Source organism: Faunimonas sp. B44, from assembly GCF_052655945.1.
The window spans coordinates 1-53741 of record NZ_JBQYEX010000014.1; the positions used below are offsets into that span (position 1 = coordinate 1).

At 68.3% G+C, this 53741-nt stretch carries 59 protein-coding genes and 1 other RNA gene (1 of these 60 running past the window's edge); 36 read left to right on the forward strand and 24 right to left on the reverse strand.

Annotated features, from left to right (window positions below; genetic code table 11):
* The 3 genes from ACUN0C_RS17055 to ACUN0C_RS17065 form a co-directional block, all read left to right on the forward strand.
* The coding region (locus tag ACUN0C_RS17055) for a hypothetical protein (RefSeq protein ID WP_445467603.1) at positions 1–203 on the forward strand (203 nt) is incomplete at its 5' end.
* 125 nt (positions 204–328) lie between these two features.
* On the forward strand, positions 329–502 hold the full coding sequence (locus tag ACUN0C_RS17060; RefSeq protein ID WP_445467604.1) for a CsbD family protein: 174 nt from the start codon (positions 329–331) through the stop codon (positions 500–502).
* Positions 503–833: 331 nt separating this feature from the next.
* Positions 834–998, forward strand: coding sequence for a DUF3309 family protein (locus ACUN0C_RS17065; protein ID WP_445467675.1), 165 nt, complete (start codon positions 834–836; stop codon positions 996–998).
* Positions 999–1504: 506 nt separating this feature from the next.
* On the opposite strand, the gene glgX is transcribed toward ACUN0C_RS17065, so the two are convergent.
* Entirely contained in the window at positions 1505–3739 is a 2235-nt protein-coding gene (glgX, locus tag ACUN0C_RS17070; protein WP_445467605.1) for a glycogen debranching protein GlgX, read from the reverse strand.
* A gap of 220 nt (positions 3740–3959) precedes the next feature.
* Between glgX and ACUN0C_RS17075 the strand changes: the two genes are divergently transcribed.
* The 8 genes from ACUN0C_RS17075 (at position 3960) to ACUN0C_RS17110 (ending at position 12760) form a co-directional block, all read left to right on the forward strand.
* Positions 3960–5333 carry an ABC1 kinase family protein gene (locus ACUN0C_RS17075; RefSeq protein WP_445467606.1) on the forward strand — a complete coding sequence of 458 codons (1374 nt, stop codon included), beginning with the start codon at positions 3960–3962 and terminating at the stop codon, positions 5331–5333.
* A 162-nt stretch (positions 5334–5495) separates the two neighbouring features.
* Positions 5496–5801 (forward strand): aa3-type cytochrome c oxidase subunit IV, encoded by a 306-nt coding sequence (locus ACUN0C_RS17080; RefSeq protein WP_445467607.1) that lies wholly within the window; start codon positions 5496–5498, stop codon positions 5799–5801.
* 8 nt (positions 5802–5809) lie between these two features.
* On the forward strand, positions 5810–6946 hold the full coding sequence (locus ACUN0C_RS17085) for a Re/Si-specific NAD(P)(+) transhydrogenase subunit alpha (RefSeq protein ID WP_445467608.1): 1137 nt from the start codon (positions 5810–5812) through the stop codon (positions 6944–6946).
* Between the two features lie 13 nt (positions 6947–6959).
* Positions 6960–7427: a proton-translocating transhydrogenase family protein gene (locus ACUN0C_RS17090; RefSeq protein WP_445467609.1), complete on the forward strand. Its 468-nt coding sequence runs from the start codon at positions 6960–6962 to the stop codon at positions 7425–7427.
* 12 nt (positions 7428–7439) lie between these two features.
* Positions 7440–8837, forward strand: coding sequence for an NAD(P)(+) transhydrogenase (Re/Si-specific) subunit beta (locus ACUN0C_RS17095; RefSeq protein ID WP_445467610.1), 1398 nt, complete (start codon positions 7440–7442; stop codon positions 8835–8837).
* Positions 8838–9003: 166 nt separating this feature from the next.
* A complete protein-coding gene (locus tag ACUN0C_RS17100) occupies positions 9004–10125 on the forward strand; it encodes a hypothetical protein (protein WP_445467611.1) in 1122 nt (373 codons plus the stop codon).
* Positions 10126–10142: 17 nt separating this feature from the next.
* Complete coding sequence (locus ACUN0C_RS17105; protein WP_445467612.1) at positions 10143–11807, forward strand: hypothetical protein; 1665 nt, start codon at positions 10143–10145, stop codon at positions 11805–11807.
* Positions 11808–11923: 116 nt separating this feature from the next.
* The gene (locus tag ACUN0C_RS17110; RefSeq protein WP_445467613.1) at positions 11924–12760 is read left to right on the forward strand and encodes an alpha/beta hydrolase; all 837 of its coding nucleotides are present in this window, start codon (positions 11924–11926) and stop codon (positions 12758–12760) included.
* Here ACUN0C_RS17110 and ACUN0C_RS17115 read toward each other — a convergent pair.
* The 8 genes from ACUN0C_RS17115 to tkt all read right to left on the reverse strand — a co-directional run bounded on the left by ACUN0C_RS17115 (position 12757) and on the right by tkt (position 21461).
* Complete coding sequence (locus ACUN0C_RS17115; protein ID WP_445467614.1) at positions 12757–13635, reverse strand: tetratricopeptide repeat protein; 879 nt, start codon at positions 13633–13635, stop codon at positions 12757–12759. The two genes, ACUN0C_RS17110 and ACUN0C_RS17115, sit on opposite strands and share 4 nt — an antisense overlap.
* A gap of 45 nt (positions 13636–13680) precedes the next feature.
* Positions 13681–13911 (reverse strand): 30S ribosomal protein S21, encoded by a 231-nt coding sequence (rpsU, locus tag ACUN0C_RS17120; protein WP_445467615.1) that lies wholly within the window; start codon positions 13909–13911, stop codon positions 13681–13683.
* 157 nt (positions 13912–14068) lie between these two features.
* Positions 14069–15307 (reverse strand): hypothetical protein, encoded by a 1239-nt coding sequence (locus tag ACUN0C_RS17125; protein ID WP_445467616.1) that lies wholly within the window; start codon positions 15305–15307, stop codon positions 14069–14071.
* On the reverse strand, positions 15304–15966 hold the full coding sequence (locus ACUN0C_RS17130; protein ID WP_445467617.1) for a thiamine phosphate synthase: 663 nt from the start codon (positions 15964–15966) through the stop codon (positions 15304–15306). Before ACUN0C_RS17130 ends, ACUN0C_RS17125 begins: the two co-directional genes overlap by 4 nt.
* A 79-nt stretch (positions 15967–16045) precedes the next feature.
* Positions 16046–17077 (reverse strand): class I fructose-bisphosphate aldolase, encoded by a 1032-nt coding sequence (locus tag ACUN0C_RS17135; RefSeq protein ID WP_445467618.1) that lies wholly within the window; start codon positions 17075–17077, stop codon positions 16046–16048.
* Between the two features lie 156 nt (positions 17078–17233).
* On the reverse strand, positions 17234–18430 hold the full coding sequence (locus tag ACUN0C_RS17140) for a phosphoglycerate kinase (RefSeq protein WP_445467619.1): 1197 nt from the start codon (positions 18428–18430) through the stop codon (positions 17234–17236).
* 7 nt (positions 18431–18437) lie between these two features.
* Entirely contained in the window at positions 18438–19445 is a 1008-nt protein-coding gene (gene gap / locus ACUN0C_RS17145) for a type I glyceraldehyde-3-phosphate dehydrogenase (RefSeq protein WP_445467620.1), read from the reverse strand.
* A gap of 12 nt (positions 19446–19457) precedes the next feature.
* Entirely contained in the window at positions 19458–21461 is a 2004-nt protein-coding gene (gene tkt, locus ACUN0C_RS17150; RefSeq protein WP_445467621.1) for a transketolase, read from the reverse strand.
* Between the two features lie 272 nt (positions 21462–21733).
* Between tkt and ACUN0C_RS17155 the strand changes: the two genes are divergently transcribed.
* The 4 genes from ACUN0C_RS17155 to ACUN0C_RS17170 all read left to right on the forward strand — a co-directional run bounded on the left by ACUN0C_RS17155 (position 21734) and on the right by ACUN0C_RS17170 (position 24916).
* Positions 21734–22015, forward strand: coding sequence for a DUF4164 family protein (locus ACUN0C_RS17155; RefSeq protein ID WP_445467622.1), 282 nt, complete (start codon positions 21734–21736; stop codon positions 22013–22015).
* Between the two features lie 5 nt (positions 22016–22020).
* Complete coding sequence (zapA, locus tag ACUN0C_RS17160) at positions 22021–22401, forward strand: cell division protein ZapA (protein ID WP_445467623.1); 381 nt, start codon at positions 22021–22023, stop codon at positions 22399–22401.
* Between the two features lie 13 nt (positions 22402–22414).
* Complete coding sequence (locus tag ACUN0C_RS17165) at positions 22415–23173, forward strand: sulfite exporter TauE/SafE family protein (protein WP_445467624.1); 759 nt, start codon at positions 22415–22417, stop codon at positions 23171–23173.
* Positions 23174–23266: 93 nt separating this feature from the next.
* On the forward strand, positions 23267–24916 hold the full coding sequence (locus ACUN0C_RS17170; RefSeq protein ID WP_445467625.1) for an acyl-CoA synthetase: 1650 nt from the start codon (positions 23267–23269) through the stop codon (positions 24914–24916).
* Between the two features lie 5 nt (positions 24917–24921).
* Here ACUN0C_RS17170 and ACUN0C_RS17175 read toward each other — a convergent pair whose 3' ends face one another.
* Together ACUN0C_RS17175 and ACUN0C_RS17180 are read right to left on the reverse strand one after the other, a co-directional pair.
* Positions 24922–25536 carry a MarC family protein gene (locus tag ACUN0C_RS17175; RefSeq protein ID WP_445467676.1) on the reverse strand — a complete coding sequence of 205 codons (615 nt, stop codon included), beginning with the start codon at positions 25534–25536 and terminating at the stop codon, positions 24922–24924.
* Positions 25537–25654: 118 nt separating this feature from the next.
* Entirely contained in the window at positions 25655–25834 is a 180-nt protein-coding gene (locus ACUN0C_RS17180) for a YdcH family protein (protein WP_445467626.1), read from the reverse strand.
* 215 nt (positions 25835–26049) lie between these two features.
* Here ACUN0C_RS17180 and ACUN0C_RS17185 point away from each other — a divergent pair, with 215 nt between their 5' ends.
* The 6 genes from ACUN0C_RS17185 (at position 26050) to ACUN0C_RS17210 (ending at position 31046) form a co-directional block, all read left to right on the forward strand.
* Positions 26050–26274 (forward strand): YdcH family protein, encoded by a 225-nt coding sequence (locus ACUN0C_RS17185; RefSeq protein ID WP_445467627.1) that lies wholly within the window; start codon positions 26050–26052, stop codon positions 26272–26274.
* 121 nt (positions 26275–26395) lie between these two features.
* Entirely contained in the window at positions 26396–26863 is a 468-nt protein-coding gene (gene purE / locus ACUN0C_RS17190; protein WP_445467677.1) for a 5-(carboxyamino)imidazole ribonucleotide mutase, read from the forward strand.
* Positions 26850–27950, forward strand: coding sequence for a 5-(carboxyamino)imidazole ribonucleotide synthase (locus tag ACUN0C_RS17195; RefSeq protein WP_445467628.1), 1101 nt, complete (start codon positions 26850–26852; stop codon positions 27948–27950). The genes purE and ACUN0C_RS17195 overlap by 14 nt, the downstream gene beginning before the upstream one ends.
* A 146-nt stretch (positions 27951–28096) precedes the next feature.
* Complete coding sequence (locus ACUN0C_RS17200; RefSeq protein ID WP_445467629.1) at positions 28097–28882, forward strand: inositol monophosphatase family protein; 786 nt, start codon at positions 28097–28099, stop codon at positions 28880–28882.
* Positions 28883–28955: 73 nt separating this feature from the next.
* A complete protein-coding gene (locus ACUN0C_RS17205) occupies positions 28956–30011 on the forward strand; it encodes a MotA/TolQ/ExbB proton channel family protein (RefSeq protein WP_445467630.1) in 1056 nt (351 codons plus the stop codon).
* Positions 30012–30014: 3 nt separating this feature from the next.
* On the forward strand, positions 30015–31046 hold the full coding sequence (locus tag ACUN0C_RS17210; RefSeq protein ID WP_445467631.1) for a peptidoglycan -binding protein: 1032 nt from the start codon (positions 30015–30017) through the stop codon (positions 31044–31046).
* Here the strand turns inward: ACUN0C_RS17210 and ACUN0C_RS17215 are convergent.
* The gene (locus ACUN0C_RS17215; protein ID WP_445467632.1) at positions 31033–32856 is read right to left on the reverse strand and encodes an ABC transporter transmembrane domain-containing protein; all 1824 of its coding nucleotides are present in this window, start codon (positions 32854–32856) and stop codon (positions 31033–31035) included. The genes ACUN0C_RS17210 and ACUN0C_RS17215 overlap by 14 nt on opposite strands.
* Before the next feature lie 174 nt (positions 32857–33030).
* On the opposite strand from ACUN0C_RS17215, the gene rpmE reads away from it, so the two are divergent.
* Positions 33031–33255, forward strand: a complete 225-nt coding sequence (rpmE, locus tag ACUN0C_RS17220) for a 50S ribosomal protein L31 (RefSeq protein ID WP_445467633.1) — start codon at positions 33031–33033, stop codon at positions 33253–33255.
* A gap of 76 nt (positions 33256–33331) precedes the next feature.
* Here rpmE and rcdA read toward each other — a convergent pair whose 3' ends face one another.
* Together rcdA and ACUN0C_RS17230 are read right to left on the reverse strand one after the other, a co-directional pair.
* A complete protein-coding gene (rcdA, locus tag ACUN0C_RS17225) occupies positions 33332–33847 on the reverse strand; it encodes a protease adaptor protein RcdA (RefSeq protein ID WP_445467634.1) in 516 nt (171 codons plus the stop codon).
* Between the two features lie 335 nt (positions 33848–34182).
* Positions 34183–34389 (reverse strand): DUF1192 domain-containing protein, encoded by a 207-nt coding sequence (locus ACUN0C_RS17230; RefSeq protein WP_445467635.1) that lies wholly within the window; start codon positions 34387–34389, stop codon positions 34183–34185.
* 180 nt (positions 34390–34569) lie between these two features.
* Here ACUN0C_RS17230 and ACUN0C_RS17235 point away from each other — a divergent pair, with 180 nt between their 5' ends.
* On the forward strand, positions 34570–35016 hold the full coding sequence (locus ACUN0C_RS17235) for a YbgC/FadM family acyl-CoA thioesterase (RefSeq protein WP_445467636.1): 447 nt from the start codon (positions 34570–34572) through the stop codon (positions 35014–35016).
* Here ACUN0C_RS17235 and ACUN0C_RS17240 read toward each other — a convergent pair.
* Positions 35013–35150 carry a hypothetical protein gene (locus tag ACUN0C_RS17240; protein WP_445467637.1) on the reverse strand — a complete coding sequence of 46 codons (138 nt, stop codon included), beginning with the start codon at positions 35148–35150 and terminating at the stop codon, positions 35013–35015. The two genes, ACUN0C_RS17235 and ACUN0C_RS17240, sit on opposite strands and share 4 nt — an antisense overlap.
* Before the next feature lie 236 nt (positions 35151–35386).
* On the opposite strand from ACUN0C_RS17240, the gene tolQ reads away from it, so the two are divergent.
* Genes tolQ through tolB form a run of 4 tightly spaced genes read left to right on the forward strand, consistent with a single transcriptional unit; the run spans position 35387 to position 38954 of the window.
* A complete protein-coding gene (tolQ, locus tag ACUN0C_RS17245; protein WP_445467638.1) occupies positions 35387–36103 on the forward strand; it encodes a protein TolQ in 717 nt (238 codons plus the stop codon).
* The gene (gene tolR / locus ACUN0C_RS17250) at positions 36103–36555 is read left to right on the forward strand and encodes a protein TolR (protein WP_445467639.1); all 453 of its coding nucleotides are present in this window, start codon (positions 36103–36105) and stop codon (positions 36553–36555) included. The genes tolQ and tolR overlap by 1 nt, the downstream gene beginning before the upstream one ends.
* Positions 36556–36558: 3 nt before the next feature.
* Positions 36559–37608, forward strand: coding sequence for a cell envelope biogenesis protein TolA (locus ACUN0C_RS17255; RefSeq protein WP_445467640.1), 1050 nt, complete (start codon positions 36559–36561; stop codon positions 37606–37608).
* Between the two features lie 17 nt (positions 37609–37625).
* Positions 37626–38954 (forward strand): Tol-Pal system beta propeller repeat protein TolB, encoded by a 1329-nt coding sequence (tolB, locus tag ACUN0C_RS17260; RefSeq protein WP_445467641.1) that lies wholly within the window; start codon positions 37626–37628, stop codon positions 38952–38954.
* A gap of 82 nt (positions 38955–39036) precedes the next feature.
* Here the strand turns inward: tolB and ACUN0C_RS17265 are convergent, their stop codons facing one another.
* The 8 genes from ACUN0C_RS17265 to ACUN0C_RS17300 form a co-directional block, all read right to left on the reverse strand.
* Positions 39037–39732, reverse strand: coding sequence for a DUF1013 domain-containing protein (locus ACUN0C_RS17265; protein ID WP_445467642.1), 696 nt, complete (start codon positions 39730–39732; stop codon positions 39037–39039).
* A 186-nt stretch (positions 39733–39918) separates the two neighbouring features.
* On the reverse strand, positions 39919–40962 hold the full coding sequence (ruvB, locus tag ACUN0C_RS17270; protein ID WP_445467643.1) for a Holliday junction branch migration DNA helicase RuvB: 1044 nt from the start codon (positions 40960–40962) through the stop codon (positions 39919–39921).
* Positions 40959–41576 (reverse strand): Holliday junction branch migration protein RuvA, encoded by a 618-nt coding sequence (gene ruvA, locus ACUN0C_RS17275; RefSeq protein WP_445467644.1) that lies wholly within the window; start codon positions 41574–41576, stop codon positions 40959–40961. Before ruvA ends, ruvB begins: the two co-directional genes overlap by 4 nt.
* Positions 41573–41983: a type II toxin-antitoxin system VapC family toxin gene (locus tag ACUN0C_RS17280; RefSeq protein WP_445467645.1), complete on the reverse strand. Its 411-nt coding sequence runs from the start codon at positions 41981–41983 to the stop codon at positions 41573–41575. Before ACUN0C_RS17280 ends, ruvA begins: the two co-directional genes overlap by 4 nt.
* Positions 41967–42236, reverse strand: coding sequence for an AbrB/MazE/SpoVT family DNA-binding domain-containing protein (locus ACUN0C_RS17285; protein WP_445467646.1), 270 nt, complete (start codon positions 42234–42236; stop codon positions 41967–41969). The genes ACUN0C_RS17280 and ACUN0C_RS17285 overlap by 17 nt, the downstream gene beginning before the upstream one ends.
* Positions 42237–42283: 47 nt before the next feature.
* Complete coding sequence (gene ruvC, locus ACUN0C_RS17290) at positions 42284–42796, reverse strand: crossover junction endodeoxyribonuclease RuvC (RefSeq protein WP_445467647.1); 513 nt, start codon at positions 42794–42796, stop codon at positions 42284–42286.
* A gap of 48 nt (positions 42797–42844) precedes the next feature.
* Positions 42845–43633 carry an SDR family NAD(P)-dependent oxidoreductase gene (locus ACUN0C_RS17295; RefSeq protein ID WP_445467648.1) on the reverse strand — a complete coding sequence of 263 codons (789 nt, stop codon included), beginning with the start codon at positions 43631–43633 and terminating at the stop codon, positions 42845–42847.
* Positions 43634–43725: 92 nt separating this feature from the next.
* Entirely contained in the window at positions 43726–45615 is a 1890-nt protein-coding gene (locus ACUN0C_RS17300; protein ID WP_445467649.1) for a propionyl-CoA synthetase, read from the reverse strand.
* A gap of 155 nt (positions 45616–45770) precedes the next feature.
* Between ACUN0C_RS17300 and ssrS the strand changes: the two genes are divergently transcribed.
* From ssrS to ACUN0C_RS17320, 4 genes are all read left to right on the forward strand, one after another.
* Positions 45771–45927: non-coding RNA, 6S RNA (ssrS, locus tag ACUN0C_RS17305), on the forward strand.
* 38 nt (positions 45928–45965) lie between these two features.
* Complete coding sequence (locus tag ACUN0C_RS17310; RefSeq protein WP_445467650.1) at positions 45966–46544, forward strand: 5-formyltetrahydrofolate cyclo-ligase; 579 nt, start codon at positions 45966–45968, stop codon at positions 46542–46544.
* Positions 46541–47368: a TIGR00282 family metallophosphoesterase gene (locus ACUN0C_RS17315; protein ID WP_445467651.1), complete on the forward strand. Its 828-nt coding sequence runs from the start codon at positions 46541–46543 to the stop codon at positions 47366–47368. The genes ACUN0C_RS17310 and ACUN0C_RS17315 overlap by 4 nt, the downstream gene beginning before the upstream one ends.
* On the forward strand, positions 47365–47775 hold the full coding sequence (locus ACUN0C_RS17320) for a GFA family protein (protein WP_445467652.1): 411 nt from the start codon (positions 47365–47367) through the stop codon (positions 47773–47775). The genes ACUN0C_RS17315 and ACUN0C_RS17320 overlap by 4 nt, the downstream gene beginning before the upstream one ends.
* Before the next feature lie 3 nt (positions 47776–47778).
* Here the strand turns inward: ACUN0C_RS17320 and ACUN0C_RS17325 are convergent, their stop codons facing one another.
* Entirely contained in the window at positions 47779–48273 is a 495-nt protein-coding gene (locus ACUN0C_RS17325) for a cytochrome b (RefSeq protein ID WP_445467653.1), read from the reverse strand.
* Between the two features lie 225 nt (positions 48274–48498).
* Here ACUN0C_RS17325 and ACUN0C_RS17330 point away from each other — a divergent pair, with 225 nt between their 5' ends.
* The 5 genes from ACUN0C_RS17330 to ftsH all read left to right on the forward strand — a co-directional run.
* Positions 48499–49248, forward strand: coding sequence for a YebC/PmpR family DNA-binding transcriptional regulator (locus ACUN0C_RS17330; RefSeq protein ID WP_445467654.1), 750 nt, complete (start codon positions 48499–48501; stop codon positions 49246–49248).
* A gap of 167 nt (positions 49249–49415) precedes the next feature.
* Positions 49416–49931, forward strand: coding sequence for a peptidoglycan-associated lipoprotein Pal (pal, locus tag ACUN0C_RS17335; RefSeq protein WP_445467655.1), 516 nt, complete (start codon positions 49416–49418; stop codon positions 49929–49931).
* A gap of 108 nt (positions 49932–50039) precedes the next feature.
* Complete coding sequence (gene ybgF / locus ACUN0C_RS17340) at positions 50040–50972, forward strand: tol-pal system protein YbgF (protein WP_445467656.1); 933 nt, start codon at positions 50040–50042, stop codon at positions 50970–50972.
* The gene (gene tilS / locus ACUN0C_RS17345; RefSeq protein ID WP_445467657.1) at positions 50944–52302 is read left to right on the forward strand and encodes a tRNA lysidine(34) synthetase TilS; all 1359 of its coding nucleotides are present in this window, start codon (positions 50944–50946) and stop codon (positions 52300–52302) included. Before ybgF ends, tilS begins: the two co-directional genes overlap by 29 nt.
* 144 nt (positions 52303–52446) lie before the next feature.
* On the forward strand, positions 52447–53741 hold the 5' portion of the coding sequence (gene ftsH / locus ACUN0C_RS17350) for an ATP-dependent zinc metalloprotease FtsH (RefSeq protein ID WP_445467658.1). It continues 628 nt past the right edge of the window; 1295 of the gene's 1923 nt are visible here — the first part of the coding sequence; it begins with the start codon at positions 52447–52449; its stop codon lies off the right edge, out of view.

Here is a 53741-nt window from a genome sequence, read left to right on the forward strand (position 1 = left end):
GTCAAAACGCCCAACCAACAAGCCCGCCAGGCAACTCGCCCGGCGGGCTTTCCGCGTTCGGGGAGGAAACGCGCAGTTCGGCGTCGACGTCGATCGCAGCCGCGGAGAACGGCGTGAAGCCGACGAGCGGGCAAGCGCACACGCGGCGGCCGGAGGTGCCGGTAGACGCCGATCTACGGCAGATCAACGGTCATCGTCGATGATCGGTCCGGACAGAGCCCTGCGCCTCGCGGAGGTGGCAATGTCACCATGATCCAAGTCAATGCCCTCTCCGTCCATGCTCCGCGATGATACGGCCGTCGTCAGCGTATCTCGAAGGGGGCGCAATATGGACAAGGATCGGGTGAAAGGCTCTGCGAAGGTCGTCAAGGGCAGGGTCAAGGAAGCGGTCGGTAAAGCGATCGGAGACGCCAAGCTCGAGTCTTCGGGCAAGGCCGACAGGGTCGAGGGCACGGTGCAGAATGCCGTAGGCGGGCTCAAGGACACGCTCAGAGGGAAATAGGTCGAGGGCCGGTCACCCCGCGCGCGGCCATGAGACCGTCAAGGCAGCGTGCCGGACCTTGCAGCGCATATTTGCGGGTGCTTGGGGGCGGAACCGAGGTCGGCCTGGTCGGCCGGCGGCGGCGACGTCATCGGCTTCTCGGACGATCAGGAAGCGCCAGCGCGGCATGAGCATCGAAATCGGGGATGCCTGGCGTTACGATTGGAGCGAACTCGCCGACCGATTCCCTGGATGGCGCCCATCGAAACGGTGCCGTCGGGGAAGCGGGACGCTGGTTCGCCTTCGGGCCGAGGCAGAGGAACAGGCCGAACCTGTTCAAGGAGGAAGCATCGTGTCGATCGGTACCATACTCATCATCATCCTGATCATTTTCCTGCTGGGTGGCTTCAGCGGCCGGTTCGGCGGCTATGGCTACGGCTTCGGCCATGGCGGCATCGGCGTGCTCGGCGTCCTGCTCATCGTCCTTCTCGTCCTTGTTCTCACCGGGCGTCTCTGAAGAAGAGCGGCATGAGCCGGCGGCCCTTCTTCCGCTATCCGGAAATGCCGCCGGTTCCCGTCCCGGACGCACAAGGAGCGATCGGGACGAACTGGCGTGGCTTGGTTGGTCGCTCTTTCGCCATTGCTCGCGGTCCCGCCTTCGCGCAGCCGGATTGGCCGCCCCGCCGCCTTCCGATGCCGAACCGCTGTGGGAGATCATCAAGGCCATCGAGGAGAGCGGGAACGTCGCCCCCGCTTCGAGGAAGTTGAGTGGGTCGAAGACGGCTGTTGGGGAGTCGAGGCACGCGTACCGTGGTGCTGCTGGCGGTCGCTGGTCCTGCATCAGGCGCCACTGGGGGTGGCAGTCACCACTGGCCAGGGCGCCTCAACGTCTGGGTACTTTCCGTTCTCAACGGCGTTTCGCCATTTGATGACCTGAACTGCCTCACCTGATGCGCAATGTCAGAGCGGTCCGAGAACGTCGGGCTGTCCAACTGAGCTTGCGTCCGCCCGTCGCGATCCCCCTCACTCCCTCCGGAACGGCTGCTCGGCGATCTCCAGGAGCGCGCCCATGCCGGTGCGGACGGAGCGGGAATGCCTGCCCTTGCGCTCCAGCGTGAAGACGAGGAAGGAGCGGCCCGTCACCTCGTAGACGTCGCCGAATTCGTGGGGGGTTTCCTCGATCCGCTCCGGCACGTGGGTGTCGAGCAGGCAGCGCCAGCTGTCGCCCTCCGGCACGGAGGGGAGTGTGAACTCGACGACATCGTGATGGGCGTTCATGACGATGAGGAGCGTCGCGTCTGAGCCGCGGCGGCGGATGCCGGTCGGCTGTGCGCGCCCGTCGAGCACGATGCCGAGGCAGCGTGCCCGCGGATCCTGCCACTGTTCGGGCGTCATCTCGCTCGCATCGGGCGCGAGCCAGGTCACGTCCTTGACGTCGATCTCGTCGTTGTACTCGCCGACCAGGAAGCGGCCGCGGTGGAGGATCGGATAGGCCTTTCGGAGCGCGATCAGCTTGCGCACGAAGTCCACCATCTGCCGGCCTTCCTCGGTGAGCGCGCCCCAGTCGATCCAGTTCAGCGCGTTGTCCTGGCAATAGGCGTTATTGTTGCCGTTCTGGGTGCGGCCGAACTCGTCGCCGGCAAGCAGCATCGGCGTGCCCTGGGCGAGCAGGAGGGTGGCCAGCATGTTGCGTTTCTGGCGTTCGCGCAGGGCGACGATCTCGGCATCGTCGGTCGGGCCCTCCGCGCCGTGGTTCCAGGAATGGTTGTTGCTGTGGCCGTCGCGGTTGTCCTCGCCGTTCGCCTCGTTGTGCTTGTCGTTGTAGGAGACGAGGTCGTGCAGCGTGAAGCCGTCATGGGCGGTGATGAAGTTCACGCTCGCCCACGGCTTGCGGCCGCGGCGGTTGAAGAGGTCGCCCGAGCCGGTGATGCGGGCGGCGAGCTCGGCGAGCTTGCCCTCGTCGCCCTTCCAGAACGCCCGCACGGTGTCGCGGAACTTGTCGTTCCACTCCGCCCAGCCCGGCGGGAAGCGGCCGACCTGATAGCCGCCCGGGCCGATGTCCCACGGCTCGGCGATCAGCTTGACCATGGACAGGACCGGATCCTGGCGGCATGCGTCGAGGAACCCGCCGCCTTCGTCGAAGCCGTAGGGCTCGCGCGCGAGGATGGTGGCGAGATCGAAGCGGAAACCGTCGACCCGCATCTCCGTCGCCCAGTAGCGCAGGCTGTCGGCGACCATCTGCAGCACGCGCGGATGGCTGAGATTGACCGTATTCCCGGTGCCGGTGTCGTTGATGTAGAAGCGCGGCTCGTCGGGCATGAGGCGGTAGTAGCTGGCGTTGTCGATCCCCTTCAGCGAGAGGGTCGGGCCGAGCTCGTTGCCTTCCGCCGTGTGGTTGTAGACGACGTCCAGGATGATCTCGATCCCGGCCGCATGGAACTGGTTCACCGTCTCCTTGAACTCGTTCACGAAGGGCGTGTTGAGGTAGCGCGGGTCGGGCGCGAAGAAGCCGATCGAGTTGTAGCCCCAATAGTTCCGAAGGCCCTTCTGGAGGAGGTAGTCGTCGTCGACGAAGGCGTGGATGGGCAGCAGCTCGACGGAGGTGAGGCCGAGCGACTTCAGGTAGGCGATGACGTGGGGATCGGCGAGCGCGGCGAACGTCCCCCGGCAGTTCTCCGGGATGCGGTCGTGGAGCATGGTGAAGCCCTTGACGTGCATCTCGTAGAAGATCGTCTGCTCCCACGGCACGTTCGGGCGCCGCTCCGAGCCCCAGGTGAAGGCCGGATCGATGACGCGGCATTTCGGCACGAAGGCCGCGCTGTCGCGCTCGTCGAAGGAGAGATCCTTGTCGCGGGAATCGAGCCGGTAGCCGAAGATCTCGGGCGCCCATCGGAGCTCGCCGATGAGCTGCTTGGCATAGGGGTCAATAAGCAGCTTGTTCGGGTTGAAGCGGTGGCCCGCCTCGGGCGCATAGGCGCCGTGGACGCGGTAGCCGTAGGTGGTTCCAGGGCGCGCGGAGGGCAGGTAGCCGTGCCAGATCTCGTCGGTGTATTCCGGCAGCTCGATCCGTTCGAGCTCGGTCTCGCCGCTCTCGTCGAAGAGGCAGAGCTCCACCTTGGTGGCGTGCGCCGAGAAGATCGCGAAGTTGACGCCGAGGCCGTCCCAGGTGGCCCCGAGCGGGAACGGCCGCCCTTCGCGAATGCCGCTGCGGACCGCCGCGACCAAGGGCGCGGCGGCCGGTTTCGTTTGGATATTCATCATGCCCACCAGGAAAGAAGCCCGTGACAACGCCAATCCCGACGGAGGAGTTCCGAATTCGGGCGGGGAGGCGGGCGGTCCGGCCGCCGGCGAGCGGCACTGGGAAGCGCGGCGCCGGCATTGCGGCGGAGGTTCCAGGCGAGACGGCGTGTCGCTCGTGCGCTACGACGGCCGAAGCCTATATCAGGGGCGCCGGCACACCTTGAGGGAACGGGACGAGATGGCCTCCAGCCGCGACGACGAAGCGAACCGGCTGACCGGCCGCCTGTCACGTTACGCCCGCGTGGGAACCGGGATGAGCGGGGTCGCGGCGCGCATGCTCGGGTCGCGCGCCTTCGGCATGGAGTTCGACCGCGGGGCGAACGCCGCCGAGCTCGCCCGTGCGCTCGGCGGGCTGAAGGGGCCGATCATGAAGGTCGCGCAGCTCCTCGCCACGATCCCGGATGCGCTGCCGCCGGAATATGCGGCCGAGCTCGCGCAGCTCCAGGCCAATGCCCCGCCGATGGGGTGGGCCTTCGTGAAGCGGCGGATGACGGCGGAGCTCGGCGCCGGCTGGCAGGCGCGCTTCGCTTCGTTCGATCACGAGCCCGCGGCGGCCGCGTCGCTCGGCCAGGTGCATCGGGCAGTCGGAAAGGACGGCCGTCGCCTCGCCTGCAAGCTGCAATACCCGGACATGGCGAGCGCGGTCGAGGCGGATCTCCGGCAGCTCGGGCTCGTTCTCTCCATCCATCGCCGGATGGACCCGGCCATCGACACGCGCGAGATCGGGACCGAGATCGGCGCCCGCGTCCGGGAGGAGCTGGATTACGAGCGGGAGGCGCGGCACACGGACCTCTATCGCAGGATCTTTTCCGCCGAGCCGCTCATCCGCGTGCCCGAGATCGTGCCGGATCTGTCGACGAAGCGGCTCCTCACGATGTCCTGGCTGGACGGGGAGGGCCTGCTCGCCTACCGGGAGCACGCCGTCGAGGAGCGCAACAGGATCGCTACCGCCATGTTCAAGGCCTGGTGGCATCCGTTCAGCCATTATGCGGTCATCCACGGCGATCCGCATCTCGGCAATTACACCGTCTTCGAGGAGGGCGGCCGCCCGGCCGGGATCAACCTGTTGGATTACGGCTGCATCCGCATCTTTCCGCCGACCTTCGTGCAAGGCGTGATCGACCTCTATCACGGCCTGCAGACCGGAAACCGCGCTCAGATCGTCTCCGCCTACGAGACATGGGGTTTCCGCGGGCTCAGCAACGAACTGGTCGACGTGCTGAACATCTGGGCCCGGTTCATCTACGGCCCGCTCCTGGAGGATCGGGTCCGGGCGATCGCCGACGGCGTTTCCGCGACCGAGTACGGGCGGCAGCAGGCTTTCCAGGTCCATCAGGCGCTCAGGGAGAAGGGTCCCGTGCGGGTGCCGCGGGAGTTCGTGTTCATGGACCGTGCGGCGATCGGGCTCGGCGGCGTGTTCCTGCACCTGCGCGCCGAGATGAATTTCTACCGCCTCTTCAACGAGGAGATCGAGGCTTTCGAGACGGCCCAGGTGGCGGATCGGCAGCGCGCTGCGCTCGCTGCCGTGGGGCTCACCGATAATATCGTATGACAAAAATTGCGGATCTGTGCTCGCCCCCCTTGCGGCACGGCTCCTATTGCGCTTAACGCAGCGGCAGCGGTGGCGCGGCGGAGAACCGCAGGTTCCGTGCCGTTGCCGCTGGAGAAACTGGCTGGTATACCACGCGCCGGATTTGCAAGGGGGGTTGCCCACATGGCCGAACACGTCACTCACGGTCCTGCCGAGATCGGCGCCGAAATGGACTACCGTGAGCATGAGCGCACCTATTCCGCCTTCATCAAGGCAAGCCAGGTGCTCACCGTCGCCACGCTCGACGTGGTGCTGGCGCTGGTCCTCTTCGCGTTCGGTTCGGCCAGCGTCGGCTTCTGGCTCGGTTCTCTCCTTCTCATCATGACGATCGCCGCAACCGTGATGGGATTTGCCTCGCGCGGATCGTGGAAGCCGCCGGCGGTCGTTTTCGCGATCGGGGTGCTGTTCATCATCCTGGCCGTGGCCTGAGCGGCGCCATGAAGATTGCTGTCCTGAAGGAAGACGCCGCGAAGGAGCCGCGCGTCGCCGCCACGCCGGAAACGGTCAAGAAGTTCATCGGGAAGGGAGCCGACGTCACCGTGGAAAGCGGGGCGGGTCAGGCTTCCGGCTACGCTGACAAGGACTATCAGGAAGCGGGGGCTTCGCTTGCAGCGAGCGCGGCGGAGGCATCTGCGAACGCCGACCTCGTGCTGAAGGTCCGTCGGCCGGACGCGCTCGACGATCTTCGGAGCGGCGCCGCGATCGTCGCCCTGATGGACCCCTACGGCAACGAAGGCGCGCTGCAGTCGATGGCAGAAGCGGGCCTGTCCGCCTTTTCGCTTGAGATGATCCCCCGCATCACGCGCGCGCAGGTGATGGACGTCCTGTCGTCCCAGGCCAACCTCGCCGGCTACCAGGCCGTGATCGAGGCTGCCGCGCATTTCGGCCGCGCGCTGCCGATGATGATGACCGCCGCGGGCACGGTGCCCGCCGCCCGCGTGTTCGTGATGGGTGCCGGCGTCGCCGGGCTCCAGGCGATCGCCACGGCGAAGCGCCTCGGCGCGGTCGTGACCGCCACCGACGTCCGCCCGGCCGCCAAGGAGCAGGTCGCCTCGCTCGGCGGCAAGTTCGTCGCCGTCGAGGACGAGGAGTTCAAGGCGGCGGAAACGGCGGGCGGCTACGCCAAGGAGATGTCGGCCGAGTACCGCGCCAAGCAGGCGGCGCTCGTGGCCGGGCACATCGCCAAGCAGGACATCGTCATCACGACGGCGCTCATCCCGGGTCGGCCGGCGCCGAAGCTGCTCACGAGGGAGATGGTGGCCTCGATGCGGCCGGGCTCCGTCATCGTGGACCTCGCGGTTGAGCGCGGCGGCAACGTCGAGGGCGCCGTCGCCGACGAGATCGCCGCCGTGGGCGGCGTCAAGATCATCGGCTTCGTCAACATGGCGGGCCGGATCGCACAGTCGTCCTCGGCACTGCTCGCGCGCAACATCTACGCCTTCGTCGAGCCGATGATCGATCCGGAGACGAAGGCGCTGAGGATCAACCGAGACGACGAAATCATCACAGCGACGATGCTCACCAACCAAGGCGCCGTCGTCCATCCGAGCTTCGCTCCGAAGCCGGCTGCATGAGGGGGGAGGACTGATGGCAAGCACATTGAGCGAGGCCGTCGAGCGGGCCCGCGCCGCCGCCGATGCGGCCGGCGCAGCCGCCGAGCAGGCCCGCCAGGCGGCGGAACAGGCGGCGGCGCTCGCCTCGCAGGAGGGGGCGGCCGATGCTGCCGGCGCCCTGGCGCACGCGGCGACCGGGGGCGTGATCGACCCGTTCGTCTTCCGCCTGTCGATCTTCGTCCTGGCGATCTTCGTGGGCTATTACGTCGTCTGGTCGGTCACGCCGGCGCTCCACACGCCGCTGATGAGCGTGACCAACGCGATCTCCTCCGTGATCGTGGTCGGCGCGCTGCTCGCACTCGGCGTCGACCTCGTCGGCGAGGGAACCGGAACGGCGCGGACGCTCGGCTTCATCGCGGTGATCCTGGCGAGCGTGAACATCTTCGGCGGGTTCCTCGTCACCCAGCGCATGCTGGCCATGTACAAGAGAAAAGAACGGTAGGGGCGCCGTAAAATGTCAGCAAACGTCACGGCGTTTCTCTATCTCGTCTCCGGGGTCCTCTTCATCCTGGCGCTGCGGGGCCTCTCGCATCCGGAGACGAGCCGGCGCGGCAACCAGTACGCCATGGTCGGCATGGCCATCGCGGTGGTCACCACGCTGTTCTCCTCGCCGCCATCCGACGCCTTCGGCTGGCTGCTTTTGGCGATAGCGCTCGGGCTCGGCGGCGGCGTCGGCGCGATGGTGGCCCGGCGCATCCCGATGACGGCCATGCCGCAGCTCGTCGCCGCCTTCCACTCGCTGGTCGGCCTTGCGGCGGTCCTGGTCGCGGCGGCGGCGCTCTATGCCCCTCAGGCCTTCGATATCGGCGTGCAGGGCGCGATCCACGGCGCCAGCCTGGTGGAGATGAGCCTCGGCACGGCGATCGGCGCCATCACCTTCACCGGATCCGTGATCGCCTTCCTGAAGCTCGACGGCCGGATGAGCGGCAAGCCCATCCTGCTGCCGTCCCGGCACGTCATCAACGCGGCTCTCGCCATCCTGCTCGTCGGCCTGGTCGTGGCGCTGGTGGCGACCGAGAGCCATGCGGTGTTCTGGCTGATCGTGGTGGTGAGCCTGGTGCTCGGCGCGCTCATCATCGTCCCGATCGGCGGGGCGGACATGCCGGTCGTCGTGTCGATGCTGAACTCCTATTCGGGATGGGCGGCGGCCGGCATCGGCTTCACCCTCGGCAACACGGCGCTCATCATCACGGGCGCGCTCGTCGGCTCGTCCGGCGCGATCCTCAGCTACATCATGTGCAAGGGGATGAACCGCTCGTTCATCTCGGTCATCCTCGGCGGCTTCGGCGGCGAGACCGTTGCCGGGGCCCAGGATCTCGGCGACCGCACGGTGAAGCAGGGCTCCGCCGAGGACGCGGCCTTCCTGATGAAGAACGCGTCGAAGGTGATCGTCGTGCCGGGCTACGGCATGGCGGTCGCGCAGGCCCAGCATGCGCTGCGCGAGATGGGCGACATGCTGAAGCGCGAAGGCGTGGAGGTGAAGTACGCCATCCATCCGGTCGCCGGACGCATGCCGGGCCACATGAACGTGCTGCTCGCCGAAGCGAACGTGCCCTATGACGAGGTGTTCGAGCTCGAGGACATCAACTCGGAGTTCGCGCAGGCCGACGTCGCCTTCGTGATCGGCGCGAATGACGTGACCAACCCCGCCGCGCGCGACGACCCGTCGTCCCCGATCTTCGGCATGCCGATCCTCGACGTCGATAAGGCGAAGACCTGCCTCTTCATCAAGCGGTCGCTCGGCTCCGGCTACGCCGGCATCGACAACACGCTGTTCTACAAGCCGAACACGATGATGCTGTTCGGCGACGCCAAGAAGATGACCGAGGACATCGTCAAGTCGCTCGGGTGAGGCGACTTGCCTTCACTTTCCAGAGGCCGGGCCCCAGCGCCCGGCCTTTTTGTTGCGGCCGACCCTGGTGCGCAATCCCGCATTAGTTGAAGAATGGTTGACGGCATCCCCAGGATGTGTCGAAATCGTGACGCTCGCACGGGGAGCGGGCACGCCGGGGGGTCCGATGATACTGGGTGCGTTCGCTCGCGCGGCGCGTGTCGTCTGTTTTGTGCTCGCCGCCTGCAGCCTCGTCGCAGCATGCGCCGCGGTGGACAGCAGCCTCAGCAGTCGCTTGCTCAGCTATAATGGCGAGTTGAACCAGTTCCGCAACGACGAGATTCTGCTCAACATCCTTCGATCGCGAGAGTTTGAGCCGCTGACCTTTGCACCGGCCAGCGAGATCGGCGGGCAGTTGAGTTCCACGACGAACCTCGGTCTGCCATCGTTTGCGGTCGGCCACGATGCGGCGAGCCAGTTTGCCTTTTCGAATGCCACCCTGGGAACGACCACTGCGGTCAACACCAGCACCAAAGCCGCACCGCTGGTCACCAGCCAATTCTACGATAGGCTTCTCAGCCCGATCACCCCCTCAAACTTCCTGGGGTTGCTCCAGCAGGGCTACTCGAGAGAACTGCTGTTCTGGATATTGCCGGAATCCGTGCGCGTGCGGCACTCGGACGGGCGCGACGAACTCTTCATGAACCAGCCTCCGTTCAACACGGCGTGCGAACTGGGAAGAAGGGAGCCCAGCTGCTTCGAAGAGTTCGTGCACCTCGCCATGCAATGGGGCCTCACCGCCGTACCCATCGCACCGGCACGCGGAAAGAAGGACGCGGCACCCTCGGCTGCACTGTGTTTCGACGAGTTGCTCGGCAGCTACGCGAGAAGGGCGGCGCAAAGAAGCGGCCACCGCGATTGGGGAAGCTCCGGGTCTAATGTGCGTTGCGAGACGGGGCGGGCGGCGGAGGCCAACAAGCTGGCCATTTCGCGCGGCGGCACGCGCTATGAGATCACACCGAGATCCCCGATGGCGATCTACCGCTTCTTGGGAAGCGTCCTTGAGGGAGGCCCGGGCGTTGCGATTCTCATCGACGAGCGAGGGGGGCATCCGGGCCTGCTGACGGTCGTGCGCGCTGAGGGCGGAGGCTGCTTCGCCAAGGCAAACTACAGGGGCGTTGAATACTGCGTTCCCGAATCGGGCACCATCAACACGAAACAAGTGTTCGCCGTCCTATCGCAGCTTACGGCGCAAAGCACTTCGCGCCATGATCTTCAGATTGGTAGCGCAATCATTCTTGCTCCTTAGCCGGAAGGACTGGAAGGATGTCGGCGACGGTTGAAGGCGCAACGTCGCACCCAGAGGAGGCGGGAAGCGGCTCCACTATGCCGGGGCGTAAGAAGCGGGCCGTGGTGGTGATCCATGGAATAGGCGAGCAGCGCCCGATGGAGACTCTGCGCAGCTTCGTCGATGCGGTCTGGCTGGAGGATCTGCGGAAGGACTGCCCGGCGGACAAGAAGCGCGACAGGTGCGGGCGCGCGACGTGGATCGTGCCGGACAAGATGGCCGGATCCTACGAGCTGCGACGCATCCGCGCCGGCTTCGTCGAGGAGGCCTCGGGTGACCTCCGCACCGACTTCTTCGAGTTCTACTGGGCCGACCTCATGCAGGGCACGACCCTGCAGCACCTCTGGTCCTGGGTCCGGGGTCTGCTGTTCAGGCCGCCTTGGACCGTGCCGTTTCGCGTAATGCCGGCCTGGCTGTTGCTGTGGGCGGGGGTCGCCGCCGTGGTGCTCATCCTGCTGAGCGCCGCCCACCCGGGCAGTCCGCCAATCGTCTGGTTGCAGGGCATCTTCGGCAGACCTTTTCGGTGGCTCGGCACGAATCTTCACACCGTGCTCCTGGCGACGGCAGGAGCGGCGGCGGCTCTCCTCCTCCTTCGGCTCGCTTGCCTGCTGTATCGAACGCGGGGCGCGCGCTCAGAGCCGAATCGGCACGACAGGATCGACGTCGGGCTCGCCGCGCCAACGGTCATCGCCATCGGCGGCCTTCTCGCCGCGATGGTGATCGGACCCGACGCCATGGACGGTCAGGAGAACCTGGAGAATCCCGCCCGCTTGATCGCAGCCGGAACGGCATTCGCGCTCGGAATCCTGATCCATCAGGTGGTGGTGCCCTATCTCGGCGACGTCGCGCGCTACGTGCGGGCCGCTCCGGAGACGGTGGAGCGCCGCCAGGCCGTACGGGAGCGGGGCTTGGCTCTGCTGAACGGTCTCCATGAGTGCCGCGAGTACGACCGCATCTTCATCGTCGGTCACAGCCTGGGCGCGATCATCGCCTATGACTTGCTGCTGTTGCTCTGGGCGGAGCGCGGACCCTCCAGGGAGCGCCCGCCGGGGCCGGCGGCCGCGGCTGCGCTGGCGTGGCTCGACCAGAATTTGGTCCATCCTTGCCGCACGTTTGAACTCTCGAAGTACCGGGACGCGCAGCGCGCGGTGTTTGACGCGCTTCGCGCCGAGTCGGATAGTTGGCTGGTCAGCGATTTCGTGACGCTCGGCAGCCCGCTCACGCACGCCGACTTCCTGATCGCCGAGACCGATAGGCATCTTGAGCGCATGAAGCGTGAGCGTCTCGTCGCCACTTCGCCGCCGAGGGCGAATGACAAAGGCTGTCCGAAGAGCATGTTCTATAGAACGGCGACCGGAGGCTCGACTGTGCCGCACCATGCCGCCGTTTTCGCCAGCGTGCGCTGGACGAATATTCACCATCCCCCGCGGGGCATCTTCTTCGGGGATTTTCTGTCGGGACCGGCACAGGACCATTTCGGGCACGGGATTCAGGAGATCGTCGTTCGGCTGCGAAGGCCTCTGCTGTGCTTATTCCAGTGGCCTTTGTTCACGCACACCCTCTATTGGGAACCGGGGGCTGGGCCTCGAGGATCAAACGAGCATCTCGTGGCGTTGCGGCGGGCGCTCGAGCTCGACCTCTGATGGCGCGCGCCTCGCGACTCCGCAAGACGCGCCCGGAAAGCCATGGTAACCACCCGCAGCTGGCAAATCGGGCGCCGCCATTCCGCGTTGGCGCCGCGCGCAGGAGGAGAGGGAACTTGCGGGCTTCGTCGAAGCGGGCGCGTCTGGGCACGCTGCTGATCGCCGTCCCGGTCGCCGGGTACGTGGCGGCCGCGGGCTATCTCTACACGTTCCAGCGCGGCTACGTCTTCGCTCCGGGGACGCTGCTCGAGACGCCGGCGGAGAAGGGCCTCGAGGGGGTCGAGATCGTAACGCTGGAGCGCGGTGACGGCGTGACGCTGACCGGCTGGTACGCGCCTGCCGCCGAGGGCCAGCCGACGCTCCTCTACTTTCACGGCAATGCCGGCAGCATGAGCGGGCGGGCCGACCGCTTCCGGCAGGTGCTCGATTCCGGGGTCGGCCTGCTCGCTTTCAGCTACCGGGGCTATCCCGGAAGCGGCGGCGCGCCGAGCGAGGCCGCCTTGTTCGAGGACGCGCTCGCCGCGTTCGACTGGCTCGCGGCGCGAACCGACCGGATCGTGATCCACGGCGAGTCGCTCGGCACGGCGGTGGCGACCTATGCGGCGAGCCGGCGACCGGCGCTCGCCCTCGTTCTGGAGGCCCCGTTCACGGCCGCGCTCGACATTGCGGGCGCGACCTATCCGTGGCTGCCGGTATCGCTCCTGATGCGGGACCCGTTCCTCTCGCGCGAGCACATCCGCGCCGTGGAGGAGCCCATCCTCATCGTGCACGGAACGGCGGACGAAGTGATCCCGGTGGCGCACGGCCGGGCGCTCGCCGAGATCGCCGGCCCGCGCGCGGAGCTGGAGATCGTGCCGGACGCGCGCCACAGCGATCTGTGGAAACGCGGCCTCTGGCCGCGCGTGCTCCAGTTCCTGGAGGAGAGCGGCGCCGTGCCGCGGCCGGCCGGTTAGGCCCGGGTCGCCGAGGTCCGACGCGCCCCGTCCACTGCGATCTGGTAGTTGGCGTTGACGGTGAGCGCTCGCGAGAACGCGGTGAACGCCTTCTGCCGGTCGCCGAGCTGCTCGTAGGCGAGACCCTGGTTGGCCCATGCCTGGAAGCTGCGATTGTCGCGCCGGAGCGACTCGGTGATGTCGTCCAGCGCGCTCTTCGGGTCGCCGAGGGCGAGATAGCTCACCCCGCGGCTGTTGTAGGGCTCCGCCGCGCCGGGCGAAATCCCGATCGCAGTGGTGAAGTCCTCCACCGCCGTCTGGTGCTGGTTGAGCGCCTGATTGGCGAGGCCCCGGTTGTAGAAGGCCTGCGCGTCCGTCGGGTTGATGGAAATCGCCGTGTTGTAGTCGGCAAGCGCGAGGTCGGCGCGGCCTTCCTGGCGGTAGATGTTGCCGCGCGCCACATAGGCCGGGGCATAGCCCGGGTCGGCCTGGATCGCACGGTTGTAGTCCGCCAGCGCGTCACGAAGCTTGCCCTGGCGGCGCAGGATGAGCGCCCGGTTCGCATAGGCCTGGCCGAAGCTCGGGTCGAGGCGGAGCGCCGCCTCGAAGTCGGCCGTCGCCTCCTTGTACATGCCGGCGAGCCCGTAGGCCGCGCCGCGCACGTTGTAGGCGTTGGCGTCGTTCGGGTTCTGCCGGATGACCGCGGTGAGGGACTCGATGTTTGCCGGGGCTGCGGTCGCCGGATCGACATTCGTCATGTCGACGGCCGGCGTCGTCATCGTCTGGCACCCGGCAAGGAGCGCCGCGGCCAGCAGAGCAGCCGCTATGGAGCGTCTGCTCCGAACGCAGTCGCTACGCGCCGGCATGAAGTCCGGCCCGGTCCGCTCGATGGTCATCCTGGAACTCCCAAAGCCGCCGGTACGCCTCGCGTCCGCGGGCGATCAGCGCGCCGCGCGGCGCTTGCCCGGCAGGAGGCCTTCGCGCTGGGCGCGCTTGCGCGCAAGCTTCCGCGCGCGGCGGACGGCTTCCGCCTTCTCGCGCGCCTTCTTCTCGGACGGCTTCTCGTAATGATTGCGGAGCTTCATCTCGCGGAAGATGCCTTCGCGCTGCATCTTCTTCTTCAGAGCTTTCAGAGCCTGATCGACGTTATTGTCCCTGACGATGACCTGCACGTGATTCCGTTCCTTTCTCCGCCGATTGCCGAATGTCTTGGTCGGAACGATCGTCCGCGGACGCGTGCAGCGCCCGCCAGGTCGATTCAAATTCCGCAAACAGCTATGCGCCCGCTGCGCCCCGGCGCATCAGGCGATTGGGATATAGCGCCTCGGTTCAATCCTGTCCACCGTTCGCGGCATCGGAGACGCCGTCGGCCGGTTCGACCGCACCTTCCGAGCCGGGAGCTTCCTCCCCGTCCGAGGGGGCGGCCTGAGCGCCATCGGCGGCGGCCCCGCCGGGCTCTGCCGGGTCTCCACCAGGCGCGGGCCGGGAGGGTGGATGGCCGAGCCAGCGCGTCGCGGCGGCCTCTGCTTTCGCGCGCTCGTCGCGGCCCAGCTGGAGCAGCCAGCTCTCCATGTGATCGTCGAGGGCACCCCGGTCGCGCGCGACGAGATACCAGCGTGCTGCCTCCGTCGGATCAGCCGTGACGCCCCGCCCGTCCGCGAGCAGGCGCGCAAGCCGAAGCTGTGCGGCCGGATTGCCGGCGCTTGCCGCTTCCCGGAACCAGCGGGCGGCCACGGCCTCGTCCCTCCCGACGCCGCGCCCGTTGAAGAGCATGATGGCGTACTCGACCTGCGCGCCCGTATGGCCCGCCCGGGCGGCCTCGGCGAACCAGCGCGCCGCCGTGGCCTCGTTCCTCACGACCCCGACGCCTTCGGAGTAGAGGCCGGCGAGAGCATACTTCGCGTCGGGATCACCGAGGCGCGCGGCATTCCGCAGGTGCGCGGCCGCCAGCATGGCATTCCGCTCCTGGCCTTGGCCCTGGAGGATCATGTAGCCGAGCTCGCGCAGCGCGACCGCATGGCCGGCTGCACCGGCCCTGGCGAAGAGATCGGCGGCACGCGCGTGGTCGGGCGGCACGCCATGGCCATCGAGATACAGGCGGCCGAGCGCATAGAGCGCTTCCTTGTCCCCGGCATCGGCGGCGAGCTGGTACCAGCCTGCCGCCTCTTCGAGGTTCTGCTTGACGCCCAGCCCCCGGGCCAGGAGCTCGCCCAGGAGCGTCGCGGAGGCGGGATCACCCTGCTTCGCCTTTTCCAGCGCCAGAGCGAACGCCGAGAGGAAATAGCCGCGCTGGAACGCGCCATAGGCGAAGTCGGGCGCCGGCCCATCCTCGCCGAGCGCCGTTTCCATGCCGCTGTCGATCCGTTGGTCGATCCGGTCGGAATCGACCGGGGAGGGCAGGGTGGACGCGGCCGGCGGGGCGTCCGCATCCGGCGACGGCGCGGGCTCGGCGAGGGCCGGCGCGACAGCCGTCGGGTCGGGCGGCGGCGTCGCCGCCTCCTGGGCCGCGCCGGACCCGCAAGATGCGGCCAGCAGCAGCGCCGATGCCAGATGGACGGCCTTCCTCACGGCTCGCCCTTGCGGGCAGCTGCCTGAAGCAGCTCGTGCGCGACCAGAACCGCCTCGGCCGGGCCGCCCGGATGCTCCCACACGGCCCTGTGGAGCGCCACGAAGCCCGCTCCGGTCGCGCCTGCGACGGCTACGCTCTCCAGCGCATGCCCTGCCATGATCACGGCGGGGATCTCCATGAGATCCGACCACCATTCCGCAAGGTCGAGCGCCCTCAGGTGCGGCTCGTGCCGGATGTCGCAGTGCGGCTGGCCGAAGAAGACGTAATCGGCGCCCGCCTCGCCGGCCTCCATCGCCGCATGGCGGGTGCGGAGGCTTCCGGCGCCCACGATCTGCTTCGGCGTGAACCGCTCGACCGCCCGTTTCAGGTCGCCGATGCCGGTCGAGACATGGACACCGTCGGCGCGAGCGCGGCCGGCGGCCCGGGTGTGTTCCGCCACCAGCGCGGCGGCGTTGTGCGCCTGGACGATGGGGACGAGGAGCGCGGCCTCCTGCTCGGCCGTTTCCTCGCTCGCGCCGACGCCGATCAGCACCGCCGCCACGAGACCCGTGCCGAGCGCCGCCTCCAGTCCGCGCGGAAACGACTGGCGGTCGAAGCCGCCCGGCGTCACGAGGTAGAGCAGGGCTGGCTGCTCGTCGGCATCTCTGGTCTGGCCCAAGGTGAAACCTCGAAGCGAAGAAGGAGACGCACGGCCTCCTTCCCTGCACATGCCGAATCCGGCTGATTTCGGGCGAAGGCTATGCGGCCTGCCGCTCCATGTCGGGCTTCCAGGAGCCGAGCGCGGCAAGGCTGTTCATGCGGGCGCGGTGCGAGAAGGCCTGCTGGCCGGCCCGTTCGTTCTCGGACTTGCCGCCCCAGGCGCGGAGCGCCGCCGCCTGCAGGGCACGGCCGTAGGAGAAGGTGAGCTTCCACGGCAGGTCGTACATCGCGTTCATGGCCGCCAGATGCGCCGTCGCATCCTCGTCGGACTGCCCGCCCGACAGGAACGCGATCCCGGGAACGGCCGCCGGGACGGTGGACTTGAGGACGCGGACGGTCCTCTCGGCCACCTCTTCGACGCTCGCCTTCGTTCCGGACTTCTGGCCGGGCACCACCATGTTCGGCTTCAGAACCATGCCCTCGAGCTGCACGTTCGCATCGAAGAGCTGATCGAACACGGCGTTGAGCGTCCACTCGGTGACCTCATAGCAGCGCCCGATGTCGTGAACCGAATCGGGGCCGTCCATCAGCACCTCCGGCTCGACGATCGGGACGATGCCGTTCTCCTGGCAGAGCGCGGCATAGCGGGCGAGCGCATGCGCATTGGCCTGGATGCAGTTCCAGGACGGGCGTTCGTCGCCGATCGCGATCACCGCGCGCCACTTGGCGAACCGGGCGCCGAGGCCATGATACGCCTTCAGCCGCTCGCGCAGGCCGTCGAGGCCCTCCGTGATCTGCTCGCCGGGGCTGAGCGCCATCGGCTTGGCGCCGGCATCGACCTTGATGCCGGGCACGGCGCCGGCCGCCGTGATGAGTTCGGCAAGCGGCGTCCCGTCCCGGGCCTTCTGCCGAAGCGTCTCATCGAAGAGGATGACGCCGGAGATGTAGTTCCGCATGGCGTCGTCCGCCCGGAACAGCATCTCGCGATAGTCCCGCCGCGTCTCCTCGGTCGATTCCACGCCGATCGAATCGAAGCGCTTCTTGATCGTGCCGGAGCTCTCGTCCGCCGCAAGGATCCCCTTGCCCTCCGCCACCATGCGATTGGCGATCTCCTCGAGACGTTCGCTCATTGCCGTCGCTCCTCCGTATGCTCGTGCATTGCGGTACATTTGGACTGAATTAGGCGGCTCGCCAAGCGTTTCCGGGCGTACCGGGAACGGCCGACGGACCGCCCGGAAGCCGAGGCCTTCGTCGGTCCGTCGGCGCGGGACGGGGGCTGCCGGACGTCAGGCGCGGAGCGCTTCCACGCCGGGCAGGACCTTGCCCTCCAGCCACTCGAGGAAGGCTCCACCGGCGGTCGAGACATAGCTGAAGTCGTCGGCCACGCCGGCGTGGTTCAGCGCGGCGACCGTATCGCCTCCGCCCGCCACGGAGAGAAGGCCGCCCGCGCGCGTGCGGGCTGCGGCGTGCTTCGCGGCTGCGACCGTCGCCCGGTCGAAAGGCGCGATCTCGAAGGCGCCGAGCGGGCCGTTCCAGACCAGCGTCCGCGCCCGGTCGATCCAGCCGTTGACGGCCGCAACGGAATCCGGGCCGACGTCGAGGATCATGCGATCCTGCGGCACGGCGGCGGCATCGACGATTTCGTTCGGCGCATCCGCGGTAAAGGCGGTTGCCGCGACGACGTCCGTCGGCAGCACGATCGCCGTGCCCGTCGCATCGGCGTCCGCCATGATCTGTCGCGCCGTATCCAGGAGGTCGGGCTCGTAGAGCGACTTGCCGATCTCGATGCCCTTCGCGGCGAGGAACGTGTTCGCCATGCCGCCGCCGATCACGAGGGCGTCGACCCTGCGGAGCAAATTGCCGAGGAGCTCGAGCTTCGTGGAGACCTTGGCGCCGCCGATCACGGCGACCACCGGGCGCTCGGGGGAGCCGAGTGCCCCTTCGAGCGCCTCCAGCTCCTGCTGCATCGCGCGCCCGGCATAGGCCGGCAGAAGATGGGCGAGGCCCTCGGTGGAGGCGTGCGCCCGGTGCGCAGCGGAAAAGGCGTCGTTCACGTACAGATCGCCGAGCCGCGCGAGTTCCGCGGCGAAGGCGGGATCGTTCTTCTCCTCGCCCGCATGGAAGCGGGTGTTCTCGAGCAGGATGATTCCGCCGTCGCCAAGCTCGGCGACCGCGCGCTCCGCCTCCGGACCGATGCAGTCTTCGGCGAAGCCGACCGGCAGCCCGACGACGTCGGCGACGGCCGGCGCGACGGGCTCGAGCGACATCTCGGGCACGCGCTTGCCCTTCGGGCGCTCGAAATGCGCCAGGAGGGCGATCTTCGCCCCCCGCTCGGAAAGCTCCCTGATCGTGCCGGCCACCCGCTCGATCCGGGTGCTGTCGGTCACGACGCCGTCCTTCACGGGGACGTTCAGGTCGACGCGGAGAAGGACGCGCTTGCCGGCGATGTCGCCGGCATCGTCGAGAGTACGAAATGCCCCCATCGCCGCCTCAGATGACCTTGGCCATCGCGACGGCGGTGTCGTTCATCCGGTTCGAGAAGCCCCACTCGTTGTCGTACCAGGAGAGGATCCGGCAGAAATTGCCGTCCATGACCTTGGTCTGGTCCATGTGGAAGACCGAGGAATGGGGATCGTGGTTGAAATCGGAGGAGACGAGCGGCTCGTCGGTGTAGCCGAGAATGCCCTTCAGCCGCTGCTCGGAGGCCGCGCGGATCGCCTCGTTGATCTCTTCCTTGGAGGTCTTGCGGCTCGCCACGAACTTGAAGTCCACGACCGAGACGTTCGGGGTCGGCACGCGGATCGACACGCCGTCGAGCTTGCCGTTCAGCTCCGGCAGGACGAGGCCGACCGCCTTTGCCGCGCCGGTGGTGGTCGGGATCATGGAGAGCGCGGCGGCGCGGGCGCGGTAGAGATCCTTGTGCAGCGTGTCGAGCGTCGGCTGGTCGCCAGTGTAGGAGTGGATCGTGGTCATGAAGCCCTTCTCGATGCCGATCGCATCGTTGAGGACGGCGGCCACGGGTGCGAGGCAGTTGGTGGTGCACGAGGCGTTCGACACGATCTCGTGCTCGGCCGTCAGCTTGTCGTTGTTGACGCCGTACACGACCGTGAGGTCGGCATTCGTCCCCGGCGCGGAAATGAGGACGCGCTTCGCTCCGGCCTGGAGATGAGCGGCCGCCTTGTCGCGATCGGTGAAGAAGCCGGTGCACTCCATGACGATCTCGACGCCGAGGTCGCGATGCGGGAGCTTGGAAGGGTCGCGCTCCGCAGTGACCTTGATGGGGCCGCGCCCGACGTCGATCGTGTCGCCGTCCACCGTAACCTGGGCCGGGAAGCGGCCGTGGACCGAATCGTAACGGAGCAGATGCGCGTTCGTCTGGACGGGGCCGAGGTCGTTGATCGCGACGACTTCGATGTCGTCGCGGCCCGACTCGATTACCGCGCGCAGCACGTTCCTTCCGATCCGACCGAACCCGTTGATCGCGACACGAACAGCCATGAATCGTCTCTCCTAGGTTACCGTCTGCGGCTGGGCCAACCGTTCCAGAGCCAGTTGAACCACCCGTTCCGGCGTGATGCCGAAATGCGCATAGAGCGCTTCGTAGGGCCCGCTCGCCCCGAAGTCGTGCAACCCGACGAAGATGCCGTCGCTGCCGATGATCGCGTCCCAGCCCTGCCGGATGGCGGCTTCGATGCCGATGCGCAGGGGTGCCGATCCGAGGACCTCGCGGCGATAGCTGCGGCCCTGCTCGGCAAACCGTTCGAACGAGGGGACGGAGACGACGCGGGCGGCGTGGCCGAGAGCGTCGAGCCGGGCCTTGGCGTCAAGCGCGATCGCCACTTCGGAGCCCGTCGCGAAGAGGCTCACCGCGGCGTCGCCGTCGCTGTCGGCGACGACGTAGGCGCCGCGCTCGCACCGGTTGTCCTCGTCGAACTCCCGCGGCAGCGCAGGCAGATCCTGGCGCGTGAGCGCAAGCAGGCTCGGCCGGTGGCGGTCGTGCAGCGCGAGCTGCCAGCATTCCGCAGTCTCCACGACGTCGGCGGGCCGGTACACGACGAGGTTCGGGATCGCCCGGAGCGCGGCCAGATGCTCGACCGGCTGGTGCGTCGGTCCGTCCTCGCCGAGCCCGATGGAATCGTGGGTCATCACGTAGACGACGCGCTGCTTCATCAGCGCCGAAAGCCGGATCGCCGGCCGGCAATAGTCGGAGAAGACCAGAAACGTCCCGGAATAGGGGATCAGTCCGCCGTGCAGCGCCATGCCGTTCATGGCGGCCGCCATGCCGTGCTCGCGGATGCCGTAATGCACGAAGCGGCCGTCGTAGGCGCCGGGGCCGATGATGCCGAGACCCGTCGTCTTGGTGTTGTTCGAGCCGGTGAGGTCGGCCGATCCGCCGATCGTGTCCGGGACCGCGGCGTTGATCCTCTCGAGCGCGAGCTCCGAGGCCTTGCGCGTCGCCATCTTCGGGCGCGTGTCGGCCAGCTCCTCCTTCAGCTTGCGGATCGCCTTGCCGAGGGCGGCGGGCGCTTCGCCGGAGAGCCGGCGCTCGAGCTCGCCGCGCTGCTGCGGATCGAGCCGGTCGAAGCGGGCGAGCCACTCCTTGCGCGCAGGGCGCGAGCGCAGGCCGGCGAGGCGCCACGCATCGAGGGTGTCCGGGGGAATGTGGAAGGGTTCATACGGCCAGTTCAGATGGACGCGCGCGCCCGCGATTTCCTCGGCGCCGAGCGGCGAGCCGTGGCAGGCCGCCTTCCCGCGTTTCGTGGGCGACCCGTAGCCGATGATTGTGCGCGCCGCGATCAGCGTCGGGCGGTCGCTCCGCCGCGCATCGGCGAGCGCGGCGTCGATGTCGTCCGGCGCGTGGCCGTCGATCCGGACCGTGTTCCAGCCCGACGCCGCGAAGCGGGCGAGCTGGTCCGTCGAATCCGACAGCGCGATGTCGCCGTCGATCGTGATCTTGTTGTCGTCGAAGAGGACGATCAGGCGGTTGAGCTTCAGATGCCCGGCAAGCGCGATCGCCTCCTGGCTGATCCCCTCCATGAGGTCGCCGTCGGAGGCGAGCACATAGGTGTAATGGTCGACGACGCCGTCGCCGAACCGGGCGTTCATGACCCGCTCGGCGAGCGCCATGCCGACCGCCGTGGCGAGGCCCTGGCCAAGCGGCCCGGTCGTCGTCTCTATCCCGCTCGCATGGCCGTATTCCGGATGGCCCGCCGTGCGCGAACCGAGCTGACGGAAGCGCTTGATCTCCTCCATCGTCATGTCCTCGTAGCCGAGGAGATGGAGGAGCGCGTAAAGCAGCATCGACCCGTGCCCGGCCGAAAGCACGAAGCGGTCGCGGTCGGGCCAGAGCGGATCCTTGGGGTCGAACTTCAGGTGACGGGTGAAGAGCACGGTGACGAGGTCGGCCGCGCCCATGGGAAGGCCGGGGTGCCCGGACTTGGCGGCCTGCACGGCGTCCATGGCGAGCGCGCGGATCGCATTGGCCATCAACGCGTGCTTCTCTGCGTCGGTCATCAGCAACTCTTCTTGGTGGTGGTCGAGACTGCGATCGCCTCCCAACGCGCAGCTTTCCGCTGTCTCGGCGGGCGGACACATATCAGCTTGCCCCAGCATGTCAAAGATGCCGATCGGTCGCGGGCGCGACGGAACGCCCGCCAAAGGCGAGTTCATGCGCTGCGGCAGATCGCGGCCTGCAAGCTCTTGAACGTCAACGGCGCTTCGCCGCATAAGGGGAACCCGAAGGGGTGCGTCGCGACGGCCCGGCAGCAGGCGGACAACCGCAGACCATGTCAGACTCGGCGGCACGAGCGATCGCACGGATGGACCACGCGCTGGGCGAGCTGGAGTCTCTGCTGGTTCGGGCTCTGGACGACCGGGAGCAGGCGGGCCGGCTCGCCTCCGAGGTTAAGACGCTCGGCGTCGAACGGGCGAGGATCACAGACGCCCTCGATCGGGCCGAGGCGAAGATCGAGCGGCTCGAGCACGTGAACCGCGAAGTCTCGCGCCGCCTGGTGGCCGCGATGGAGACCATCCGCCAGGTTCTTCGGCCGGAGGACAGCACGCAGTGACATCAATGGCGCAAGTGACGGTCACCGTTAACGGCCGAACCTACCGGATGGCGTGCGGGGAGGGGCAGGAGGATCACCTGCTCGCGCTCAGCGAGCGCTTCGACGGGACGATTTCGGAGCTCAAGGGTGCGGTCGGCGAGGTCGGCGACCAGCGCCTCCTCGTGATGGCCGGCATCCTCACGACCGACCGGCTGGACGAGACCGAAAAGCGCCTGAAGGCGGCGGAGGCGGAGCTCGAGAGGCTGCGCGGGTCCCGGCGCGACATCGCGACCCATTACGAGGCGGTCGAGGCCGGCCTGATCGAGAGCCTCGAGACCGCTGCCGCGCGGATCGAGGATCTGGCGCAGAGGCTGCGGGGGCAGGACGGGACCGAGCCGCAATCCTGACCAGCCCCGCCCGATGATCACCGATTCCTGGTTCTATCTCTTCGCCGTTCCGGCGGTGGTCCTCGTCGGGTTCGGCAAGGGGAGCTTCGGCGGAGCCGCCGCCATTTTCGGCGTGCCGCTGATGTCTTTCGCCATTTCTCCGGTCCAGGCGGCGGCGATCATGCTGCCGGTGCTCCTCGCCATGGACGTGATCGGCCTCTATGCTTGGCGCGGGACGTTCGATCCGAAGAGCCTCTGGATCCTGCTGCCCTCGGCCTGCATCGGGGTCGCGGCGGGATGGCTCCTCGCGAGCACCGCGAACGACGATCTGGTCCGCCTGGTGGTCGGGCTGGTCGCCTTCTCCTTCGCGGTGAACCACTGGATCGGCCCGGTTCGCAGCACGGCGCCGCGCGGGCACAACGTGGTGAAGGGCTGGATCTGCGGCGCGCTGTCGGGCTTCACCAGCTTCGTCAGCCATGCCGGGGGGCCGATCTACCAGCTCTACACGGTCCCGCTCCGGCAGGAGCCGGGCATCTATGTGGGCACCGCGATCATCTTCTTCGCGGCGGTCAATCTCGCGAAGGTGCCGCCCTATCTGCTGCTCGGCCAGTTTTCCGCGGAGAACCTCGTCACCGCGGCCGTGCTGACGCCGCCGGCGCTCGCGGCGACCTATGCCGGCGCGAAGGTGGCGCGGTGGATGAACGCCGAGCTTTTCTACCGCATCATCTATATCCTGATCTTCCTGGTTTCGCTGAAGCTCCTCTGGGACGGAGCGGTCGGCCTGTTCGGCTGAACACGCGGCGCGGCGGGGCCGTTGCGTGGCGATGGCGGCCATTGCTAGCGTGACGGACGCGGCGCGCATGCGCCCATCGGGGAGGGAAGGGCGATGCCGGACCAAGTCTCGCATTACGACGTCGGCCTGGACCGCACGCCGGCCAATTACCAGCCGCTCACGCCACTGAGCTTTCTGGAGCGGGCCGCGAGCGTCTTTCCCGATCATGTGGCGATCGTCCACGGCGCGCAGCGGATTTCCTACGCGGAATTCCACGGCCGCGCCCTGCGGCTCGCCTCGGCGCTGTCGCGGCGCGGAATCGTCCGCCGCGATACCGTCTCCGTCATGCTCTCCAACACGCCGGCCATGCTCGACGCCCATTACGGCGTGCCGATGACGGGGGCCGTGCTCCACTCGATCAACACGCGGCTGGATGCGGCGGCGATCGCCTTCCAGCTCGACCACGCGGGTTCGAAGCTCGTCATCGTCGACCGCGAGTTCGCCGACGTCATGCGGGCCGCGCTCGCGATGGCAGCGGTGCGCGCGGTCGTCGTCGATTTCGACGACCCGGAGTTTCCGGCGGACGCCCCGGTGCCGAAGGGCGATCCCGTCGGCAATCTCGACTACGCCGCGCTGCTGGAAGAAGGCGATCCCGGCTTCGCCTGGTCGCCGCCGGCCGACGAGTGGGACGCCATCGCCCTCAACTACACGTCAGGGACCACGGGCAACCCGAAGGGCGTCGTCTATCACCACCGGGGCGCCACGCTGATGTGCTACGCGAACGCGCTCGCCGGCAGCATGGGAAAGCATCCCGTTTATCTCTGGACGCTGCCGATGTTCCATTGCAACGGCTGGTGCTTCCCCTGGACGCTGTCCGCGCTCGCCGGCACCCATGTCTGCCTGCGATGGGTGCGGGCGGGCGCGATGTACGACGCGATCGCCGATCACGGCGTGACGCATCTTTGCGGCGCCCCGATCGTCATGTCGTCGCTCCTGAACGCACCGGAGCCGGAGCGCCGGAGTTTCTCGCAGACGGTGACCTTCATGACCGCGGCTGCTCCGCCGCCCGAAGCCGTGCTCGCCGGAATGGCCGAGGCGGGTTTCGCAGTGACGCATCTCTACGGGCTCACGGAGACGTACGGGCCGGCCGTGGTGAACGAATGGAAGGTCGATTGGGACTGCCTTTCCGGGCCGGAGCGGGCCGTGCGCAAGGCGCGTCAGGGCGTCCGCTACACCGCGCTCGAGGCGCTCTCGGTGCGCGATCCGGAGACGCTGGAGCCGGTGCCGGCGGACGGCGAGACGATCGGCGAGGTCATGTTCCGCGGCAACATCGTCATGAAGGGCTACCTCAAGAACGAACCCGCGACGGAGGAGGCGCTCGCCGGCGGCTGGTTCCATTCCGGCGATCTCGGCGTCATGCACCCGGACGGCTACATCCAGCTCAAGGACCGCGCGAAGGACATCATCATTTCGGGCGGCGAGAACATCTCCTCGATCGAGGTGGAGGATGCTCTCTACAAGCATCCCGCCGTCGCCGCGGTCGCCGTCGTCGCCAAGCCGGACGAGCGCTGGGGCGAGACGCCCTGCGCCTTCGTCGAGCTGAAGCCCGGAAGGAGCGCGACCGCGGAGGAGCTCGTGGCCTTCGCGCGCGAGCGGCTGGCGCACTACAAGTGCCCGCGCCACGTCGTGTTCGCGGAGATCCCGAAGACGTCCACAGGCAAGATCCAGAAGTTCAGGCTGCGCGACGCGGCCCGGGACGTCTGAACGGATCAGCCGAGGCCGAACCGGCTTTCGATCCCGGTAATCACCGTGGAGACGGCGAGGGCGGACAGGATGAGCCCCATCACGCGGCTGACGATCGCCGCACCGGCATTGCCGATCAGGCGCTGAATCGGGCCGGCGGCGAGCATGAGCGCCAGCGTGATCGACAGGACGGCAAGGACGATGATCCCGGTCGTCACCTGGTCCATCACGGGATGCGTGCGGTTGTCGGTGAGGACGACGACCGACAGCATCGCTCCCGGTCCCGCGATCGAGGGGATTGCGAGCGGATAGACGGCCAGTTCGACGTCTGATCTCGGGATCGCCTCCGTCTCCGTCTCCTGCTTGGCATGGCCGAAGATCATGGAAAGCGCGAAGAGGAAGAGGATGATGCCGCCGGCGATCTGGAAGTCGGCGAGCTGGATCCCGATCGCATCGAGCACCAGCTGCCCGAGCACCAGGAACCCGATCAGGACCCCGGCTGCGACGAGAGTCGCCTTGATCGCGACGGACCGGCGCTTCTCAGGCGCCAGGAGCGCAGTGACGGCGAGATAGACCGGGACTGTGCCGATCGGATCCACCACCGTGAACACGGTCGCGAATTCCTGGATGAGTTCGTCCATGGTTTCCAAGGCAGCCTCCCTCCGGCGCAATTTCGCGACGAATGCTGAAGGAAGCGGAAACCGGCCACGAAAAAGGGCGCCGCGAAGGCGCCCTGGAGGACTGGACTGGTCCCGAGTCTCAGTGGACGGACTGGGACTGCTTCAAACGCGCGATCTCATCCTTGATATGCAGCTTACGTCGCTTGAGGGTGGCGATTTCCATCTCGTCGTTGCCGGGATGGGCCTGCGCTTCCGCGATCTCTCGCTTCAGCGACTGGTGACGCCGTTCGAGCTCTGCAAGATGCGATTCGAGGGACATTCGCGCCTCCTTGGTCGGTGCCAACGTGAAGAGCATGACATAAAGAGGTGCCCCTGTCGAAGGTTGCCGCAAGGGAACCTCTGCGGCCGGCCCGGCTTCGCGGCGCCGATCACGACGGAACGGTGACAGGCGAGTTTGGTCGAAACGGGGCGGGGCTCATGTTCCGGTCGGGCCATGCGCATGGTATGATCGCGGCCGTTCAGCAGGGGCCCGGAATGACCGATCAGGACGGCGTGATCCGCGCGGCGGACTTCGCGATCAGAGCCGAGCTGGCGCAGTTGCGGCAGGAGCATCGCGACCTCGATTCCGCCATCGACGCGCTCCAGGACCAGCCGCGCCTCGACAATCTCCAGATCCAGCGCCTGAAGAAGCGGAAGCTTCTCCTGAAGGACAGGATTTCATCGCTCGAGGACAAGCTTCTGCCCGACATCATCGCGTGAGACCCCTGCGGCGCGCCGCCGGTTGCCGGAACGGCAAGGCTCCGTTATGCGGGCGGTTTCCTCCGAAGGAGCGAGCGCCTTGAAGGTCGGGTCGTCGATTCCTGCGCCGGTCGCAATCGTCATGGGAAGCCAGTCGGACTGGCCGACCATGCGCCATGCCGCGGAGCGGCTGGACGATCTCGGCGTGGCTTACGAGGCGCGGATCGTTTCGGCCCACCGCACGCCCGAGCGCCTCTACGCGTTCGCCAAGGCTGCTCGCGCAGAAGGCCGCAAGGTGATCATCGCCGGCGCGGGCGGGGCGGCGCATCTCCCCGGAATGGTCGCGGCGATGACCACGCTGCCCGTCCTGGGCGTGCCGGTGGAATCGAAGGCGCTGAGGGGCCAGGACAGCCTCCTCTCGATCGTCCAGATGCCGGCCGGGGTGCCCGTGGGCACGCTTGCGATCGGCCCGGCGGGCGCCGCGAATGCCGGGCTCCTGGCCGCGTCCATCCTGGCGCTGTCCGATGAGGGCCTCGCCGAGCGGCTGCAGCGCTGGCGCGCGGCCCGGACGGCCGAAGTGGCGGAGCATCCGGCCGATGCCGTCGAGTGACGCGCCGGGCGCGCTGCCGCCGGGCTCCACGATCGGCATTCTGGGCGGCGGCCAGCTCGGCCGCATGCTGGCGCTCGCCGCCGCCCGGCTCGGGCTGCGCACGCATGTCTATTGCCCGGACGCTGACAGCCCGGCCTTCGACGTTTCGGCCGGGCACACGCAGGCCGCCTATGACGACGGTGCCGCCCTCGATGCCTTCGCTTGCGCCGTCGATGTCGTCACGTACGAGTTCGAGAACGTCCCCGTCGCCGCCGCCGAGCGGCTGGCGGCGAAGGTGCCGGTGCGGCCGGGCGCTCGCGCGCTCGCAATTGCCCAGGACAGGCTGGACGAGAAACGGTTCCTGTCCGAGGCGGGCATCGCGGTGGCGCCCTATGCGGCGGTCGACGACGCGACGGGGCTCGACGCGGCGGTGGCGGCGCTCGGCCTGCCCGCGATTTTGAAGACCCGCCGGTTCGGCTATGACGGCAAGGGCCAGGCGGCGATCAGGGCCGATGCCGACACGGCCGCCGGCTTCGCTGCGATCGGCGGCGCGCCGGCGGTGCTGGAAGGCCTCGTCCGCTTCGCGCGCGAGGTGTCCGTGATCGCCGTCCGGGGGCTGGACGGCCGGATGGCGAGCTACGACCTCGTCGAGAACGTTCACCGGGACCACATCCTGCACACCTCCACCGTGCCGGCACGGGTGCGCTCCGGGACCGAGGCCGAAGCGCGGGCGATCGCGGAACGCATCCTCTCTGCGCTCGATTATGTCGGGGTGATCGGGATCGAGTTCTTCGTCGTGGAGGAGGGTGCGCGCGAACGCCTCCTCGTCAACGAGCTCGCGCCGCGCGTCCACAATTCCGGCCATTGGACGGAGGACGCCTGCGCCGTCTCGCAGTTCGAGAACCATGTTCGCGCGGTTGCGGGCTGGCCGCTCGGGCCGACGGCGCGGCACGCCGACGTGGTGATGACGAACCTGATCGGGGCAGAGGCGGCCGACTGGCCTTCGCTCGCCGCCGATCCCGATGCGCGGCTGCATCTCTACGGCAAACGGGAGATCCGTGCGGGGCGGAAGATGGGCCACGTCAACCGGCTCGCCCGCCGCGCCTGAGCCTTGCCTCGGCCGGGGAAGTATGGTGCAAGGCGCGAGCCTCCGCCCGGCGCGGCGCCCAGGCGACAGCAGCACCAACAGGCCCGGCTCGGCCGGCGCGCGGCGATCCGGCCGGCGCCCAAGCCGCCCGGCGCAAGGCTCCCGACATGGCTCGCACGGCAATCCTCAACGTCATGGTCCGCGCCGCCACGAAGGCGGGCCGCGTGCTCTCGCGCGACTTCGGCGAAGTCGAGCAGCTGCAGGTATCGCGCAAGGGCCCGGCCGATTTCGTCACCGCGGCCGACCGGCGGGCGGAGGAGATCATCCGCGCCGAACTCGCCCACGCGCGGCCGGACTACAGCTTTCTGATGGAGGAGGCCGGCGAGACGATCGGCTCCGACCCGCAGCACCGCTGGATCGTCGACCCGCTCGACGGGACCACCAACTTCCTGCATGGCATCCCGCTCTTCGCGGTCTCGATCGCGCTCGAACGGCAGGGCCGCATGCAGGCCGCAGTCGTCTACAACCCGGCCACGGACGAGCTCTTCACGGCCGAGCGCGGGGCGGGGGCGTTCGTCAACGACCGCCGCATCCGGGTGGCCGCACGCACCCAGATTGCCGAGGCGGTGCTGTGCACCGGGATCCCGCATCTCGGCCGCGGCGATCACGGCCGATTCCTCCGCGAGCTTGCCACGCTGATGCCCATGGTCGCGGGCGTCCGGCGCACGGGCTCTGCCGCGCTCGATCTCGCCTGGCTTGCCGCCGGCCGGTTCGACGGGTTCTGGGAGCGCGACCTGTCGCCGTGGGACATGGCCGCCGGCATCCTGCTCATTCGCGAGGCAGGCGGCTATGCGAGCGATTTCCGCGGCGGCGACGCGATGCTGGAGAAGGGCGAGATCGTCGCCGGCAACGAACTGATCCACCGCCAGCTCCTCGCCGCACTCAAGGGCTGAGCCGTTTCGTCTTTCGCTGCTGCGGCAAAACACTTACATATCGAGCGGTCCCATGGAGGCTCGGCAGTAGAGAATGGCCCGCGACTTCGACCCATACAAGCTCTCGAGTCCGCGCGTTTTCCTCATCAGGATGATCATCTTCCTGGTGATCGCAGCCTTCGTGCCGCTGGTGCTCTACCGGCAGCTCACCGTTGGATTCATGGCCAATCCGGGATTAAACGGCCTGATCCTCGGCGTGCTCTTCATCGGGATCGCGCTCGCCTTCCGGAACGTCCTTCTCCTGATGCCGGAAGTCACCTGGGTGAACTCGTTCCGCCGGCGCGACACCGATCCGACCATGCCGACCCCGCGCCTGCTCGCGCCGATGGCGACGCTGCTGCGCGACCGCGCGGATTCCATGGCGCTGTCGACCTCGACCTGGCGCTCGATCCTCGATTCGATCGCAACGCGCCTCGACGAGAACCGCGAAATCCTCCGCTACATGACGGGGCTCCTGGTCTTCCTCGGGCTCCTCGGCACGTTCTGGGGTCTCATCACCACGATTGGCGCGGTTTCGAGCACGATCCAGAGCCTGGACATCGGGTCCGGCAACACGGCCACCATCTTCGAGAACCTGAAGAGCGGGCTGCAGGCGCCGCTCGCGGGCATGGGCATCGCGTTCTCGTCATCCCTCTTCGGCCTCGCCTCCTCGCTGGTCCTCGGCTTCCTCGACCTGCAGGCCGGCCAGGCGCAGAACCGGTTCTACACGGAGCTGGAGGACTGGCTCTCCACGATCACCGACCTCGAGGAACTGGAGTTCGAGGACGCCGAGACCGGCAGCACCGTGCGCGAGATCAAGGTTTCGGTCGACCGCCTGTCGCGTGCGATGCAGGACGGCGGCGGGCGTGCCGCGACTGCCGCAATGGCCAATCTCGCCGAGGGCATCCAGGCGCTCGTGCAGCACATGCGCGGCGAACAGCAGATGGTGCGGGACTGGGTGGAATCCCAGGCCGAGCAGCAGCGGATGCTGCAGCGCACGTTGAACCGGATCGCGGACGCGTCCGATCGCGGCGCCATGCCGCGCCGCCCGGTCGAGCCGGACGAGGACCGGCCGGCCAAGGTGCTCGGCGAGTACCGGCGGGAGGGTTGAGCCGTGGCCAGCGCGCGCGCGCGGCGGGGACCGAGCCGGGCCGATTACTGGCCGGGCTTCGTCGACGCGATGTCGACGCTGCTCCTCGTGTTCATCTTCCTGTCCTCGATCTTCATGCTGGCCCAGTTCTTCCTGAGCCAGGAGATCAGCGGCCGAGACACGGTCCTGAACAGGCTGAACTCGCAGATCGCCGAGCTGACGGAGATGCTTGCCCTGGAACGGGCGCGCGGCAGCGACCTCTCCGATACGCTCGCGGCGCTGCAATCCAATCTCGAGACGGCCGAGGGTGAGCGCGACCGGCTGCGCGAACTGCTCGACCGCGGCAGCGGCGCCGAAAGCGCGGCTGAGGGGCGCATCACCCAGCTCGAGGGGGACCTGCAGGAGGAGCAGCGGCTGAGCCAGAGCGCGATGGCCCAGGTCGAACTCCTCAACCAGCAGATCGCGGCCCTGCGCCGGCAGATCGGAGCGCTGGAATCGGCGCTGGAAGCCTCCGAATCGCGCGATCGAGAAAGCCAGACGAGGATCGCGGATCTCGGCCGGCGGCTGAACGTCGCCCTGGCGCAGCGCGTGCAGGAGCTCTCCCGCTATCGCTCCGACTTCTTCGGACGGCTCCGCGAGATCCTCGCCGGCCGCAGCGACATCGAGATCGTGGGCGACCGCTTCGTGCTGCCGGCCTCCGTCATCTTCCCGTCGGGCAGCGACGAGATCAACGCCTCGATCCAGGGCGAGCTCGACAACCTGGCGACCGCCATGAAGGAGCTCGAGGTCCAGATTCCGCCGGAGATCAATTGGGTGATCCGCGTTGACGGCCATACGGACGTGCGGCCGCTCAGTGGCTTCACGCGCTTCAGGAACAACTGGGAGCTTTCCGCCGCCCGCGCGATCGCGGTCGTCCGGCACCTCATCGCCCAGGGCGTGTCCCCGAACCGCCTGGTTGCGGCCGGGTTCGGCGAGTACCAGCCGCTCGACCCGGCGACCACCGAGGAGGCCTACGCGCGGAACCGGCGCATCGAGCTGAAGCTCACGGAGCGCTGACCCGCCTCGGCGCAACGGCGTGGGGAGGTTCGTCGCCGGTCCGGAACTGCAGATCGGCGAGGCGGGCATAGAGGCCGCCGCGGGCGACGAGGGAGGCATGATCGCCTTCCTCGACGATCCGTCCCTGGTCCATGACCACGATCCGGTCCACGCTCTTGATGGTCGCCAGCCGGTGCGCGATGACGAGCGTCGTGCGGTCGCGCATCAGCCAATCGAGCGCCGCCTGGACCGCCGTCTCGCTTTCGGCGTCGAGCGCGCTCGTGGCCTCGTCGAGGAGGAGGATCGGGGCGTCCTTCAGGATGGCGCGGGCGATCGCCACGCGCTGGCGCTGGCCTCCGGACAGGGTCACGCCGCGTTCGCCGAGAATCGTATCGTAGCCTTGGGGGAGGGCGGACAGGAACGCGTCGGCATGGGCGGCGCGCGCCGCCGCCCGCACCGCCTCGTCGGACGCGTCCGGGTCGGCGAAACGGATGTTGTCCCAGGCGCTCGCCGCGAACACGGTCGAGTCCTGGGGCACCAGCGCGATGCGCGCGCGCAGGTCGCTCGGCAGGGCGCGGCGCAGGTCCACGCCGTCGACCAGCACGCTTCCCGCCTCCGGGTCGTAATAGCGCATCAGGAGCGAAAACACGGTCGACTTGCCGGCGCCGGAAGGGCCGACGATGGCGATCCGTTCACCGCGTCGGACGTCGAGATCGAAATCGCGGAGCACTGGTGCGCCCGCGATGCCGTATCCGAACGACACCCGGTCGAAGCGAATCTCGCCGATCGGGGGCGACGGCAGCGGGACGGGATTCTCCGGCGCCAGGATCTCGGGCCGCGTCGCCAGCAGCTCGGCGATCCGCTCGGCGGCGCCCGAGGCCTGCGAGACCTCGCCCCAGACCTGGGACAGCTCGCCGAGCGCCCCGGCCGCGAACACCGAATAGAGCACGAACTGCCCCAGCGTGCCGGCCGACATCTGCCCGGCGAGGACGGACTGGGCGCCCCACCAGAGCACGCCGACGACGCTCGCGAAGACCAGGAAGATTGAGAAGGCGGTGAGCAGCGCGCGCGAAAGCGTCGCGCCGCGCGCCGCATCGTAGGCCTCGTCAACGCGTGCGCCGAAATGGCGCTCCGCCTGCGGCTCCTGCGTGAAGGCCTGCACGATCCGTACCGCCCCGATCGCCTCGGCCGCGAAGGCGGAAGCCTCGGCGAGCGTATCCTGCGCCTGCCGCGAGCGCCGGCGGACGCGCCGCCCGAAGGCGACGATCGGCAGAACGATGATCGGGATCGCCATCAGCACCAGCCCGGACAGATGCGGGCTGGTCACCACCATCATCCCGGCGGCGCCGAGGAGCAGGACGAGATTGCGGAGCGCGATCGAGGCGCTCGCGCCGGCGGCCGACTTGATCTGGGTCGTATCGGCCGTCAGGCGGGAGATGAGCTCGCCGGAGCGCGCCCGGTCGAAGAAGGCCGGCGACAGCGCCATGAAATGGGTGAAGACGTCGCGCCGGAGATCCGCGACGATGCGCTCCCCGAGCGTCGTCACGAGGAAGAACCGGGCCGCGCTTGCCAGAGCGAGCGCTCCGGCGAGCCCGAACAGGAGCAGGAAGCTCCTGTTCACCGACGTCCCGCTCTCCGCAGAATGGAAGCCGATGTCGATCATGTGCCGGACGGCGAGCGGGATCGCGAGCGTGACGAGCGCCGCTGCCGCGAGCGCGGCGAGCGCAGCGGCGACGCGCGCGCGATAACGCGCCAGATAGGGCAGGAGCATCGCCAGGGGACGGAGCGCCTGCCGGCCCGGCCTGGTGCTGGCGGCGGTTTGATCGGTCATGCGGCGAGGAGGAGCAAAATTACACCGGGCATGCAAGCGAAAGGGCGAGCGCCTTGATGCCGCGGGTCCGGTCGGCTATATGGCCGTCCAACGGACGTGAGAGCGGCCGGCGGACATTCATGCCCGCGAGCACCCGCCCGGTCCACCGGCCAGCCCAGACGAAGAGATACGATCATGAAGAGCGGCATTCATCCCGACTACCACACGATCAAGGTGGTGATGACGGACGGGACGGAGTTCTACACCCGGTCGACCTATGGGAAGGAGGGCGACACCCTCAATCTCGACATCGACCCTAAGACCCACCCGGCCTGGACCGGCGGCAGCCAGCAGCTGATGGACCGCGGCGGCCGGCTCTCGCGCTTCAAGAATAAGTACAACACCTTCCTCGGCGGCTGACAGCCGGTCGAGGGACGCGAGCAAGAAGGTCGGCCCCGAGCCGGCCTTTTTCATTCCTGACGCAGGATCCTGCTCTTCAGCGCCGGACGGCAAGGGCCTGGCGCAGCGCGTCGATCTGGTCCTGCACGGGGTTGGGAACGACCGGCGGCGCATCGTCGAGCAGACAGGCGTCGATGCTCTCCACCCGCTTCTGGAGCGAGAGTGAGCGCAGCACGAGCTCTCTGAACTCGTCGGGCAGGTCCTGCCATGCGGGGCCAGCCGTCTCGGTGGAGAATCCTTCGATGCGGATCTTCCGCTTCTCCTCGCTCGCCTGGGCGGGGGACATCTCGCCGTCGATGACCGAGCGATGGAGCAGGAGCCAGGAGGCGAGCTGCATCAGGCGCGTCGTCAGCCGCATGGATTCCGTCGCATAGAGCACCGATGCCGGGCGGTGGAGCGCCTTGGCTGCGCGACGTCCCTCGCCGTCGAGATAGGCGGCGGTCGCTTCGACAAGCTTCATGCCGTCCTGGTACAAGGCCCGGAACGTCTCGGACTGGGTGTATGCGCGGCCGAAGGAGATCGGCTGATCGGTGTCGGTCCGGCGACGATTCACGTGGGTGACCTCTTTCCCCGCCTGACGCGCGGGAACGCGATCGCGGCGGCTGCACTGTTCACCCGCTGCCCTGGACCGGCAATCCTATCGTTACGAAGTGGTTAAGGGAACCGGCGTTGCTCACGGAAGGGAGCATGACGGGATGGCGGCCCGCTCGAGGCGTCGGGGCGCCGGCCGCAAGCGTGGGGCGAGACAAAAAAAGAGCCGCGGCGAGGCGGCTCTGGAGAGTCACAGGGAGGCGTCAAACAGAGTGGGCAAGTGCCACTCGCGTCCAGAACGCTGGACACCTTCATTAGCATCCATAAAGGTTAACGCTCCCTTAATGCCGGGCGCGGTCAGTCGTCTTTTCGCGGAGCGCTGAAGACGGAATGGGCGGCGTCGCGACTCTTCCGCTTTGCCGCGACGGTCTGCTGCAACCGCTCGATCTCCCGGCGGAAGATCCCGATGCGATCCTCGAGTTCTTCGATCGAGAGCAAAGAGAGATCTTCTCCCACGAGGGGTCCCGATCGGCGGACCGGGCTCTCATCGTCGAATATGCCCATCGTTTCCTCCTGCTTTTCCGGGAGTTTAGCCGCACGACGGGAGATTGTCAGGGGATCGCGCCGTGCTAAGCCCGAGGCCGGGCGGAGGCAGGAACCCAGGATGCGTGTAAGGTCGGGCGCAGGTCGGGTGTCGAGCATCGACGCGTGTCGAGCGACCCGGCTCCACGTGCGGAGTTCTCCATGACCGCAAGCGGGCTTGCGGGGCGGCTGACCCAGGCGGGGCACGAACTGGATCAGCGGGTCTATTTCGAGGACACCGACTTTTCGGGCCTCGTCTATCACGCCCGCTATCTCCACTTCATGGAGCGCGGACGCTCCGATTATCTCCGGCTGCTCGGAATCCATCACGCCGCGCTGGCGGAGAGCGGGCAGGCCTTCGCGGTGCGGCGGATGGAGATCGATTTCCTGAAGCCGGCCCGGATCGACGATGTCCTTACCATCCGTACGATCCCGCGCGGCTGCGGCGGCGCAAGGCTGTGGCTCGACCAGGAGGTCCGCTGCCGCGGAGAAAGCCTGGTGACGGCAGCGCTCATGCTCGCGCTGCTCGGGCCGTCGGGCCGGCCGATGCGGATGCCGCCGGCGCTGCGGGACCGCTTCTCGAGCCCGGCCCATGGCTTGGAAGTCTAGAGTGGCACCTTTTGCGTGATCGTGGCGACGGCCGGGGCAGGTTCGTCGCGCCGGATCTCCGCGACGGCAGTCGAAACGACCGCCAGTGTGGCGGCGATCAGCGTCGCAGCGGTCACACGGTCGATTCCAGTCATCGTTCGGCTCATGTCTTCCGCGTCTACAGGGCAGTCAAACGCAGCGAGGAATCAACGGGTTCCGGGGGGATGCTGAGAAATGCACATGGGCTGGCTAACCATCCGTTAACTATGACGTGCTCAAGTAGCGCCAGGGCACGGACCCGGTGTCGGGCTCTCGGTCCGAGGCACAGGAGCCGCGCTTTCGACACATTCGATGGCGAAAAGCCGGAACACCGAATTCGGGCGATCCCTACATGAATCCTGACGTCGTTCAGACCGCTCTGGCCGCGCCGGCGGGCAGCTTCTCCCTGCTCTCGCTGTTCTGGCAGGCGCACATCGTCGTGAAGCTCGTGATGATCGGGCTGATCGTCGCCTCGATCTGGTGCTGGGCGATCATCATCGACAAGACGCTGCTCTATTCGCGGTTCTCGCGGCAGCTCGACAAGTTCGAGAACGTCTTCTGGTCCGGGCAATCGCTCGAGCAGCTCTACCAGCAGGTCTCCGCCCGCGAGGCGCACGGCATGGCCGCCTTGTTCGTGGCGGCGATGCGGGAATGGAAGCGCACCTACGAATCCGGCGCGCGCACGCTGCACGGCCTCGGAGCGCGCGTCGACAGGGTGATGGACGTGACGCTTGCGCGCGAGGTCGACCGGCTGGAGCGGCGGCTCCTGGTGCTGGCGACCGTCGGCTCGGCTGCGCCCTTCATCGGCCTGTTCGGCACCGTCTGGGGCATCATGAGCGCCTTCCAGGCGATTGCCGCCTCCAAGAACACCAACCTCGCCGTGGTTGCGCCCGGCATCGCCGAGGCGCTCTTCGCGACCGCCCTCGGTCTGCTCGCCGCCATTCCGGCCGTGATGTTCTACAACAAGTTCGCCTCGCAGGTCGGCCGCCTCACGACCCGGATGGAGGGCTTCTCCGACGAGTTCGCGGCGATCCTGTCGCGCCAGATCGACGAGCGGAGTGCGGCCTGATGGGCGCCGGGATCGTCGCGCCGTCCGGAGGAGGCGGCGGCCGGCGCCGCGTACGCCGCCGGCACAACCCCGTTGCCGAGATCAACGTGACGCCGATGGTCGACGTCATGCTGGTCCTTCTCATCATCTTCATGGTCGCCGCGCCGCTGCTGACGGTCGGGGTGCCCATCGATCTCCCGGAGACCCAGGCGAGGCCGCTCGAAGGGCAGACCGAGCCGATCACGGTCTCGGTCGGCGCCGACGGCAAGGTGTTCCTGCAGGAGAACGAGGTCACGCCGGAGGAACTGGTGGCCACGCTCCAGGCGATCGCGAGCAACGGCGCCGACGAGCGGATCTACGTCCGCGGCGACAGGACCGCCGACTACGGCATGATCATGCGCGTCATGGGCCGCCTGAATGCCGCCGGCTACAAGCGGATCGGCCTCGTCACGCTCGAGGAGACGGGCGGCTGAGCCATGCGCGTCGGGCTCGGGGTTTCCATAGCCGGTCATCTGGCGATCCTTGCGGCGGGCCTGGCGGCGATCCCCGAGACGCGACCCTTCACGGTCGATGCGATCGAGGCGATGCCGGTCGAGCTCGTCGACATCGCCGAGGCCACGGACCTCAGGCAGGGTGACAGGAAGGCGGAGATCGCGCCCGCCGAGACGCCGCAGCCGAAGGCGACGGTGAAGGCGGAGCAGCCGACGCCGAAGGCGGCCGAGCGGCCTGCCGAAAAGCCGGTCGAGGCCGCCCGGGAGCCGGCCCCCAAGCCTCCGGAGCCCACGCCGCAGGTCGCCGAGAAGCCGCCCGAGCCGCCGCGCGAGCCTGCGCCGAAGCCGGTGCGCGACGTGATCGCAGAGGCGAAGCCGGAACCGACGCCGGAGCCGAAACAGGTGGCGGCGCTCCCGAAGCCCGTCGATACGCCGGCGCCTGCGGAAGCGGCGCCCGAGGCCCAGCCTGCCGAGGTGCAGGCGCCGAGCCCGCCGCGGCAGAGGCCGCAGCCGCCGAAGCAGGTGGCGCAGCCGAAAGCCGAGCCCGTTGCGCCGAAGACGCCGGAGAAGCCGAAGCAGGTCGCGGAGGCGAGGCCGGAGAAGCCGAAGTTCGACACCAACGACATCGCCGCTCTCCTCAACAAGCAGCAGCCGGCCGGCGGCGGCGATCCGAATCCCGGTGCAGAGCCGCAGACGCTCGGCTCGATCGACGGCCGCGCCGACGCCGCCATGACGCAGAGCGAGATCGAAGCGCTCAAGGGCATGCTCTATCGCTGCTGGAACCCGCCCCGCGGCGTGCGCGAGGCGGGGGCGCTCGCCGTCACCGTCTCGATCAGCCTGCAGCCGGACGGCAGCCTCGCCACCATGCCGCGGATCGTGGGCGGCGTGTTCGACAGCCTTTCGCAGATCGCCGCCGAAAGCGCGGTGCGCGCGGTGCAGGTCTGCGCGCCCTACAACATCCTTCCCCCAGCGAAGTACGAGTCGTGGCGGGAGATCGAGTTCACCTTCGATCCCCGCGAAATGCTCGGCGGTTAATCAGGAGTCGGTATTACATGGCGTCTGCTGTGCGATTGGCAGCATGTCTGCGTTCTCTCTTGGCGCTCGCCGCCCTTGCGGTCTTCGCCGCCGCTGCGCCGGCCGCGGCGCAGCTCCGCGTCGACATCACGCGCGGAAACATCCAGCCGCTTCCGATCGCCATTCCGCCCTTCGTCGGCGCGAGCGGCGCGGCCGACCAGCTCAGCCAGAACGTCTCCGGGGTGGTGACGGCCGACCTCAAGCGGTCCGGGCTGTTCGCCCCGCTCGACCCGGCCGGCTTCGTGGACAAGGTGGTGCCGCCGAGCGCGACGCCGAATTTCGTGAACTGGCGGCCGCTCAACGCGCAGGCGCTCGTGTCCGGCTCCGTCACCACCATGCCCGACGGACGGCTCATGGCGGAGTACCGCCTCTGGGACATCTTCTCGGGCCAGCAGCTGACCGGACAGCAGTTCTTCGCCAATCCCGCCAATTGGAGGCGGATCGCGCACATCATCGCGGATTCGATCTACGAGCGCCTGACCGGCGAGAAGGGCTATTTCGACACCCGCATCGCGTTCGTCGACGAAACCGGCCCCAAGTCGCAGCGCGTGAAGCGGCTCGCCATCATGGACCAGGACGGCGCGAACGTCCGCTATCTCACGGATGGACGCGACCTGGTGCTGACGCCGCGCTTCTCGCCGTCACGGCAGGAGATCACCTACGCATCGCTCAGCGGCCAGCAATGGCACGTCTATCTGCTGAACATCGAATCCGGCCAGCGCGAGCTCATCGGCAACTTCCCGAACATGGCGTTCAGCCCGCGCTTCTCGCCGGACGGGCAGCAGATCGTGTTCTCGCTGCAGCAGGGCGGCAACGCCAACATCTACAGAATGGACCTCAGGACGCGCCAGCTCACGCGCCTGACCGAATCCCCGTCGATAGACACGGCCCCGTCCTTCTCGCCGGACGGATCCCGGATCGTGTTCGAATCCGACCGGGGCGGGCAGCAGCAGCTCTACATCATGGGAGCGGCCGGCGGCGGCGCGCAGCGGATCAGCTTCGGCTCCGGCCGTTACGGCACGCCGGTCTGGTCGCCCCGCGGCGACGTGATTGCCTTCACCAAGCAGGAGGGGGGGCAGTTCAAGATCGGCGTCATGCGGCCGGACGGTTCGGGGGAGCGCGTCCTGACGGAGGGCTATCACAACGAGGGCCCGACCTGGGCGCCGAACGGGCGCGTCCTGATGTTCTTCCGGGACGAAGGTGCCGGCCCGCAGATCTGGTCGGTCGACCTCACCGGCTACAATGAGCAGCGCGTGCCGACGCCGAGCTTCGCTTCCGATCCGGCGTGGTCTCCGCTGCTGAACTGAACGGGGTGGGTCCCTCGGAAAGCGAAGGGCGCCGGGATGATCCGGCGCCCTGCGGCTTCAGCGTCTGGCCCCGCGGCCAGGCTCAGAGATCTTCGCTCTTCAGTGACTTGAGCTTCGCGAAGACCGAATCGGGATCGATGTTCGGCTCCCTGCGCAGCCGGTCCTCGTCCATGTCCATCAGGCTCTCGCCCTTCCGGCCCTGAGTCTCCTCCGCCGGCAACAGGCGCGCGCCTTCCGCCTCCGCCGGGAGCGGCTGGGCGCGGGCGGCCTTGCGGACCTCCATGTCGAGTTCGAGCTGCGAGCAGAGGCCGAGCGTGACGGGATCGGTCGGGGTCAGCTGGCTGGAATTCCAGTGCGTCCGGTCGCGGATGGACTGGATCGTGGGCTTCGTCGTGCCGACGAGGCGCATGATCTGGGCGTCCTTCAGTTCCGGATGGTTGCGGACCAGCCAGAGGATGGCGTTCGGCCGGTCCTGCCTTTTCGAGACCGGCGTATAGCGTGGGCCGCGACGCTTGGTCTCCGGGACCCGCACCTTCGATTCCTGCAGCTTCATCCGGTAGTCCGGATCGCGCTCGGCCTTGGCGATCTCCTCGCGCGTGAGCTGGCCGGTCAGGACCGGGTCCATGCCCTTGATGCCCTGCGCGGCGTCGCCGTCGGCGATCGCCTTCACCTCGAGCGGATGCAGCCGGCAGAACGCCGCGATCTGGTCGAAGCTGAGCGACGTGTTGTCGACGAGCCAGACGGCAGTCGCCTTCGGCATGAGCGGCATGGTCGTCATGTAAAGTCCTCCTGAGCGCTTCCCCGCGGGCGGAGAAGCAGAAGTCACGTCCAGTCTGACGGGAATTTGGCTTGTTATAGGCTCGCCCAGGTCGCCGCGCAAGGAATCGGGCCACTCTGTCCGGGATACGTCACGCCGATGTGCGAAGATCGACGCAAAGCCTGCGGGCGGACGCAGCGCCTCGCCTCACGCTTCGTCGCCCGCCGCGAAGAGGCCGATCTGGACGTTACCCGGCCGCTCCGGCGCTGCGAGGCCGAGATGGGCGAACGCCTTCTGCGTCAGCAACCGCCCGCGCGGCGTCCGCTGCACGAATCCTTGCTGGATGAGGTACGGCTCGACGATGTCCTCGATCGCATCGCGCGGCTCGGATAAGGCGGCGGAGATCGTCTCGATCCCGACCGGCCCGCCGCCGAAATGGCCGGCGATTAGCCCGAGATAGCGCCGGTCGAGAGAATCGAGGCCCTGCCGGTCCACCTCGAGCGCCATCAGAGCCTTGTCCGCGATGGCGCTCGTGATCTCCCTTGCGCCGTCCACGGCGGCAAAATCGCGGACACGCCGGAGCAGCCTGCTCGCGATGCGCGGCGTGCCGCGCGCACGCCGCGCGATCTCGGCGGCGCCCTCGTCGGTGATCGGCGCGCCGAGGATTCGCGCGCCGCGGTGCACGATCAGTTCGAGTTCCGCATGATTGTAGAACTCGAGCCGCACCGGAATGCCGAACCGGTCGCGGAGCGGCGTGGTCAGGAGGCCGAGCCGGGTGGTCGCACCGACGAGCGTGAAGCGGGCGAGATCGATGCGGACCGAGCGCGCCGCCGGCCCTTCGCCGATGATGAGGTCGAGCTGGAAGTCCTCCATCGCCGGATAGAGGATTTCCTCGACGGCCGGGCTGAGGCGGTGGATCTCGTCGATGAAGAGCACGTCGCGCTCTTCGAGATTGGTCAGCAGGGCGGCGAGATCCCCGGCCTTCGCAATGACCGGGCCGGAGGTTGCGCGGAAATTGACCCCCAGCTCGCGCGAGACGATCTGGGCGAGGGTGGTCTTGCCGAGGCCCGGCGGGCCGACGAAGAGGACGTGATCGAGCGCCTCGCGCCGCGCGCGGGCAGCCTCGATGAAGATCTGGAGGTTGGCGCGGGCGCGCGCCTGTCCGACGAAGTCGGCGAGCCGCTGCGGCCGCAGGCTCTGGTCCTGGTCCTCGCCGCGCTCCGCCGGCGTCACGAGCCGCTTGGCGCTCATCGTGCGAGCTCGCGCAGGCCGAGCCGGATGAGCTGCGCCGCGTCGGCGTCGTCGCCGGCAGAGCGCATCGCAGCGGCGACAGCGGCCGCGGCCTGCGCCTGCTGATAGCCGAGGTTCACGAGCGCCGAGACGGCATCGCTTGCGGGCACGGGGGCGACCGCATCGCCGATCTCCGCCTGCAGCCGCGCGACCGCGGCATCGGCCGGGCCGAGCGCCGGGGCGCGGTCCTTCAGCTCAGCGCAGATGCGCGCCGCCACCTTGGGCCCCACGCCCGGCGCGCGCGCGATCGTTGCCTTGTCCTGGAGAGCGATCGCGGAGGCGAGATCGGACGCCTTCAGCGTGCCAAGTATGGCGAGCGCGACCTTGCTGCCGACGCCCTGGACGGTGAGGAGGAGCCGGTACCATTCGCGCTCGGCGTCGGACAGGAAGCCGACGAGGCGGATCTGCTCCTCGCGGAACTGGGTCTCTATGAAAAGGGTGGCCGCCGTTCCGGCCCCCGGCAACGCCTGCAGCGTGCTCGACGAGCAGTGCACGCGATAGCCGACGCCGTGGACGTCCACGATGACCCAATCCGGGCCGAGGGAGTCGACCGTTCCCTTCAGCTTGCCGATCATGGATGCGTATCCGGCGCGATGATCCCCACCTCCGGAAAATAGGCACGGTATCGCCGCGGGTCCCGCGTCAGGATGACGTGACCTCTTACGGCGGCGTGGGCCCCTATTAGAAAATCGGGAAGGGTTCGCTCACGGAGCCCGCCCTGGTTCCGGTAGCGGCGATGTGCCTGCCCCGCCAGGAACGCCGCCTGCCAAGGAATGTTCTCCCGGGTCAGCCTCATGAAGGCGGCCGCGTCGTAGGCCTGCTCATCCTGAAAGCTCATCGACGTCTCGGCCAGTACGATGGGATTGATCACCACTGCGCCGCGATCCGCGGCTTCCTGCAGTTGGTCCGCAGACCATCTGCCCCATGCAGAAGTACCGTCGATCACGTCGAGGAGGACGTTCGAATCAGCGAGGGTCGACATCGTCGAACGGCCCGCGCGTGATTCCTACGATGTCATCGGCCGACAGCCCGGATCTGGGATACCGCTGGCCGGCTTCGCGCAGCAGCCGCACGAGTTCCTCGCCCCTCGTCTCGTTCACCGGTCCCTTCTCGACCTTCACGAGGCGCACGCCGCTCTCATCGACCGCGAAGTCGACCTCGGATCCGGGTCCGATACCAAGCCGGTCACGCACATGCTTCGGGATCGTCACCTGGCTCTTCTCGGTGAGGCGCATCGTAATACCTCCAGTGTATTACACCGTCGCACGGAGGTGAGAACAAGTCAAGAACATGCGGCTATGCGTCGGGTGCGCTCCGCCGCCGTGCGGTGATGCGCGTGACAGATCGCTATCGCCAATGCGTCGGCGGCATCGTCCGTATCGTACTGCGCCTTCGGCAGGAGGACGGACACCATCATTCGGATCTGCGCCTTGGCGCCGTGGCCCGCGCCGACCACGGTCTTCTTGACCATGTTCGGGGCGTATTCGGCGACTGCGAGCCCCGCGCGCGCCGGCACCAGCATGGCGATGCCGCGCGCCTGCCCGAGCTTGAGCGTCGCGCCGGCATCGCGGTTCACGAACGTCGCTTCCACAGCGGCCTCGTGCGGGGCGAACTCGGAAACGATCCGCTCGAGGCCGTCGTGGAGCTGGCGCAGCCGCTCGGCGAGCGCCGCGTCGCCGTCGCTGAGCACGGTGCCCGCGCCGACGAAACTCAGCCGCGATCCGGCGATGTCCACGACGCCCCAGCCGGTGCGCCTGAGGCCCGGGTCGATGCCGATGATCCGAATCACGTCCATGCGCCACGATAGGCGAGGCGGGCAGGGCGGGCGACCCCGCCGGCCGCCTCAGCCGTCCTGGACGGGCACCGTGTAGTTGAGCGGCAGGCGACCGCCATCGGCGTAGATTGTCTGCCCCGTGATGTAGCTCGCATCGTTGGAGGCGAGGAACGCCGCAACGCCGGCGATCTCGGCGGGATCGCCGATCCGGCCGAGCGGCGTCCGCGACAGGATCCGGCGGCGAGCCTCGCGGTCGTCCATGACCGCGCCGAGCATGTCCGTCATGATGGAGCCCGGGCCGATGGCGTTCACCCGGATGCCGTGCGGCGCGAGCGCGAGCGCCATGACCTTGGTGAGCTGGGCGACGCCGCCTTTCGAGACGGAGTAGGGCACCTGGTTGGCGATCGCGAAGACCGCGTTCACCGAGCTCATGTTGATGATGCAGCCCGGTTCGCCGCCATCCTCGATCTGGCGCACCATCCGCTTCGCCACGGCCTGGCCCGTCAGGAAGGCACCTTTCAGGTTGACGCGGAGCACCCGGTCGAAATCGTCTTCCGACAGATCCAGGAAGTCGGCACCGTGCAGGATGCCGGCATTGTTGACGAGCACGTCGATCGTGCCGAACGCATCGATCGTCGCGGCGACGAGATTGCGGACGCTCAGGCGGTCGCCGACGTCGCAGCTCACGAAGCGGACGGCGCCCGATTCGCCGAGCTGCTGGACAGCCTCCGAGCCGGCATCCTCGTCGATATCGGCGATCACGACGCGCGCACCGTCGCTCAGGAACCGGCGGGCGATCGCAAGCCCGATGCCGCGGCCACCGCCGGTGACGATCGCGACCTTGTTCTCGAGCGTCATCCGAATCCCCCTGTCGCTTGGCGCGGCAAAGTGCCGGGGCGGGTCCGAGAGGTCAATGCGCCGACGGACCGTCCTGCGGCTCCGAACGATCTTCAGTGGTGTGCGGCGATCGCCTCGCGGATCTCGTCGAGGACGGCCGGGTCGTCGATCGTCGCGGGCATGCGGTATTCCTCGCCGTCGGCGATCTGGCGCATCGTGCCGCGCAGGATCTTGCCCGAGCGCGTCTTGGGCAGCCGGTGGACGACGAGGACCGTCTTGAATGCCGCGACCGGGCCGATCTCCTCGCGGATCCGTGCCACGCATTCCTTCTCGATGTCGGCCGCGCTGCGCACCCGCCCCGATTTCAGCACGACGAAGCCGCACGGGATCTGACCCTTGAGCGTGTCGGCGACGCCGATGACGGCGCACTCGGCCACGTCCGGATGCGCGGCGAGCACTTCCTCCATCGCGCCCGTCGAAAGCCTGTGGCCGGCGACGTTGATGATGTCGTCCGTGCGCGCCATGATGAACAGGTAGCCGTCCGCGTCCCGGTAACCCGCGTCCGCCGTCTTGTAGTAGCCTGGGAACTCCGCGAGATAGCTGTCGAAGAAGCGGCCGTCGGCGTTCCAGAGCGTCGGCAGGCAGCCAGGCGGCAGGGGCAGCTTCACGACGATGTTGCCGAGCGTTCCCGGGGGCACCGCATCCCCGGCATCGCTCAGGATCTGCACGTCGTAGCCCGGCATGGCGACCGTGGGCGAGCCGTACTTCACCGGAAGGACCCCCAGCCCGACCGGGTTGCCGGCGATCGCCCACGCCGTCTCCGTCTGCCACCAGTGATCGATGACCGGCACGCCGAGATGGCGCTCGGCCCACTGGATCGTGTCGGGATCGGCGCGCTCGCCGGCGAGGAACAGGGTCCGGAACCGGGAAAGATCGTATTGCCCGATCAGCCTGGCTTCGGAGTCCTCCTTCTTGATGGCGCGGAACGCCGTCGGCGCCGTGAAGAGCGCGACGACGCGGTGTTCCGCGATCACCCGCCAGAACGCGCCGGCGTCCGGCGTCCCGACCGGCTTGCCTTCGTAGAGGACGGTGGTGCAGCCGTGGAGGAGGGGGGCGTAGACGATGTAGGAATGGCCGACCACCCAGCCGACGTCGGAGGCCGCCCAGAATACCTCGCCCGGGTCCATGCCGTAATGGGCCGACATCGTCCATTTCAGCGCGACCATGTGGCCGCCATTGTCGCGGACCACACCCTTCGGCTGCCCGGTCGTGCCGGACGTGTAGAGGATGTAGAGGGGATCGGTCGCCTGCACCGGCACGCAGGGCACGGCCCGGCCGCGCGCGGCGGCGACCGCCTCACCGTAATCGATGTCGCGGCCGGGCTGCAGCTCGCAGCCATGCTGCGGCCGCTGGACGATGATGCAGCGTTCCGGCTTGTGGCTCGCCCGCTCGATGGCGCCGTCGAGGAGCGGCTTGTAGGCGACGATCCGCCCTGGCTCGATGCCGCAGGAGGCGGAGATCATGAGCTTCGGCCGGCAGTCGTCGACGCGGGTGGCGAGCTCGTGCGCGGCGAAGCCGCCGAACACCACCGAGTGGATCGCGCCGAGGCGGGCGCAGGCGAGCATGGCATAGGCCGCCTCCGGCACCATCGGCATGTAGATGATGACGCGGTCGCCCTTGCCGATGCCGTTGTCGGCGAGAACGGCGGCCAGCGCACTGACCTCCTGCAGCAGCTCGCCGTAGGTGATCGTCCGGGCGCTGCCCGTGACCGGGCTGTCGTAGATGATCGCCGCCGCGTCCGGCCGGCGCGCGGCATGGCGGTCGACGCAGTTGAAGCAGGTGTTGCACTCGGCGCCCGCGAACCAGCGGCCGTAGACGCCCTGGTCCGGATCGAACACCTTGTCCCACGGCCTGAACCAGTCGATTTCCTCGGCCGCTTTGGCCCAGAAACCCTCGGGATCGTTCCGCCAGGCGGCGTAAACCTCGGGATATCGGCTCGTCATCGTCGTCCCTCCCAGCCCGGAGGCGAGCTAATCCGCGGGCTGCCACCGAGTCTATCCGCCATTGGGCGCACGGCAATGTCGTTTCGCAGGCCCGCGTCGGCGCCGATCCGAACATTCGGTTTGCCCGGCCATGCCGCCCGGCCTATATCTCGTCGGCGCGGCTGCGCGGCTCGTCAGGAGACGAATCCCCGGGGCCTTATCGATCCTGAAGGGAGCTGTCCCCGTCCTGGCCCGTGGGCCTGGACAAACGGCGCCCACCTACGTTGTAGGTTTCCCGGGATCGAGTACTCCAACGGCCGAGGCGGCCGCGCACACTTCCTGGCCGGGCCGAAGGTCGGTGACGAGGTTCCATGCAGAGCGCCGCCGCGGCGGAGAAGAACGAGATCCGCCGCCGCGCATTGGCTGCTCGCGCCGCGATCGGCAAGGATGAGCATCAGGCGGCGTCCTGGCACGCGGTCGACAGGCTCCGCCCGCTCGTGAAGGCTGGCGACGTCGTCGCACTCTTCTGGCCGATGCGCGGCGAGATCGATCCGCTCGGCCTGATCGCTACGGTCCGCGCCCGTCACGGCGAGATTGCGATGCCGGACATCACCGGCGGGACGATGGTGTTCAGGCGCTTCGACGGCGTGACGGTGGTTCCGGGCCCGCACGGCACGCGCAACCCTCCGGCCAGCGAGCCGGTATGCGAGCCGGCGCTGATCGTCGCCCCGCTCGCCGCCTTCGACAGGGCCGGCGGGCGCATCGGTTATGGCGGCGGGCATTACGACCGCGCCGTGCAACGGCTTCGCGGCCGCGGGCATCCGGTACGGGTGGTCGGCATGGCATTTGCCTGCCAGGAAGTGGACAGGATTCCGGTCGAGGATCACGACGCCACGCTCGATGCGATCGTCACGGAGAAGGAACTGATCAGGGTGAAGGACGGCTTGTGAGGGTGTTGTTCCTGGGAGACGTCGTCGGGCGGTCCGGCCGGACTGCGGTGCGGATCCTGCTGCCCGGCCTGATCGAACGCCACGGCTTCGACTTCGTGGTCGTGAACGCGGAGAATTCCGCCGGCGGGTTCGGCATCACGGAAGAGATCTTCCAGTCGCTGATCGATTGCGGGGCCGATTGCATCACGACGGGCAACCACGTCTGGGACCAGCGCGAGGCGCTCGTCTTCGCCGACCGCCACGAGCGTTTCCTTCGCCCGATCAACTATCCCGTCGGCACGCCGGGTCGCGGCTCCAACCTGTACATCGCCCGCAACGGGGCGCGCGTGCTCGTCATCAACGTGATGGGCTCGCTCTTCATGACGGCGCTCGAGGATCCGTTCGCCGCGGTCACCCGGGAGGTGTCCGCCTGCGTGCTCGGCCATGGCTGCGATGCCGTGATCGTCGACATGCATGCTGAGGCGAGCAGCGAGAAGCAGACGATGGGCCAGTATCTCGACGGCAAGGCCTCGATCGTGGTCGGCACGCACACCCACGTCCCGACCGCCGACCAGCGCATCCTCAGGAACGGCACCGCCTTCATGACCGACATCGGCATGTGCGGCGACTACGATTCCATCATCGGCATGGAGAAGGACGAGCCGATCCGCCGCGCCACCACGAAGATACCGCAGGCGCGTCTTGCGCCCGCGCTCGGGCCGGCGACGCTGTCCGGCCTGGCGGTCGAGATCGACGACGACACCGGGCTCGCCCGGAAGGTGGCGGCCGTCAGGATCGGACCCCATCTGGAACCCTCGGAACCGGATTTCGGAGCGAAGCCATGACGACGCTCGCGGCGCGATGCTTCTGCGGGGCGGTTCGCATCACCGCCACGGCCGAGCCTTTCCAGGTTTCCTGGTGCCATTGCCGCGACTGCCGCCGCCAGACCGGCGCCCCGGCCGTGGTGTGGGCCGGCTTCCGGGTGGACGAGCTGACGATTGCGGGGGAAACGCGCCGCCGTCGCTCGTCCGAGCACGTCACCCGCGCCTTCTGCCCCGAATGCGGCACGCCGCTCAGCTACGAGGACGAGCGGCTCCAGGGGGAGATGTACCTTCACGCCGGGCTTTTCGACGAGGCCGACCGGCTCGTTCCCGACCGGCACGGCTACATCACGAGCAAGCTGTTCTGGCTGCACCTCGAGGACGGGCTGGCGAAGTTCGAATCCTCGACCCGCACCCGCCCGGGCGACTGAGGCTCAAGGCTTCGGTACCAGGATCCGCGTGATCAGGCCGTCGCGCCGGACGAACTGGTGCCAGAGCGCCCCCGCCACGTGCAGCGCGATCAGGGCGATCAGCAGCGGCTTGCCGAGCTCGTGCACCTCGCCGAGGGCCGGCAGCCAATAATACGCAACGGCGCCGGTCGCGGCCACCGCGATCATGACGGCATAGAGCGCCACATGCGTGAAATGCGCGAGGCGCGCGAGCATCGGGCTGCCGAGATCCGGCGGCGCGGCCCGGCGGGACCGGAGAAGGAGCCTAAGCAGCGCGGCGGCGAGCACGGCGAAGCCGATCCAGATGTGCAGGTTGCCCCACAGCACGGCCTCGCCCGACGGCGTCTGGCCGCGTCGCTCGGCCCGGAATAGCTCGCCCATGCTCTCGCCGAAGATGAGCTGGAAGGCTACGAGCGCTACGACGATCCAGTGCAGTGCGATCTGGAGCGTCGAGTACCCTTCGTGCGGTTTGTCGTTCATGGCGCGGATCCCTCGTCTTGTCCGCTGAGGACCTCGGACGGATCGAGGTATCGCGCGGCGGACCGGAGCCGACGATGATCTGGATCAACTCTGCAGCCCGCGCCCCGGATCGCCGCAGGACGGTGCCGCGGCCCGCCGGGTCCGCGGCCTGCTGGACGCCGCAATCACGCGCGCCTATAAGCGCCCGATCCCGCGACCAATGACCGGATAGCGAAGGGGCTGGCCATGGCCGGACATTCTCAATTCAAGAACATCATGCATCGGAAGGGCAAGCAGGACGCCATCAGGTCCAAGCTCTTCTCGAAGCTCGCCCGCGAGATCACCGTCGCGGCCAAGGAGGGCGGCCCGAGCGCCGACGGCAATCCGCGGCTGCGCCTGGCGATCCAGAACGCGCGCTCGGAGGGCATGCCGAAGGACAATATCGAGCGCGCCATCAACAAGGCGTCCGGCGGCGAGGTCGAGGACTATTCCGAGATCCGGTACGAAGGCTACGGGCCCGGCGGCGTCGCCGTCATCGTCGAAGCCCTGACCGACAACCGGAACCGGACCGCCGGAGCCGTTCGCTCGTATTTCACGAAGAACGGCGGTGCGCTTGGCGAGACGGGATCGGTCGCCTTCATGTTCGATCGCGTCGGCGAGATCGTCTATTCCGCGAGCGCCGGCAGTGCCGACGCCGTCCTGGAGGCGGCGATCGAGGCGGGCGCCGAGGACGTGGCGAGCGACGAGAACGGTCACGTCGTCACGACCGCGTTTGAGGATCTCGGCACGGTCTCCAAGGCGCTCGAGGAGGCGCTCGGCCCCGCCGAATCGGTACGCTCGGTCTGGAAGCCGCAGACGCTCACGCCGATCGACGGCGAGAAGGCCGCAACGCTCATGAAGCTGCTGGCGACGCTGGACGACGACGACGACGTGCAGAACGTCTACGCCAATTACGACATCGACCAGGCCACGATCGAGGAACTGAGCGCCGCCTGAGACCGGCAGGTGGTGCCGCGGTTTGGCCCCATTTGAAGCCCACGCGGTTCGGGCGGTGCGAATCGTCCGCGATCCTCGCGGCGGACGGGTCGGCTAGCGCGTTGACGACTGCTTAACCATCTCAGGGTTAAGCATTTCCAAATCTTGATTGTAAGGAGTGTGCGGCAATGGGCGTTGGCTTGTCCGTGCGGAGAAGCGTGGTCGCGGTCGCGTTGGCGGCAGCGGTACTCGGGGCGGGTTGCGCCAATCAGCAGAAGCTCCTCGGCCAGGACATGGCGGGGGGTGCCGGCATGGGCGGCCCGGGCGTCGCCCGGCCCGGCAGCGCGCAGGACTTCCAGGTGAATGTCGGCGACCGGGTCTTCTTCGAGACGGATTCCTCGTCGCTGAACGGGCAGGCGCAGGCGGTGCTGGCGCGGCAGGCGCAATGGCTCAACCAGTATCGGCAGTATTCCTTCGTGATCGAAGGTCATGCCGACGAGCGCGGCACCCGCGAGTACAACCTGGCGCTCGGCGCGCGCCGCGCCGAAGCGGCACGCGACTTCCTCGCCGCGAACGGCGTCGATCCCCGCCGCATGCGGACCATCTCGTACGGCAAGGAGCGGCCCGTGGCGGTCTGCAGCGACCAGTCGTGCTGGTCGCAGAACCGGCGCGCCGTCACCGTCCTCACGGGACCGGGCGCCTGATCTTCGACAGAAAGGGGCCGGCGTGACCGGCCTCTTCGCCGACGGTCGTAGTTTGGCCGAATTGATCGTGCGGTGCTAAGCCGACATGAGCACCGGAGTTCAATCGACATGACGCTGCGCCGCTTCGCAGTGCCTCTCCTGCTGCTGTGCTCCGCCACGCCCACTTGGGCGCAGTCGGCGCAGGAGATCGGCGAGATGAGGCTCTACATCCAGCAGCTCGAGGACCGCGTCCGCCAGCTCACCGGCGACGTGGAGCGGCTTACCTACGAGCTCAACCAGGCCCGCGCCGGCACGCCGCAGATGCAGCCGGGTGCGGGCCAGCTCCCGCAGGGCGCCTGGCAGAGCGGCGGCTATCCCCCGCCGCAGTCGCAGCAGGCCCATCCCGGGAGCGACACGCTGGCCGGCGGTCCGGGCGTCCCGCCCGGCGAGCCGCGGGATTTCTCGACGATGTCCATTCCCCAGGACGACCCGCGGATCGCGGCGGACGGGGATGGGCTGGACGGTTCGGCGCCGCTCGACCTGTCGGCGCTCGCCGGCGGAGCCGCGATTCCACCGCCCCCCGGCGCCGGCGACCCGATGCTCGGCGCGCCCATTCAGCCGCAGGCTCAGCCGTTTCCCGCCGCGCCCGACGTACCGATCACCGCGTCGCTCGGCGGCGGCACGGCGCGCGAGGAGTACGACGTGGCCTACGGCTACGTGCTCACCGGCGAGTACGACATGGCGGAGGCTAGGCTGAACGCCTGGCTCGAGGCGTTCCCGAACGAGGCCCAGGCTGCCGACGCGCGCTTCTGGCTCGGCGAAAGCCAGTTCCAGCAGGGCAAGTACCGCGAGGCTGCGAACGCGTTCCTCAACGTCTACAAGACCACGCCGCAGAGCCGGAAGGCGCCGGATTCGCTGATGAAGCTCGGAATGTCCCTGGGACAGCTTGGGGAGAAGGACGCAGCGTGCGCCACGCTCTCCGAATTCGGCCGCCGCTATCCCGATGCATCGGCCACTCTGAAGTCCCGGGTCGATGACGGGCTTCGTCAGAACGGCTGCTGACCCGCCGGAGGCGCCGATCGCTCCTCCGGACGTTCTCTTCGCCGGGCTCGCCTCCGCGCAAGGATTGGTCCTCGCTATCTCCGGCGGCCCCGATTCCACGGCCCTGATGGTTCTCGTCGCCCGGTGGGCGGCGCGGCCGCCGGTGCTGGTGGCGACGGTCGATCATGGTCTGAGAGCCGAGGCGGCCGCGGAGGTGCGGCTCGTCGAGGCGAATGCGGCGCGGCTCGGGCTGCCGTGCCGTGTCTTCCGGGTCGATGCACTTCCGGGCGGCAACCGCCAGGCGGCGGCCCGCGAGGCGCGGTATGGCTGCCTGATGCGCGCCGCGGCGGAGGCCGGGTTCGACACCGTGGTGACCGCACACCACCGCGAGGACCAGGCGGAGACGTTCCTCCTGCGGCTCGCCCGGGGCTCCGGCGTCTACGGGCTCGGTGCCATGCGCGACAGCCGCATCGTGGACGGGCTCGTCGTGGCCCGCCCGCTGCTCGATTGCCCGCGCGCGGCGCTTCACCGCGTCGCCGCGGAGAGCGGGCTCCCGGTAGTGAGCGATCCATCCAACGAGGATCTGCGCTCGGACCGCGTGAGGATGCGAAGGCTGCTGCCGGATCTCGCGTCGCATGGTTTCGATGCGGAGCGGCTTGCCGGCACGGCGCGGCGCCTCGGCAGAGCCGCCGACGCGCTCGACTGGTGCTGCGAGAGGCTCGTCTTCGACCGATGCGCGGTTTCGAGCGCAGGCGAGGTGAGCGGGCCGACCGACGCGATCCTCGACGTTCCGGAGGAAATCGCGGATCGGGCGCTTGCCCGCATGCTGGCCGCCGCCGCAGGCGCGGCGTATACGCCGGACCTCGCTCGGGTTCAGGCGATCCGCGAAGTGCTGGCCGCGCCGGCCCTTGCCGGAAAGTCGGCGCGGACGCTGCATGGCGCGGTCGTGACGGTGTCGGAAGGCCGTTTCCGCATCGCGCGCGAATGGGGCAGGGCGGGGCTCCCGCTGCGCCCCGCCCTCTCAGGGACGGATATGGTCTGGGATCGCAGGTTCCGCGTGGCCATCCCGGAACTGTCGGGTCCGCATCACATTGCGGCGCTCGGCGGCGGCGCCGCCTCGTTCGCCTGCGACGGCATTGGCAGGTCGACGCTGCGCACGCTGCCGGCCTTGTACTCGGAGGGACGCCTGGTTGCCGTGCCCGAGCTGTTGCAGGACAGCGGGGAGCCGGTCGGCGCCGGCCGCTTCAGGGCCGAATGCCTCGTGCGCGAACGCCTTCGTGGCGGTGGGGCAGGGAGTGTCCGGAAGCCGGCGTCCGGCATTCCGCCGGATGCCTGGACCTGCGGCAGGTGATCACGGCCGCGCCGGTATCGCGCCTGCGCTGCCGATGTGCCGCTGAAGCCCGCTTGGCATAAAGGGTGCAACAACCTATCTAATCCAGCATTGGGGAATGGGCGCGGGTGCGAGCGCTGCCTGGCTGGCCCGAGGTGGTACTGAATGAACCAGAATTTCCGCAATTTCGCGCTGTGGATCGTGATCCTGCTCCTGCTGGTAGCGCTCTTCAATTTGTTTCAGAACCCCTCCAGCCAAACGGCTGCAAACGAAATCAGTTATTCCCAATTCCGGAGCGATACCGCCGACGGCCGCGTGAAGTCGGTCACGATCGCCGGGGAGGAGATCACCGGCACCTATTCCGACGGCACCCGGTTCCGCACCTTTGCCCCGCCCGGCACCGACTACGTTCCGATGCTGGAGGAGCGCGGCGTCGCGATCCGCGCGCGGCCCCAGGACGAGAAGATGTCGTTCATCTCCGTCCTCATCTCCTGGTTCCCGATGTTCCTGCTGATCGCCGTGTGGATCTTCTTCATGCGGCAGATGCAGGGGGCGGGCGGCCGCGCGATGGGCTTCGGGAAGTCCAAGGCCAAGCTCCTCACTGAGGCGCACGGCCGCGTCACTTTCGAGGACGTCGCCGGCGTCGACGAGGCGAAGGAAGACCTCGAGGAGATCGTCGAGTTCCTGCGCGATCCCCAGAAGTTCCAGCGCCTCGGCGGACGCATCCCGCGCGGCGTCCTGCTCGTCGGCCCGCCCGGCACGGGCAAGACGCTGCTCGCTCGCGCCATTGCGGGCGAGGCGAACGTCCCCTTCTTCACCATCTCCGGCTCCGATTTCGTCGAGATGTTCGTCGGCGTCGGCGCTTCCCGCGTGCGCGACATGTTCGAGCAGGCGAAGAAGAACGCGCCCTGCATCATCTTCATCGACGAGATCGATGCGGTCGGCCGCCATCGCGGCGCCGGCCTCGGCGGCGGCAACGACGAGCGCGAGCAGACGCTCAACCAGCTGCTCGTGGAGATGGACGGCTTCGAGGCGAACGAGGGCATCATCCTGATCGCCGCCACCAACCGGCCCGACGTGCTCGATCCCGCGCTGCTGCGGCCCGGCCGCTTCGACCGCCAGATCGTGGTGCCGAACCCCGACGTCGTCGGCCGCGAGAAGATCCTGAAGGTGCACGTGCGCAAGGTGCCGCTGGCGCCCGGCGTGAACCTCAAGACGATCGCGCGCGGCACGCCGGGCTTTTCCGGTGCGGACCTCATGAACCTCGTCAACGAGGCCGCGCTTCTTGCCGCCCGCCGCGGCAAGCGGCTGGTCACGAGCCAGGAGTTCGAGGACGCCAAGGACAAGGTCATGATGGGCGCCGAGCGGCGCACCCTCGTCATGACCGAGGACGAGAAGCGGCTGACCGCCTATCACGAAGGCGGCCACGCCATCGTGGCGCTCCACGTGCCCTCGACGGA

What these genes read in the sequence shown, in the direction of transcription:
- ybgF (WP_445467656.1), top strand. Translation starts at nt 50,040, where the DNA reads ATGACGCTGCGCCGCTTCGCAGTGCCTCTCCTGCTGCTGTGCTCCGCC.
- ACUN0C_RS17060 (WP_445467604.1), top strand. Translation starts at nt 329, where the DNA reads ATGGACAAGGATCGGGTGAAAGGCTCTGCGAAGGTCGTCAAGGGCAGG.
- ACUN0C_RS17285 (WP_445467646.1), bottom strand. Translation starts at nt 42,236, where the DNA reads ATGCGCCTCACCGAGAAGAGCCAGGTGACGATCCCGAAGCATGTGCGT.
- purE (WP_445467677.1), top strand. Translation starts at nt 26,396, where the DNA reads ATGGGAAGCCAGTCGGACTGGCCGACCATGCGCCATGCCGCGGAGCGG.
- ACUN0C_RS17230 (WP_445467635.1), bottom strand. Translation starts at nt 34,389, where the DNA reads ATGGGCATATTCGACGATGAGAGCCCGGTCCGCCGATCGGGACCCCTC.
- glgX (WP_445467605.1), bottom strand. Translation starts at nt 3,739, where the DNA reads ATGAATATCCAAACGAAACCGGCCGCCGCGCCCTTGGTCGCGGCGGTC.
- ACUN0C_RS17215 (WP_445467632.1), bottom strand. Translation starts at nt 32,856, where the DNA reads ATGACCGATCAAACCGCCGCCAGCACCAGGCCGGGCCGGCAGGCGCTC.
- ACUN0C_RS17320 (WP_445467652.1), top strand. Translation starts at nt 47,365, where the DNA reads ATGACGACGCTCGCGGCGCGATGCTTCTGCGGGGCGGTTCGCATCACC.
- ACUN0C_RS17265 (WP_445467642.1), bottom strand. Translation starts at nt 39,732, where the DNA reads ATGACGACCATGCCGCTCATGCCGAAGGCGACTGCCGTCTGGCTCGTC.
- ruvA (WP_445467644.1), bottom strand. Translation starts at nt 41,576, where the DNA reads ATGATCGGCAAGCTGAAGGGAACGGTCGACTCCCTCGGCCCGGATTGG.
- tolQ (WP_445467638.1), top strand. Translation starts at nt 35,387, where the DNA reads ATGAATCCTGACGTCGTTCAGACCGCTCTGGCCGCGCCGGCGGGCAGC.
- ACUN0C_RS17100 (WP_445467611.1), top strand. Translation starts at nt 9,004, where the DNA reads ATGATACTGGGTGCGTTCGCTCGCGCGGCGCGTGTCGTCTGTTTTGTG.
- gap (WP_445467620.1), bottom strand. Translation starts at nt 19,445, where the DNA reads ATGGCTGTTCGTGTCGCGATCAACGGGTTCGGTCGGATCGGAAGGAAC.
- ACUN0C_RS17240 (WP_445467637.1), bottom strand. Translation starts at nt 35,150, where the DNA reads ATGACTGGAATCGACCGTGTGACCGCTGCGACGCTGATCGCCGCCACA.
- ACUN0C_RS17135 (WP_445467618.1), bottom strand. Translation starts at nt 17,077, where the DNA reads ATGAGCGAACGTCTCGAGGAGATCGCCAATCGCATGGTGGCGGAGGGC.
- tolB (WP_445467641.1), top strand. Translation starts at nt 37,626, where the DNA reads ATGGCGTCTGCTGTGCGATTGGCAGCATGTCTGCGTTCTCTCTTGGCG.
- ACUN0C_RS17085 (WP_445467608.1), top strand. Translation starts at nt 5,810, where the DNA reads ATGAAGATTGCTGTCCTGAAGGAAGACGCCGCGAAGGAGCCGCGCGTC.
- ACUN0C_RS17295 (WP_445467648.1), bottom strand. Translation starts at nt 43,633, where the DNA reads ATGACGCTCGAGAACAAGGTCGCGATCGTCACCGGCGGTGGCCGCGGC.
- ACUN0C_RS17090 (WP_445467609.1), top strand. Translation starts at nt 6,960, where the DNA reads ATGGCAAGCACATTGAGCGAGGCCGTCGAGCGGGCCCGCGCCGCCGCC.
- ACUN0C_RS17255 (WP_445467640.1), top strand. Translation starts at nt 36,559, where the DNA reads ATGCGCGTCGGGCTCGGGGTTTCCATAGCCGGTCATCTGGCGATCCTT.
- ACUN0C_RS17185 (WP_445467627.1), top strand. Translation starts at nt 26,050, where the DNA reads ATGACCGATCAGGACGGCGTGATCCGCGCGGCGGACTTCGCGATCAGA.
- ACUN0C_RS17105 (WP_445467612.1), top strand. Translation starts at nt 10,143, where the DNA reads ATGTCGGCGACGGTTGAAGGCGCAACGTCGCACCCAGAGGAGGCGGGA.
- ACUN0C_RS17165 (WP_445467624.1), top strand. Translation starts at nt 22,415, where the DNA reads ATGATCACCGATTCCTGGTTCTATCTCTTCGCCGTTCCGGCGGTGGTC.
- ACUN0C_RS17180 (WP_445467626.1), bottom strand. Translation starts at nt 25,834, where the DNA reads ATGTCCCTCGAATCGCATCTTGCAGAGCTCGAACGGCGTCACCAGTCG.
- ACUN0C_RS17300 (WP_445467649.1), bottom strand. Translation starts at nt 45,615, where the DNA reads ATGACGAGCCGATATCCCGAGGTTTACGCCGCCTGGCGGAACGATCCC.
- ACUN0C_RS17195 (WP_445467628.1), top strand. Translation starts at nt 26,850, where the DNA reads ATGCCGTCGAGTGACGCGCCGGGCGCGCTGCCGCCGGGCTCCACGATC.
- ACUN0C_RS17205 (WP_445467630.1), top strand. Translation starts at nt 28,956, where the DNA reads ATGGCCCGCGACTTCGACCCATACAAGCTCTCGAGTCCGCGCGTTTTC.
- ACUN0C_RS17280 (WP_445467645.1), bottom strand. Translation starts at nt 41,983, where the DNA reads ATGTCGACCCTCGCTGATTCGAACGTCCTCCTCGACGTGATCGACGGT.
- ACUN0C_RS17310 (WP_445467650.1), top strand. Translation starts at nt 45,966, where the DNA reads ATGCAGAGCGCCGCCGCGGCGGAGAAGAACGAGATCCGCCGCCGCGCA.
- ACUN0C_RS17200 (WP_445467629.1), top strand. Translation starts at nt 28,097, where the DNA reads ATGGCTCGCACGGCAATCCTCAACGTCATGGTCCGCGCCGCCACGAAG.
- tolR (WP_445467639.1), top strand. Translation starts at nt 36,103, where the DNA reads ATGGGCGCCGGGATCGTCGCGCCGTCCGGAGGAGGCGGCGGCCGGCGC.
- ACUN0C_RS17095 (WP_445467610.1), top strand. Translation starts at nt 7,440, where the DNA reads ATGTCAGCAAACGTCACGGCGTTTCTCTATCTCGTCTCCGGGGTCCTC.
- ACUN0C_RS17115 (WP_445467614.1), bottom strand. Translation starts at nt 13,635, where the DNA reads ATGACCATCGAGCGGACCGGGCCGGACTTCATGCCGGCGCGTAGCGAC.
- ACUN0C_RS17325 (WP_445467653.1), bottom strand. Translation starts at nt 48,273, where the DNA reads ATGAACGACAAACCGCACGAAGGGTACTCGACGCTCCAGATCGCACTG.
- ACUN0C_RS17075 (WP_445467606.1), top strand. Translation starts at nt 3,960, where the DNA reads ATGGCCTCCAGCCGCGACGACGAAGCGAACCGGCTGACCGGCCGCCTG.
- ruvB (WP_445467643.1), bottom strand. Translation starts at nt 40,962, where the DNA reads ATGAGCGCCAAGCGGCTCGTGACGCCGGCGGAGCGCGGCGAGGACCAG.
- ACUN0C_RS17235 (WP_445467636.1), top strand. Translation starts at nt 34,570, where the DNA reads ATGACCGCAAGCGGGCTTGCGGGGCGGCTGACCCAGGCGGGGCACGAA.
- tilS (WP_445467657.1), top strand. Translation starts at nt 50,944, where the DNA reads ATGACGGGCTTCGTCAGAACGGCTGCTGACCCGCCGGAGGCGCCGATC.
- tkt (WP_445467621.1), bottom strand. Translation starts at nt 21,461, where the DNA reads ATGACCGACGCAGAGAAGCACGCGTTGATGGCCAATGCGATCCGCGCG.
- ACUN0C_RS17330 (WP_445467654.1), top strand. Translation starts at nt 48,499, where the DNA reads ATGGCCGGACATTCTCAATTCAAGAACATCATGCATCGGAAGGGCAAG.
- ACUN0C_RS17170 (WP_445467625.1), top strand. Translation starts at nt 23,267, where the DNA reads ATGCCGGACCAAGTCTCGCATTACGACGTCGGCCTGGACCGCACGCCG.
- ruvC (WP_445467647.1), bottom strand. Translation starts at nt 42,796, where the DNA reads ATGGACGTGATTCGGATCATCGGCATCGACCCGGGCCTCAGGCGCACC.
- pal (WP_445467655.1), top strand. Translation starts at nt 49,416, where the DNA reads ATGGGCGTTGGCTTGTCCGTGCGGAGAAGCGTGGTCGCGGTCGCGTTG.
- ACUN0C_RS17175 (WP_445467676.1), bottom strand. Translation starts at nt 25,536, where the DNA reads ATGGACGAACTCATCCAGGAATTCGCGACCGTGTTCACGGTGGTGGAT.
- ACUN0C_RS17080 (WP_445467607.1), top strand. Translation starts at nt 5,496, where the DNA reads ATGGCCGAACACGTCACTCACGGTCCTGCCGAGATCGGCGCCGAAATG.
- ACUN0C_RS17155 (WP_445467622.1), top strand. Translation starts at nt 21,734, where the DNA reads ATGTCAGACTCGGCGGCACGAGCGATCGCACGGATGGACCACGCGCTG.
- zapA (WP_445467623.1), top strand. Translation starts at nt 22,021, where the DNA reads ATGGCGCAAGTGACGGTCACCGTTAACGGCCGAACCTACCGGATGGCG.
- rpmE (WP_445467633.1), top strand. Translation starts at nt 33,031, where the DNA reads ATGAAGAGCGGCATTCATCCCGACTACCACACGATCAAGGTGGTGATG.
- ACUN0C_RS17140 (WP_445467619.1), bottom strand. Translation starts at nt 18,430, where the DNA reads ATGGGGGCATTTCGTACTCTCGACGATGCCGGCGACATCGCCGGCAAG.